Below are 56,905 nucleotides of genomic sequence, written 5' to 3' on the forward strand. Positions count from 1 at the left end.
GTCGTCACCGAGGAAGGCATCGCGTATCTGCACGCAGCCGAAGGTTTCGACGAACGCCGCGCGGCGCTTGCCGCGGTTGCGGGCGTGACGCCCATCGGCATGCGCGCCGATCCCGCGAAGACCGCCGAGCTGAGACGGCGCGGCATCGTCGCGTATCCGGAGGATCTCGGCGTGCGGCGCGGCGAAGCGAAACGCTCGCTGCTGGCGGCGCGCAGCATCGACGATCTCGTCGCGTGGTCGGGCGGTCTCTATGCGCCGCCCGCGCGCTTTCGCAGCTGGTGAGCGCGATGAACGCCCTGCCCCTGCTGCATGAAGAAGCCTGCGAGCTTGCACTCGAACCGGCGGTCATCGCTGCTCATGCGCGCGCTGCGCTGATCGCCGAAGCGCGGCTGACGCCGAAGCCCGCGCTCGTCGATCAACGCGGCAGCGGCGCGCATCGCGATCTCGATCTGGACACGATGCTGCGTTCCGCCGATGCACTGCACCCGACCTTTCTCGCGATCGCGCGCGCGGCATCGCGGGCGCAGCCGTCGCAGGCGCTGCGCGAGCAACTGGCGCGCATCGGCCGCGAAGGTGAAATCGCGATGATGAACGCCACCGGCGGCAGCAACGCGCATCGTGGCGCGATCTGGATCGTCGGCTTGCTGTGCGCGGGCGCGGCCTTGCATGCGCCCCACGACAGCGCGGCCATCTGCGCAGCCGCGGCAGCCATCGCGTGTCACGAGGATCGCTATGCGCCGCCGTCGGCGTCGGCGAGTCACGGCGCGCGCGCGAGTTCGCGATATCAGGTGGCCGGCGCGCGCGGCGAAGCCCGCGACGGCTTTCCGCATGCACGGCTGATCGGCCTGCCGGCGCTCGATGCCGCGCGCGCACGCGGTGTCTGCGAAAACGACGCGCAACTCGATGCGCTGATCGCGATCATCGCGTCGCTCGACGACACCTGCCTGCTGCATCGCGGCGGCCGGCGCGCGCTCACGGCGGCGCAGGACGGCGCGCGCATCGTGATGGCGCGCGGCGGCGCCGGCACCGATGCAGGCCGCGCCGCGCTCGCGCAACTCGACGACGCGCTGCTCGCGCTGAACGCATCGCCCGGCGGCGCCGCCGACCTGCTCGCGGCGACACTCTTTCTCGACAGTCTCAGGCGTCTCGATTGACGCGCATCGAAGCGTAAAGAGGAACGAACGATGGAAAACATGCGATACGAATATCCCGCCACACGGCCCGTCGCGCGTCGCGCGCATGTGGGCGTGGTCGGCTCGGGCGATCTCGAAGTGCTGTTGTCGCCTTCAGACTCGATGCAGGCGGAAGTGGTGATCCGCACGAGCGTCGATGGCTACGGACACGTGTGGAAAAGTGTGCTCGACCGCTTCTTCCAGCGTTACGACGGCGCGGCGAAGATCGAACTGAACGACTTCGGCGCGACGCCCGGCGTCGTCATGCTGCGCCTCAACGAAGCGGTGGAAGCGAGCGAAGGAGACGCGCCATGAATGCCCACGGCACCTTTCTCGCGCGTCACAGCTTCATCGAAATGGGCGCGCGCGACCGCGCCCGCGCGCTGCTCGACCCGGGCAGCTTCCGAGAACTGCTCGGTCCGTTCGACCGGCTCGAATCACCGTGGCTCGCGATGCAGGACATCGTCTGTCAGGCCGACGACGGTGTGGTGATCGCCCGCGGCCTCCTCGGCGGCGAACCGGCCGTGATCGCCGCGATCGAGCCCGCGTTCCAGGGCGGCAGCATCGGCGAAGTGTCGGGCGCGAAGATCGCGGCGGCACTCGAAATGGCGGCGAGCGAATTCGAAGCGGGACGGCCGGTGCGCCCGGTCGTGCTGTTCGAGACCGGCGGCGTGCGCTTGCAGGAAGCGAACCTCGGACTCGCGGTCATCGCCGAGATTCACGCGGCGATCGTCGCGCTCAGGCGCCATGTGCCGGTGGTCGGCGTGATCGGCGGCATGGTGGGCTGCTTCGGCGGCATGTCGCTCGCGGCCGCGCTCTGTACCGAACTCGTGATGACGCGGCAGGCGCGGCTCGGCATGAACGGGCCGGAAGTCATCGAGCAGGAAGCGGGCATCGAGGAACTCGATTCGAGCGACCGCCGCCTCATCTGGTCGATGATCGGCGGCGAGCAACGCGTGGCGGCGGGACTCGCGGATACGCTGGTCGAGGACGACGCCGGCGAAGTGCGCGCGGCCGTGCTCGCGGCGTTCGAACGCGGCGTGCCGCAACGGCATCGCAGCGAGGACGTGGACGGCTATCTCGCGCGGCTGGCCGAAGTAAATCCGGACGCCATCGATCCCGAAACCTTGCGTCAACTGTGGGGCACATCATGACCGACACTCGCTCACGCGGCGCGCGCTGGCTCGACGCGCTCGCCGAATCCGCAGCGCCTGACGAAAGCGGCCCGGTGCGCGTCCGCGAAGGCCGGCTCGACGATGCGCGCGCCACCTTCATCGCGGTCGTGCCCGATCCGCAGAACCGCTTCCCGCGCGCGACCGACAACGTCGTCGGCCTCGAACAGGGCTGGCTGCTCGCGCGTGCGGTGCGCGCGCTCATCGACGCCGATCGCGACGCGCCCGTCAAGCGCCCGATCGTCGCCGTGGTCGATGTCAAGAGCCAGGCCTATGGACGCCGCGAGGAACTGCTGGGCATCCATCTCGCCTGCGCGGCCGCCGCCGATGCCTACGCGAGCGCGCGGCTCGCGGGACATCCGGTGATTGCGTTGATCGTCGGTCCGGCGATGTCGGGTGCGTATCTCGCGCACGGCTATCAGGCCAACCGCATCGTCGCGCTCGACGCGCCCGGCACCGCCGTGCATGCGATGGGCAAGGAAGCGGCGGCGCGCGTCACGCGGCGCAGCGTCGAGAGCCTCGACGCGCTCGGCGACACCGTACTGCCGATGTCCTACAAGATGAGCGCCTACGCGAGGCTCGGCTTGCTGCATGAATTGCTCGAAGGCATCGATGCCGATGCGCCCTCTTCCGCCGATATCGCGCGTGTGCAGGCGTCGCTCGCGGCGGCGGTGCGGGATGCGCGGGATGGACCACGCGACCTGTCGAACCGGCTCGCCTCCGCCGATGCGCAGCGCACGCGCGCGGCGTCCATCGAGGTGCGTCGCCGCATGCGCGAGCAGTGGCACGCGTAATGGAGCACGCGCCGCGTCCGCACGACTTGCTGCGGCTCACGCCGGACGCGCCGCCGTTCGAAGGCGCGCCCGGCTGGGTCGCGGCGGCGCTTGCCCGCGCGCCGTTCGTCGTGGTGCGGCGCGCGCCGCCGCTCGGGGGAAAGCTGGCGGTGGGCGTGCGCGGCAGCGTGCGCGGCGAGCGCTTTGGCACTTGGATAGAGGTTGGCTGGATCAAGGCGAAGTTCACGCCTGAAGATCTGCGGACGTGCGAGCCCGAACCCGCGCGGCGCGAGCTTCCTGCGTTCGCGCTGATGGGCGGCATCGCCGGCATGCTCGATGATCGCGCGCTGCGCTGGGGACCGGCCGGCAGCGCGGGCTTCGAACTCGCGAGCGGCGTGCCGACCGTCACGCCGGCGAGCGATCTCGATCTCGTCGTGCGCGCCGATACGCCGCTGCCGCGCGACGACGCGTCCGCGCTTTTCGATGCGCTTTCGCATGCCGCGCAGCAGAGCGGCACGCGCATCGACGTGCAGATCGAAACGCCTGAAGCCGCGTTCTCGCTCGCCGAATACGCGCGCCCGCAGCTGCGTGTGATGCTGCGTCACGCGGCAGGCCCACGTCTCGTCGATGATCCCTGGGCCGCGTCATGATCGCGTATCTGTTTCCCGGACAAGGCGCACAGACGCCGGACTTCCTGCACTGGCTCGGCGGCGCGGATCCGCATCCGGCCATTCGCAAGACGCTCGACGAAGCGTCCGAAGCACTCGGCATCGATGTGCTCACGCTCGACACGGCAACCGCGCTCGCCTCCACGGTCGCGGTGCAGGTGACGCTCGTGGTCGCGGGCGTGGCGGCGGCACGCGCGCTCGCCGACGAAGGCATCACGCCGCACGCGGTGGCGGGTCTTTCGGTCGGCGCATACGGCGCAGCGGTCGTGGCGGGCGCAATCGAGTTCGCCGCCGCGCTCAGGCTCGTGCAACTGCGCGCGCAACTGATGGAAAACGCCTGTCCGCACGGTTACGGCATGCTCGCGGTGCTCGGCCTGAACGAGCGCGAGATGACGCGCGCGATCGACGAGAGCGGCGCGGCGGTGTGGATCGGCAATCTGAACGCGCCACGCCAGATCGTGCTGTCGGGCAGCGACGACGCGCTCGCGACGATCCGCGATCTCGTGCTGTCGCGCGGCGTGCGCAAGGCGGAGCGGCTCGCGGTCAGCGTGCCGTCGCACTGCGTGCTGATGGAGGACGCATCCATCCGCCTCATCGAAGCGGCGCGCACGGTGCGCTTCGACGCGCCGCGCATTCCCTATGTCGGCAATCGCGGCGCGCGTGTGCTGCGCAGCGCCGATGCGATCCGTGATGACCTCGCCACCAATCTGCGTTATCCGGTGCGCTGGCACGACTCGACCGTCGCGTTGTCCGAGCTCGGCATGAGCGTGTTCGTCGAAATGCCGCCGGGCCGCACGCTCACGTCGCTCGCGGCCGACGCACTGCCCGATGTGGCACCGATCGCGCTGGAGGCCGGATCGGTCTCCAGCGCCGCCGCGCGGGTCCGCGCCGCGTGCCGTCAGCGGCAGGACTGACACGCCTCCTGTCTTCAAATCGTCAGGTTTTGTAAAAGTTTTGGAATTTTCGACGGATCGACGAGTCGATCTCCCTCGAGCTTTCCATCTCGTCCGCCAGCTTTCCGCGACAGGACGAACCGCAATCTGCAATCCGAAACCTGAGAGAAGACCACGATGACGTTCTTTCGCCTGGGCGCTGCGGCGTCCGCCGCGTCCGCTACCGTTCTGCTCGCTTCGTGCAGCGGAATGAGCAGTTTCGATCCCAACTCCCTTGCCCAGTCGGGGCAACTCGCATCACAAGCGCTGATGCTGAACGATAGCGACGTGCGCACGCTGTCGGACAAGTCCTGCGCGCAGATGGACAAAGAGAACCAGATCGCGTCGGCGGACAGTCCGTACACGCAGCGCCTCAACAAGATCGCCGCGCAGCTTGGCAACAACATCAACGGCGTGCCGGTGAACTACAAGGTCTACATGACGAAGGACGTCAATGCCTGGGCCATGGCGAACGGCTGCGTGCGCGTCTACAGCGGCCTCATGGACCTGATGAACGACGACGAAGTACGCGGCGTGGTCGGCCACGAGATGGGACACGTCGCACTGGGCCACACGAAGCGCGCGATGCAGGTGGCGTTCGCGACGTCGGCGGCGCGCTCGGTGGCGTCGTCGGGGTCGGGGATGATCGCCAGTATTTCAGGGTCGCAACTCGGCGATCTGACCGAGAAGTTCGTCAACGCGCAGTTCTCGCAGTCGCAGGAAAGCGCCGCCGACGATTACTCGTTCGATACGCAGAAGAAGAAGGGTTACAGCCCGGCCGGACTCGTGACGGCGTTTCAGAAGCTGGCGTCGATCGACGGCGGCAAGTCGAGCCTGCTTGCTTCGCATCCATCTTCGCCGGCGCGGGCAAAGCATATTCAGGAGCGGCTGGCGTCGGGGAAGTGATTGCCATCGGCGATCGTTTCGGAATCTTGATCAACACCCGGTCTTGCCCGAAGACCCAAACAAAAAGCCCCGCAAGTTTTTAACCTTGCGGGGCTTTTTTCCGCCATCACTGGCGGAGACGGAGGGATTCGAACCCTCGATCCAGGTTTTGGCCCAGATGCTCCCTTAGCAGGGGAGTGCCTTCGACCTCTCGGCCACGTCTCCCAAACTTTCCGTTACGCCGGGAGTGCAGCGCAACGAGATCGAGATAATAGCGTGTCTGCTCACGCCGGTCAAATTCGCATGATGATTTTTTTAAATCGCCATGCATGACCCGGTGCCGCACCAGAAAGGCCCGCGAGCCTTCACACGCCTGTCATCCTCGCGCTTACGCCCGATCCAGCTCGAACGCCTTGTGCAGCGCGCGCACGGCGAGTTCGGTGTATTTCTCGTCGATCAGCACCGAGATCTTGATTTCCGACGTCGAGATCATCTGGATGTTGATGCCCTCTTCCGACAGCGTGCGGAACATCGTGCTCGCGATGCCCACATGCGAACGCATGCCGACGCCGACCACCGACACCTTCGACACCTTCGGATCGCCCAGCACGGTTTCCGCCTGCACGTGACCCTTGACCTGGCCGTTCAGGATCTCGAGCGCGCGCGCATAGTCGCCGCGGCCGACCGTGAACGTGAAGTCGGTCTTGCCGTTCACGCTCTGGTTCTGGATGATCATGTCGATGTCGATGTTCGCATCGGCGACCGGTCCCAGGATCTGATACGCGACGCCCGGCTTGTCGGGCACGCCCATGACCGCGATGCGCGCTTCGTCGCGCTGGAACGCGATGCCGGAGATGACTGCTTTTTCCATGTTCTCGTCTTCTTCAAAAGTGATCAGGGTGCCGGAGTGCATCTCGGTGTCGAGCGGCATCAGCGGATCGGTCAGGCTGGAGAGCACGCGCGTCTTCACCTGATACTTGCCGGCGAACTCCACCGAGCGGATCTGCAGCACCTTCGAGCCTAGGCTCGCCATTTCCAGCATTTCCTCGAAGGTCACGCGGTCGAGCCGGCGCGCCTCTTCGACCACGCGCGGGTCGGTCGTATATACGCCGTCGACGTCGGTATAGATCAGGCACTCGTCGGCTTTCATGGCCGCCGCGATCGCCACCGCCGACGTATCCGAACCGCCGCGGCCCAGCGTCGCGATATGGCCTTCGGGATCCACGCCCTGAAAGCCCGTGATCACGACGACCTTGCCGGCATCGAGATCCTTGAGCACGCGCTCACCGTCGATTTCGCTGATGCGCGCTTTCGTGAACGCGCTGTCGGTCCTGATCGGCACTTGCCAGCCGGCATAACTCACGGCTTCGAGGCCTTCGGCATGCAGCGCGATGGCGAGCAGCCCGACGCTCACCTGTTCGCCGGTGGAGGCAATCATGTCGAGTTCGCGCGGGTCCGGGTCCGCCTTGATGTCTCGCGCGAGACCGAGCAGGCGATTGGTTTCGCCGGACATCGCCGAAGGCACGACGACCATCTTGTGGCCGGCCCGATGCCATTTGGCGACGCGCTTGGCGACGTTCTTGATGCGCTCGACCGAGCCCATCGAAGTGCCGCCGTATTTGTGTACGATGAGTGCCATTGTCGTTCTTGAACTGAAGGGAAAACCGCGCTTCACGCGCCAACGCGAGAGCGCTCGATACGCGCGCCACGGTGCTTCGCGGGACTTCGGAGGGTGGTGAAGCCGGCTCGATGCGGGGGGCGCTGCCGCCTGCCCGCCGACTCGTCTGGATCAGGTTGCGATCAGGATGCGGCGCGCACGGGTGCGTGGTTGCGGACGAATTCGGGTCTTTTGAACGGCGTTGCCGCGCAAAAACACGCTGGGCGAAAACAAGTTACCGTACCCGATCGAGGCTGAAATTACAAGACGAAGCGGCGGCGCGGACGCTTTTACCGGTTCCGGCGCAGCTGCCCGCGGCTGCCCGCGGCTGCCTCAAGCCAGCAGCAGATCCGGCCGCCAGGAGATGCGCCGCAACGGCCCGTGCGCCGCGGAAGGCGCCGCCTCGCGATTCACGCCGAGGTGCGGCACATACAGCAGCGCCTCGCCGATGAACAGCAGCGGCACATCGCGCTTCCAGGCCGGCACGCCGCGCTCCTGAAACAGGTTCTTGAGCGTGCGGCTCGGCGCTTCGGCCGCCACGCGCACGCGCTCGCCGCCTGCCCGCGAGCGCGCGACGAGCGGCGCGGTGCGCAGCACGCCCTCGCTCACCGTGTCGCCATCGGAAGTAGCCGCCGGCTCGAACACGAACGAACCGCGCCATTGCGGCAGGCGCCAGACTTCCTCGCCCTGCCATTGCCGTTCCACAGCGCTTCTCGGTGCGCCGGCGCCGGCGTCGAGATCGGGGGCATCGGCGCTGTCGCCCGCTTCCCAGAACAGCGCGTTCCGATACGCCCGCAGGCAGTGACCCGCGTGATCGATCCGCAGCGCATGGCCGTCGCGCGCGGCGGCGGTATCGCGCAGCTGGCGCAGCATGTCGGCGAGGCGCGCCGTCGATGCCGCCTGCAACCCGCACGCGCGGATCCAGTGCCGCATCAGGTTGATCGCGCGCTCGGGTTCGAGCGCGAGCAAGGCGTCGAGCCTGAGCGCATCCGGCTCGCCGTCATGCCCGGCCTGCGCGAGATCGATGCGCGCCAGTTGATCCAGCAGGCGCTGCGCGGACGCCGCATGCGACGCCGTGCGCGCGAGCGCATCGCGAAAGCCCGGAAAATGCACCGCGAGCACCGGCAGCACGTCGTGTCGCAGCGCGTTGCGGGCGTAGCGCGTGTCGGCATTGGATTCGTCGTCGATCCAGCTCAGGTCGCGCTCGTGCGCGTACTGTTCGAGCTGCGCGCGCAACAGCCGCAACAGCGGCCGCAGACGCGCGACGGCGCCGTCCGCATGCTGCGGCGCCATCGCCGCGAGACCCGCGACGCCCGCACCGCGCAACAGTTGCAGCAGCACCGTTTCGGCCTGATCGTCGGCGTGATGGGCGATCAGCAGCGCAGCCGCGCCGTGTTCGTCGCACAGGGCGTCGAGTGCGCGATAACGGGCATCGCGCGCCGCCGCCTCCAGGCTTTCGCCGCCTGCACGCGCGACCTCGACCCGGCGCGCCTCATAGGTCACGCCGAGCGACGCCGCGTAGCGCTCGCAATGCGTGTCCCATGCGTCGGCATTCAGGCTCAGCCCGTGATGCACATGGAATGCGACCATCCGCGCCGCGCCGAAACAGCGCACGGCGGCATCGAGAAGCACGGTGGAATCGAGCCCGCCGCTGAGTGCGACGGCCAGGAGGGAATGCTCGGGAAGCGCCGCGTCCACGACCGCCGCGCGCACCGCTTCGATGACGAGGCGGCCGGCGGGTGTGTCACGGTCGGAGGTCACGATGGCTTCGTGAGTGAGAGATGAACAGCGCGGTGGAAGGATGCCTCGGGCCGCTTACGCGCCCGGGATCGATTCCTTGAACTTGCCGTAGGCCATCAGCTTGTCGAAGCGGCGTTCGCGCAGTTCGCTCGCGCTCATGCCCTGGAACTGGCGCAGCGAGTCGGCGAGTCCGCGGCGCAGCAGCGCGGCCATGCCCTTCGGATCGCGATGCGCGCCGCCGAGCGGTTCGTTGATGATCTTGTCGATCAGACCGAGCGCCTTCAGGCGATGCGCGGTGAGACCGAGCGCCTCGGCCGCTTCCGGCGCCTTGGCCGCGCTCTTCCAGAGAATCGACGCGCAGCCTTCCGGCGAGATCACCGAATAGGTGGAGAACTGCAGCATCATGACGACGTCCGCGACCGCCACAGCCAGCGCGCCGCCCGAACCGCCTTCGCCAATGATCGTCGTGATGATCGGCGTCTTGAGTTCGGCCATCACATACAGATTGCGGCCGATGGCTTCCGACTGCCCGCGCTCTTCCGCGCCGATGCCCGGATACGCGCCCGGCGTATCGACGAAGGTGAAGATGGGCAGATTGAACTTCTCGGCCGTGCGCATCAGACGCTCGGCCTTGCGATAGCCTTCCGGACGCGGCATGCCGAAGTTGCGCAGCGCGCGTTCCTTCGTGTCGCGGCCCTTCTGATGACCGATCACCATGCACGGCTGGCCATTGAAACGCGCAAAGCCGCCGACGATCGCGAGGTCGTCCGCGAAGGCGCGGTCGCCATGCAGTTCGTGGAAGTCGGTGAACAGCTCGCTGACATAGTCCAGCGTGTACGGACGCTGCGGATGACGCGCGATTTGCGACACCTGCCAGGGCGACAGGTTCTGGTAGAGATCCTTCGTGAGCTGCTGGCTCTTCTTCGACAGCCGCTCGATTTCTTCCGAAATATCGACAGCGGAATCGTCCTGAACGAAGCGGAGTTCTTCGATCTTCGCTTCGAGTTCAGCGATCGGCTGCTCGAAATCCAGAAACGTGGTCTTCATGTGTTCGAGTCCTGGGAAACATCGGGCAGCGCGTATTCTAACCGCGTCCGTCCCTCTAAAATTCGCGCGCGAACTATCGATTATAAAGCAACGATAGCCCGCCCAAGCGCGCCTGCCACGCACGCCCCTGCGCGCGTCCTTGAGTCGTAGCTTGCGTCGGGTCTAGTGATCGGCCGGAATCGGATTGAGGCTGCGCCACATGTACCAGGTCGCGACCGTGCGCCACGGCTCCCAGTTGGCCGCCACTTCGCGCGCCTCGCTGCGCGTGACCGGTTCGCCGCTGAAATAGTTGACGCTGATCGCCTGGATCAGGCCGAGGTCGTCGAGCGGCAGCACGTCCGGGCGCGACAGGTTGAAGATCAGGAACATCTCCGCCGTCCAGCGGCCGATGCCGCGAATCTGCGTGAGCTCGGCGATCACCGCTTCGTCGTCCATCGAGGTCCACGCGTCGACGTGCAGCGCGCCGTTCTCGAAATGCTGCGCGAGATCGAGAATGTATTCGGCCTTGCGGCGCGACAGGCCGCATGCCTGCAACTTGTCGTGGCCGAGCCGGATGAAGCGCGCGGGATGAATCTCCGGACACGCGGTCTTCACGCGTTCCCAGATGGCCTGCGCGGCTTTCGTCGAGATCTGCTGGCCCGCCACGGAACGTGCGAGCGTCGAGAACGGATCGCCCAGATTCACGAGATGAATCTCGCCGAACTTCGGGATCAGTTTCTTGAGAATGCGGTCGCGCTTCATCAGGTCCGCACACGCGCGATCCCAGTAGTCGGGACGCACGGCTTCGCGCGTGAGACCGCCGATCTGCACCGGCTTCACCGCGTCGGCGGTGACGGCGTGCGACTTGCGGACGATCTCGCCCTCGCGCGCATCCGGCACGAGCGCCTGCGCGTGCGCGTCGTCCGCGGCGCGGCCGTTGGCCTTCGCAGCGCGCGCGTTACCCGCGGCGCCATTCGGGCGTGCGGCCTTCGCGGCGCGTGTCACGTCGCGAGTCACGTCGCGTGTCACGTCGATAGCTGGCTTGCCGCCGTCCGCGTGCTTGAGCGCGCTCTTGCGGCCGTTCACCGCGCCCGCGCCGTCAATCTTTCGCGTGTCCGCTGCAGCCTGACCTTCCACGTGTGTTTCCGTTCGCGCGACGCGCGTGCGCTTCATTGCGCGCGGCGTGTCGCTAACAGACGCGGGTCGCTTGACCGGCGTCTTCCTGGCCGTTGCCATCGTGCCTCCTGCCTGGTGAGTCGATCAGAGGGTTCGAAGGTCCGCGTTCAGACGCGGCGCCATTCGGTCGACCCACCCGGTTTGTCTTCAAGGGCAATACCGGCTTCGAGCAATTCAGCGCGAATCCGGTCTGCTTCGGCATAGTTCTTCGCCTGCTTGGCGGCGACGCGCCCGGCGATCTTCGCTTCGATCTCCTGCGGCGTCAGTCCCGGCGCCTCGCCCGTGCCCGCGGCCTGCTGCAGGAACACGCGCGGTTCGCGCACGAGCAGGCCGAGCACGCCGGCGAGACCCTTCAGCTGGCGCGCGGACGCCGCGTCGCGCGAGCGGTTCACCTGGCTCGCGAGATCGAACAGCACGGATACCGCCAGCGGCGTGTTGAAGTCATCGTTCATTGCTGACTGGAAACGCTGCGCGTTCGGCTCGTTCCAGTCAAGTGGCTGATCGTCCGGCTCGACATCCTTCAACGCCGTATACAGCCTCGTGAGTCCGTTGCGGGCGTCGTCGATGTGCACGTCGCTGTAGTTCAGCGGCGAACGATAGTGTGCCCGTGCAATAAAGAAGCGGACCACTTCGGCGTCGAATTTCTTCAGCACTTCGCGGATCGTGAAGAAGTTGCCGAGCGACTTCGACATCTTCTCGTTATCGATCTGCACGTAGCCGTTGTGCATCCAGTAGTTCACGAAGGTCTGGCCCGTCGCGCCTTCGCTCTGCGCAATCTCGTTCTCGTGATGCGGGAACTGCAGGTCCTGACCGCCGCCGTGGATGTCGAACTGGTCGCCGAGCAGCGTGCAGCCCATCGCCGAACATTCGATGTGCCAGCCCGGACGGCCGCGGCCCCAGCGCGAGTCCCAGCCGGAATCGGCAGGCTCGTCCGCCTTCGCCTGCTTCCACAGCACGAAGTCGAGCGGGTCTTCCTTCGCATCGTTCGCGGCGACGCGCTCGCCGGCGCGCAGGTCTTCGATCGACTTGCCGGACAGCTTGCCGTAGTCGGCGAACTTGCGCACCGCGAAGTTCACGTCGCCGTCCTTCGCCTGGTAGGCATAGCCGTTCGACTGCAATGCATCGATCATGCCGAGCATCTGCGGGATGTAGTCGGTCGCGCGCGGTTCGAGGTCCGGACGCGCGACGCCGAGCGCCGCCGCGTCTTCATGCATGGCCTCGATGAAGCGATGCGTGAGCGCCTTGATGGGCTCGTTGTTCTCCACGGCGCGACGAATGATCTTGTCGTCGATGTCCGTGATGTTCTGCACGTATGTGACCTTGTAGCCGAGCGCGCGCAGCCAGCGCTGCACGATGTCGAACACCACCATCACGCGCGCGTGACCGATGTGACAGTAGTCATACACCGTCATTCCGCAGACATACATGCGCACCTCGCCGGCGCGAAGCGGCGTGAAGGTTTGCTTGTCACGGGCGAGCGTGTTGTAGATGCGCAGCGAGTTCATAGATGGCAAAACGTAGAACGGAAACCACCGTGTGCCGGGTAAAAGCGGCGTGCACGGGAGCGGCGTGTTCGGGGAGCGACGAGACCCACACGCGAGCGCGAACACGACGGTCATGCGACCTGGACGGACACGGCCACGAGTGGCAAAGGAAAGTCTGGACTCGGCGCCGCATGCACTGCTCGCGGGAACGAACCCGGAGACAAGAGGCAAGACGCGTGCGCGGGACGTGCAGACCTTTTGTTAGAATGGGTCGGAGTATAACACCGGGACTTGAGCCTATGAAAACCCCAGGCGGCCGGACAGCGGGCCTTGCAAGGCGCGTTCCGGGCCGGGCGCAAAGCCCGTTCGAAGCACCCGCCGAAGGGATTGTTTCAGGCTCCGTCACGGTTCGTGCGCCGAAGCTGCCGCCGGTTTTTTCGTTGCACGCTTTGGCCGCTTTCCGGCATCCTTCGCAGCATCAATCATTGAATCGATCCCAAGTGACTCATCGCTCAGCGCGCATGTCTTCGCCACTTTCCCGCCGGCTCGTGCCCGGGACCCTCAGTGCATTCGCGGCGCGCTCGCTCGCCGTGCTCGCGCTCTGCCTCGGCGGCTCGGGCGCCGCGTTCGCGCAGACCTCGCCCGCCACGCGCGACGATACGCCGCAAATCGACTCGGCCATTGCGAACAAGGACTGGAGCGCCGCGCTCACGCAACTCGATGCGCGCATCGCGAGCCATCCGCGCGACGTCCAGGCGAAGTTCAAGCGCGCCACCGTGCTCGCCCGCCTGAACCGCGACGACGACGCCATCGCCGCATTCACCGAGCTCACGCAGGCTTATCCCGAATTGCCGGAGCCGTACAACAACCTGGCCGCGCTCTATGCGAAGAAAGGCCGCTATGACGACGCGCGCGTGGCGCTCGAAACGGCGGTGAAGGCCAACCCCGGCTATGCGCTCGCCTACGACAATCTCGGCGACCTGTACCTGCGGCTCGCGAGCGAATCGTACAAGCGCGCGCAGACGCTCGGCTCGAAGAGCCCGCTCACGGCCCGGCGCATCACGGCCATCCAGAACATCTATACGCCGCCGGCGCGCAAGCGCGGGGCGGAGGCCGCGGCGGCATCGGGCGCTTCGGGCGCGGCAGCGGCGCGCGGCGCGGACGAATGGGCGCCGGCTTCAGGGTCAACCTCGGGAAGCAGCGCGACGTCGACGGTGCCCTCGCCCGACGATTACTCGCCCTTCGGCGGCCCGAGCAGCCCGCTGCCGAGCACGCCGTACATCGCGCCGAGCACGCGGCCTTGAGCGCACGGCACTGAGCACGCGCCGGTTCGGCATCCGGCGCGGCGCGCGGTAAGCTGTCGCCTCGCGGCACGGTTCCAACGCACTTCCGGCACCCTTCCGCCACGCCTGCTTCGCAAACCGGCTTTCGCGGCTGACGCATAGCAATCACCACACGAGGATCGATCCTTCATGAAATTCCTGATGCTGGCGCTTTCGAGCGCTGCCCTGATCGCGAGCGCGCCGTCGTTCGCCCAGCCCAACGCACAGGCAGCGCACCCCACCGTGCTCCTCAAGACCACGCAAGGCGACATCAAGGTCGAGCTGTATCCGGAAAAGGCGCCGAAGACGGTTGCGAACTTTCTGAGCTACGTGAAGTCCGGTCAATACAGCGGCACGATCTTTCATCGCGTGATTCCGGGCTTCATGATCCAGGGCGGCGGCTTCAGCACGAGTTTTGCTGAGAAGCCGACGCGCGCGCCGATCCCGCTCGAAAGCAAGAACGGCCTGAAGAACCTGACGGGCACCATCGCGATGGCGCGCACCAGCGACCCGAATTCGGCCACGGCCCAGTTCTTCATCAATACGGTCGATAATGCGGGTCTCGACTATCCGAGCCCGGACGGCAGCGGCTATGCCGTGTTCGGCAAGGTCGTGGCCGGGATGGATGTCGTGAAGAAGATCGAAGGAAGCCCGACCACCACGCGCGGCCCGATGCAGGACGTGCCGCAGAAGCCGACCGTCATCGAATCGGCAAGCGTGGTCTCGCAGTAATCCGCAACGCCCTTCGCGCCCGTGGCGCCGTCGTCATCAGGCCGCGCCACGGCCCCAATCAACATACTGGAACACTGGAGAACACAATCATGGTCGAACTGCATACGAACCACGGCGTCATCAAGATCGAACTGGATGCCGAGAAGGCGCCGAAGTCGGTGGAAAACTTCCTCAACTACGTGAAGAAGGGACACTACGACAACACCGTGTTCCACCGCGTGATCGACGGCTTCATGATTCAGGGCGGCGGCTTCGAGCCGGGCATGAAGCAGAAGCCGACCGACGCGCCGATCACCAACGAAGCCAACAACGGCCTGTCGAACAACAACTACACCGTCGCGATGGCCCGCACGAACGACCCGCATTCGGCCACCGCGCAGTTCTTCATCAACGTGAAGGACAACGACTTCCTGAACCACTCGTCGCCGACGCCGCAGGGCTGGGGCTACACCGTGTTCGGCCGCGTGGTCGAGGGCATGGACGTGGTCGACAAGATCAAGAAGGTGAAGACCGGCTCGAAGGGTTTCCATCAGGACGTGCCGGCGGACGACGTGGTGATCGAGAAGGCCGTGGTGGTCTGATCGCGGTCACTGCATGATCGCTACGAACGCGTCATTCGATCGCGGCGCAGCGGGAGCGGCGAAACAGCCGCGCCCGCTGTTTTTCATTTCCGACCTGCACTTGAGCGAGGCGCTGCCGAACACGGTCACGGCGTTCGAGCATTTCGTCGAGGTCACCGCGAACGAGGCGGATTCCGTCTTCATTCTCGGCGACCTGTTCGAATTCTGGATCGGCGACGACATCCTCGATGCGCCCTCGTCCCACCCGCGCGCGGCCTTCGCGCGCCGCATGACGCGGCTGATGCATACGCTGTCGGAACGCGGCATCGGGCTGTATGTGATGCACGGCAACCGCGACTTCCTGCTCGGTCCGCGCTTCATGAAGGACGCCGGCGCCATGCTGCTGCCCGAGCCGTTCGTCATTACGGGCTTCGGCAAGCGCATCGTGCTCGCGCACGGCGACGGACTCTGCACCGCCGATCGCGGCTACCAGGCCTTCCGCGCGCTCGCGCGCAACCGCATTGCGCAGCGCCTGTTTCTCGCGTTGCCGCTCGAGACGCGCATGGGCATCGGCCAGCGCATGCGCACGAAGAGCACGCAGCGCGAAGGCGGCCGCATGGCGGGCGCCGCGCCCAAATACGACGTCACGAAGAAGGCCGTCTCCGAGCTGTTCATCGGGAGCCACACGCATACGCTGATTCACGGGCACACGCACCGCCCGGCGATGCATCGCGAGGTCGAAGGCGTGCGCTGGGTGCTGCCCGACTGGGAACTCGATGTCGCGGCGCCGCGCGGCGGCTATCTGCGTCTGGACGAACAGGGCCTGCGCGCGCTGCCGCTGTGACGGGTCAGCGGGCAGTGTCCGCCGTTGTTTGCACGGCGGCGGCGCTGGTCTTGCCGTCCATCGACGTGCACAGGCGCTTGAGGTCGATGAGCGCCGCGCCGTCCGCCGGATTCAGCGCTTCCATGCGCGCGCCGAGCCGCTCCAGCGCCGCGACCATCTCGTCGATGCGCTGTGTCTGCGTCGAGGCGTGATCGATCAGGCCGTGGATGGCGAGGGACATGGGATCGTCGGCGTTCGGCGTGATGCCGTAGGCGCAGAAGCCGTCGCGCGCCGGCGCTTCGGCCGGCTTCCTGCCGACCGCCGGCATCACGATGCGCGCCGGATTGCCGACCGCCGTGCCGCCTGCCGGCACCGGCTTCACCACCACGGCATTCGAGCCGATCTTCGCCTCCGCACCCACCGTAAAGCCGCCGAGCACCTTCGCCCCGGCCCCGACGATCACGCCGCGCTCAAGCGTCGGATGACGCTTCGCGCCGCGCGTGAGCGAAGTGCCGCCGAGCGTCACGCCCTGATAGATGGTGCAGTCGTCGCCGATTTCCGCGGTTTCGCCGATCACGACGCCCATGCCGTGATCGATGAACACGCGCCGGCCGAGCGTCGCACCCGGATGGATCTCGATGCCGGTGAGAAAGCGCGCGACCTGCGACACGAAACGCGCGAGCCAGCGCCATTGGCCGCGCCAGCACGCGTGCGCGAACCGATGCAGCACGATGGCGTGCAGCCCCGGATAACAGGTCACGACTTCCCATGCGCTGCGGGCGGCGGGATCGCGCTCGCGGATGGCGGCGATGTCTTCGCGAAGTCGGTCGAACATGGCGAGGTCTCGATTGAGGGACAGGGACAGGGACAAAGGCAAGGACGGAGCCCGCGCCGTTCCGTGCGGCGGCTGCCTGCATAGCACGGAACGCGCAAAGCTTATATCGGCTCGGGCCGTTTTCCGGCGATTGTAGGACGAGCGCGCGGAGTCTGCCGCGATGCCCACGATGCGAATGCGGTCGGCCGGTCCTTCCTCGGGTCTGGCAACTACGCCTTGCGATCCTTCCCCGCCTGCAGCAGCACGTGCTTGGCGATGCCGCGCAGGATGTTGACTTCCTCGTGCTCCAGCCCGGAGCGCGCGAACATCCGCCGCACGCGCGACATCAGCTTCTTCGGGTTGGCCGGATCGAGAAATGCCAGCGCGACCAGCGCTTCTTCAAGATGCGCATACATGCCCTCGATTTCTTCGCTGGACGCGCCCTGCCCCGCCGTTTCGACGAGCGCGAGCGGGCTGGCAGGCGCCTGGAACGCGAGACGCAGTTCGTACGCCAGCACCTGCACGGCCTGCGCGAGGTTGAGCGAGCTGTAGGCCGGATTGGCCGGGATATGGGCGAGCGCGCTGCAGCGTTCGACATCGGCATTCGAGAGCCCGGTGCGCTCGTTGCCGAACACGAGTGCGATGTCGCCGTGCCGCACGAATTCGTGGACACGCTCGGCCAGCGCGCGGGGCGGCATCTGCGGCGGACCGTATTCGCGGGTGCGCGCCGTCAGCGCGACCGACCAGCGGACGCCGGTGAGCGCATCGGCGAGTGTGTCGACGACGTGCGCGGAGGCGAGCACGTCATCGGCGCCGGAAGCCATTGCGATGGCTTCCGGCGTGTTCTTCACGTCCGCGACGCGCGGCGCGACGAGCACGAGGCGCGCGAAACCCATGGTCTTGAGCGCGCGCGCGGCCGCGCCGACATTGCCCGGATGACTCGGTTCGACGAGGACGAAGCGGGTGGAGGTAAAACCGTCGGCGGGCGGGAGGTGATCGTTGGTGTCCAAGGCGCGGTTCGTGCTGAGTAAGCTAAACAAGCTGAGTAAAAGGCCGGAAATGGAGCATTCGAGCCCGTCATGTTAACGCGCTTTTGTCGGCCGGCCGACGCGCGGGCTGCATGACGCATGCCGAGGCGCGGCCCGAGGCCTAGTTTCGGGTAAAATGGCGCCCTCGCGCGTCGTGAATGGCGGCCGGATTCACTCCGACTGTCTTGCGGCCGCCTCGCTCTTATTCAATTCGTCTTTCGTCGACAGTCGTTGTCGCCAACTTTTTCGCCTGCGCGTGGGTTCGAACGCGCCGGCGGCCAGAGGATTTCGCTCATGCATCCGATGCTCAATATCGCTGTCAAGGCCGCGCGCCGCGCCGGACAGATCATCAACCGCGCGTCGCTGGACCTGGACCGCATCCAGATCAGCAAGAAACAGCACAACGACTTCGTGACGGAAGTCGACAAGGCGTCCGAAGCCGCGATCATCGAGACGCTGACCACCGCCTATCCCGACCACTCCATCCTCGCCGAAGAATCCGGCGAAACCGAGCGCGAGTCCGAGTTCCAGTGGATCATCGACCCGCTCGACGGCACCACCAACTTCATTCACGGCTTCCAGTATTACTGCGTATCGATTGCGCTCGCGCACAAGGGCGTGGTGCAGCAGGCCGTCGTCTATGATCCGACCCGCAACGACCTGTTCACCGCCTCGCGCGGCCGCGGCGCGTATCTGAACGAGCGCCGGATTCGCGTCGGCAAGCTGGACCGGCTGTCGGACGCGCTGGTCGGCACGGGCTTCCCGTTCCGCGACGGCCAGGGCCTCAACGCCTACATGCGCATGTTCAGCGAGATGACGCTGTCGTGCGCGGGCCTGCGCCGTCCGGGCGCGGCGGCGCTGGACCTCGCGAACGTCGCGGCGGGCCGGCTCGACGGTTTCTTCGAGCAGGGCATCCATCCGTGGGACGTCGCGGCGGGCAGCCTGATCGTCACCGAAGCGGGCGGTCTGGTCGGCAACTACACGGGCGAATCGGACTTCCTGTTCAAGAACGAGATCGTCGCAGCGAACCCGAAGGTGTACGCGCAGATGATCAAGATCCTCGACATGTACTCGCGCACGCGCCTGACCGGCGAATAAGCCGTACCCAGGCCGCGCCGCGCTTTTTCCGCAGGTTTCCGCACGCGCGCCGGGTCTGCATCGATCGCGGGGCTCCGTTACGATGCACTCTTTTGCCCCGGCCGCATCGGGCGATGCGCGTCCCGTCTGCGCTGTGCTTCGGGACCGCGCGCCGAGCCTGCCATCGAGCCCGTCATGAAAAAAGGCTTTTACACGATCATCGCCGCGCAGTTCGTCTCGTCGCTCGCCGACAATGCGCTCCTGATCGCCGCCATCGCCATGCTCGCCGTCGTGCAGTCGGCGCCCTGGGTCACGCCGCTGCTGCAGATCTTTTTCACCGTTTCCTACGTGGTGCTCGCGCCCTTCGTCGGCGCGTTTGCGGACGCCATCCAGAAGCGCCACGTCATGTTCATCTCGAACGCGCTGAAGGCGGCCGGCTGCGCGCTGATGATCGCAGGCGTGCATCCGATGATCGCGTACGGCGTCGTGGGTCTCGGCGCGGCGGCCTATTCGCCCGCGAAATACGGCATCCTCACCGAACTCCTGCCGCCGCAGAAACTGATCGCGGCCAATGCGTGGCTCGAATCCGCGACGGTCGGCTCGACGATCCTCGGCACCGTGATCGGCGGCGCGCTCGTGAGCCAGGTGGTCACGCACTGGGTCGCGCAGGCGCACGTGCCCTTCGTGCACACCGCCGCGCACGCCGCGCTGTTCACCGTGATGCTGATCTATGCGTCGGCGGCGGCGATCAACGCGTTCATTCCCGATACCGGCGCGCGCTATCCGAACCTGCTGAACCAGCCGACCCGTCTCGTGCATGACTTCTCGCACTGCTTCAAGGTGCTGTGGAAAGACCGGCTCGCACAGATCGCGCTGTGGGTCACGACGCTGCTGTGGGGCGCCGCCGTCACGCTGCAACTGCTGGTGCTCAAGTGGGCCGACGCGAACCTCGGGCTGTCGCTGTCGAAGGCGGCCGTGCTGCAGGGCATCACGGGCGTGGGCATCGCGCTCGGAGCGGCGGCGGCATCCGCGTGGATCGTGCTGCGCCAGTCGCTGAAGGTGCTGCCGGTGGGCGTGCTGATCGGCGCGGTATCGGTGGCGATGGCCTTCTACAACAAGGATCTGTTTCCGGCCGGCGCGGGCGTGCATATCGGGCCGTGGTTCGCGCCCGCCTACATCCTGATGGCCTATCCGCTGATGATCGCGCTGGGCGGCCTGTCGGGCTTCTTCATCGTGCCGATGAACGCGATCCTGCAGCATCGCGGCGCCACCCTGCTGTCGGCGGGACATTCCATCGCGGTGCAGAACTTCAACCAGAACCTCGCCGTCCTGGCGATGCTCGGCGCCTACGCAGTGCTGCTGACCATCCAGGTGCCGGTGCAGTGGATCATCGTCGTCTTCGGCCTGTTCGTCTGCCTGATGATGGCGCTCGCGATGCGCCGCCACGCCCGCAACGATCGCGAAGTGGACTTGGGCGCGATGGTCGAGGAATGATCCTTGCTGATTCGATGAATCTGGATTCGCCGGCCCCGCGCGCAACCGGTCGACAAGCCTGCGCGGGGCGACAAACGAACGGTCGTCAGGCGGTTGAGATAAATCGTGGCAGGCGGCGAATCCGGCGCTAATCTTATTCGGCAACGTCAATAAAGGAGCAAGGAAATGGGATTGTTCACACGTTCGACGCTCGACAGCAAAATCAATGGCGCAGCCAACGTCGGCGAGCGCGCAGTGCGCGGTGCGAGCGACGCGGTCGATACGGCCAGCAGCCAGTTGCGCAGCCTGCTCGATGATCTGGAAAGCTCGATTCACGGCGCGAAGGACATCGACGCCGACAAGCTGCGGCGCGACCTGCAAGCGAAGCTGAAGTCGGCGCGTTCGCAGATGAATGGCGCGAGCAGCGTGTTCTCGGGCAAGCTCGGCGACGCAGCCGGCTACGCCGATGAATTCGTGCATGACAAGCCCTGGCACACGCTGGGGGCAGTGGCGGGACTCGCGCTGCTGGTGGGATTCCTGGCCGCGCGTGCATAGTGCAGTCCGTGCAGTCCGCACCTCGTTGATGACCGCAGGGACGATGCGCTTCGTCCCTGCCTCTCCTTGCTTGCTGAGACCTGCTCGCGTTCTATCCGCGTTCCATCCAGGCATGCCTTCGCCTTCCGGCTGCAAACATCCCTAGGCCATCCGGCCGACTCCGCCCGTCCTTCCCAACAGGTTAAACTCATGCCCTGTCGGTGGTAACCGTTCATCACGGGTCGCCATCGCCGTTATCCGCCGTCCGCGGCGGGCGCACGTTGCGTCCGGCCGTCGGCACGTTCCGGCTTTCACAGCACGCATGATGGGCAATCACACGGCAACTTCCGACTCCTCCAGCGAAACCGCCACGCCTGCGGACCTGTCGCAACACACGCCGATGATGCAGCAGTATCTGCGCATCAAGGCGGAGCATCCCGGCACGCTGGTGTTCTACCGCATGGGCGACTTCTACGAGCTGTTCTTCGAGGACGCCGAGAAGGCCGCGCGCCTGCTCGATCTCACGCTCACCCAGCGCGGCGCGTCCGGCGGCAATCCCATTCGCATGGCGGGCGTGCCGCATCACGCGTGCGAGCAGTATCTCGCCAAGCTCGTGAAGCTCGGCGAGTCGGTGGCGATCTGCGAGCAGATCGGCGATCCGGCCACCTCGAAAGGGCCCGTCGAACGCAAGGTCATGCGCGTGGTCACGCCGGGCACGCTGACCGACGCCGCCCTGCTCTCCGACAAAAGCGACGTCTATCTGCTTGCGCTCTGCCCCATCCATAACCGGCGCGGCGTGGTCACGAGCGTCGGGCTCGCGTGGCTCAATCTGGCGAGCGGCGCGCTGCGTCTCGCGGAAGTCGCGAGCGCTCAAGTGGGCGCGGCGCTGGAACGCATCCGCCCCGCTGAGACGCTGGTCGCGGATTCGATCACGGACCTGCAAAGCTCGCTCGGCGTGACGAATCTCGGCGCGAATCACGTCGCCATCACCCGGGTGCCGGCCTGGCATTTCGATGTCGGCTCGGGCACGCAACGCCTGCGCGACCAACTGGATGTCGCGAGCCTCGACGGCTTCGGCGCACAGACCCTCACCTGCGCGTGCGGGGCAGCCGGCGCGTTGCTGCTCTATGCGGCGGCGACCCAGGGCCAGCAGTTGCGCCACGTGCGCAGCCTGAAGGTGGAATACGAGTCGGAATACATCGGGCTGGATCCGGCCACGCGGCGCAATCTCGAACTGACCGAGACGCTGCGCGGCACCGAATCGCCTACCTTGTTCTCCCTGCTCGACACCTGCTGCACGACCATGGGCAGCCGTCTGCTGCGCCACTGGCTGCATCATCCGCCGCGCGATGCCGCCATCGCGCAGGCACGTCAACAGGCCATCGGCGCGCTCCTCGAAGCGCCCGCCGCCAGCAGCCTGGACACGTTGCGCACGGCGCTGCGCCGGGTGTCGGACATCGAACGCATCACCGGGCGCCTCGCGCTGCTTTCGGCACGTCCGCGCGACCTGTCGAGCCTGCGCGACACCTTCGCCGCGCTGCCGGAACTGCGTGCGCAGGTCGCGGGCGTATCGGCGCATGCGAGCGCGCTGGAACGCGTCACCGCCGCGCTCGAACCGCCGCACGAATGTCTCGACCTGCTGACCAGCGCCATCGCGCCCGAACCGGCCGCGCTGATCCGCGACGGCGGCGTCATCGCGCGCGGCTACGATCCCGATCTCGACGAACTGCGCGACATCTCGGAGAACTGCGACCAGTTCCTGATCGATCTCGAAGCACGCGAGCGCGAGCGCACCGGCATTGCCAATCTGCGCGTCGAATACAACAAGGTGCATGGCTTCTATATCGAAGTGACGCGCGGCCAGACGGACAAGGTGCCCGACGACTATCGCCGCCGCCAGACGCTGAAGAACGCCGAGCGCTATATCACGCCCGAGCTGAAGACCTTCGAGGACAAGGCGCTGTCCGCGCAGGAACGCGCCCTCGCCCGCGAACGCGCGCTGTACGAGGCGTTGCTGCAGAACCTGCTGCCCTTCATCGCGGACTGCCAGCGCGTGGCCGGCGCGCTCGCCGAGCTGGACCTGCTGTGTGCGTTCGCCGAACGCGCCCGTGCGCTCGACTGGGTTGCGCCGCAGTTTTCGGCCGAAGCGGGCATCGATATCGAACAGGGACGGCATCCGGTGGTCGAGGCGCAGGTCGAGCAGTTCATCGCCAACGACTGTTGCCTGAGCCAGGATCGCAAGCTCCTGCTGATCACCGGGCCGAACATGGGCGGCAAGTCCACGTTCATGCGCCAGACCGCGCTGATCGCGCTGATGGCCTATGTGGGCAGCTACGTGCCCGCGAAGCGCGCGCGCTTCGGCGCGCTGGACCGCATCTTCACGCGCATCGGCGCCGCCGACGACCTCGCCGGCGGCCGCTCCACCTTCATGGTCGAGATGACCGAAGCCGCCGCGATCCTCAACGATGCCAGCGCGTCGAGCCTCGTGCTGATGGACGAGATCGGCCGCGGCACCTCGACCTTCGACGGTCTCGCGCTCGCGTGGGCCATCGCGCGGCATCTGCTCACGCACAACGCCTGCTACACGCTGTTCGCCACGCACTACTTCGAACTCACGCAACTGCCGAGCGAGTTCGCGCAGGCAGCGAACGTGCATCTCTCGGCGGTCGAGCACGACCACGGCATCGTGTTCCTGCATGCCGTCAGCGAAGGACCGGCCAACCAGAGCTACGGCCTGCAAGTCGCGCAACTCGCGGGCGTGCCGTCGGCGGTGATCCGCGCGGCGCGCAAGCATCTGGTGCTGCTGGAGCAGCAGTCCATCAACCAGCCCACCCCACAGTTCGATCTCTTCGCGAGCCAGCCCTATGCGCCGTATGAAGACGAAGCGGAAGCGTCGCCGGAACCCGTCGAAGCGCCCGAGCATCCGGTGATCGCGAAGCTGCGCGGATTCGATCCGAACGACCTGCGTCCCCGCGACGCGCTCGATCTGCTCTACGAACTGCACGAGCTGGCGAATGCGCCGCCGGATGACGCGCGTTGAGCGTGCCGGATTCTCGCGCCTCTCTCATGCGCCTCGTCTGACCGGCGCGGCCGTGCTGCTGGCCGCGCTCATGTGGAGCGTCGGCGGGCATGCGCAGGCCAGCGGGCCGCTCGGTTTCGCGGTGCTCGCCGACGCCCTCTCGCGCCCCGCCGACGAAGCCCCGGTGCGCCGCATGCTCGATGTCATCGGGCGCGACAGCAACGTCGCGTTCATCGTCTACGACGGCAACTTCAAGGGCAGCGCCGAAGCGTGTCGCGACAGCATCTATCAGTCGCGGCATGACTTGCTGGATGCGTCGCGCACGCCGGTGATCGTCCTGCTGGGCCAGCACGACTGGGCCGATTGCGGCCAGGCTCACGCAGGCGGCTATGATCCCGTCGAACGGCTGGACTTCGTGCGCCAGCTGTTCTTCGCCGATGCCAACGCGCTCGGCCAGACACCGCTCACGCTGTCGCGCCAAAGCGATGTCGCGCGCTTTCGCACCTTCCGCGAAATCGTGCGCTGGCAGTCGCAGGGCGTTGCGTTCATCGGCCTGAATGTGCCGAGTCCGAACAATCACTATCTGACCGCGGGCGGACGCAACGGCGAGTTCGAAGACCGCGCCGTCGCCACCAGTTTCTGGCTCGAACACGCGGCGGAGACCGCGCGGCGCACGGAGATGCGTGCGCTCGTCATCCTGCTGCAGGGCGATCCGGATTTCTCGCGCTATGAACGGCGTGAACGTTTTGCATGGCTGCGCTTTTCGCGTTCGAACCAGCCGCGCGATGGCTTCCTCGAACTCAAGCGCAGTCTCGTCAAAGCTGCCGAAACGTTTCGCGGGCCGGTCATCGTGATCCACACTACGGATGCGTCCGAGCCCACCGGCTTCCACATCGACCAGCCGTTGCGCAACGACAAAGGACTGATCGTCACGAACCTGACGCGTGTGGCCATCGCGTTCAGCAAGCCGCAATCGCAATGGCTCGACGTACAGACCGATGCGCAATGGCATCCGCCGTTCCGTCTGCGCATGCGTACCGTGAACGGAGCGGCCAGCGCGGACACCAGTGCGCCGTCGGGCGCGTCGGACCTGGCGTATCCGGCGCCGCAATCGCAATCGACGCTGCCCGCGCTGCCGCGCGACGACTTGCCCGAAGCGTTGCCCGCGCCGTCGACCATGCCCTTGCCCGCGTCCGATCTGCCGCCCATCCTGACGCCGCCGCAGTCCATGCCGCCCATCTATCCGATGCCGGCCTCGAACGTGCAGAACGGCACGGCGCCGAACTCGCTGAACAAATAAAAAAAGCGCAGCCGAAGCTGCGCTTTCTTCATCGATGAGTGGTCTTGCGCCGCGCGCTCAATGCAGCGTCGGGCCCGCGTCCTTGCGCGGTTCGTTATCGTCTTCTTCGTCGTCTTCATCGACGACTTGCAGTCCATCCGCGCCATGCGCGTGCTGATGTTCGATCTCGTCATCCGTGGCGTCGCGCACTTCCTGCACCGACAGCGCGAAACGCAAGGCCATGCCCGCGAGCGGATGATTGCCGTCCAGCACGACCTTGTCTTCGGCGACGTCGGTGACGGTGTAGATCAGCGAGTCGAGTTCGTCGTCCGCATCCTCCGGCGTGCCTTCGAACTGCATGCCCACTTCCAGCGGCTCGGGAAAGCGGCTGCGCTCTTCGATCTTCACGAGCTCGGGATCGTACTCGCCGAATGCGTCCTGCGGCTCGAGCTGGATGAGCGTTTCGAAGCCGGCTTCATGGCCGGCCAGCGCTTCCTCGATCTTGGGGAACGTGCCATCATAGCCGCCGTGCAGATAGACCATCGGCTCGTCGCTTTCCTCGATCAGATTGCCTTGCGCATCCGATAGCTTGTACGCGACCGAAACGACTTTGTCTTTCGCAATTTTCATTGGATCCTCCAAGATACAAGACTCGATTATACGATGCCCAAGCGGCCACACCACGCCAGTCCATCCCCCCGTTCCACCCCGCCCGGGCACACCCGTGCGCCCTTGCCGGACGAGCTCACACCCCTGTTGGGCAACCGCACGCCGCGGCAGTTCATGCGGCGCTACTGGCAGAAAAAGCCGCTGCTGATCCGTCAGGCGTTCCCCGGTCTTGCCGCTCCGCTGCCGCGCGACGAACTGTTCGCCCTCGCCGATCTCGACGACGTCGAGTCGCGTCTCATCACCCATTTTCGCGACAAATGGGACATGGAGCACGGGCCGTTCGCGCCTGACGAACTGCCATCGGTAAAAAAGCGTGAATGGACGCTGCTCGTGCAAGGCGCGAACCTGCACGACGACCGCGCCCATGCGCTGATGAACCAGTTCCGTTTTATTCCGGATGCGCGTCTCGATGATCTGATGATCTCCTACGCCACCGATGGCGGCGGTGTCGGTCCTCACTTCGACTCCTACGATGTGTTCCTGTTGCAGGTGCATGGCAAGCGCCGCTGGCGCATTGGCAAACAGCGCGATCTTTCGCTAAAACCCGGACTTCCGTTGAAAGTTTTACAGCACTTCGAGCCTGAAGAGGAATGGCTGCTGGAGCCCGGCGACATGCTCTATCTGCCGCCGCACGTCGCGCACGACGGCATTGCGGAAGGCGAATGCATGACGGCGTCCATCGGCTTTCGCGCGCCTTCGGAGCATGAACTCACGGCGCAGTTCCTCTATCACCTGGCTGAACGTGCCGGCGAAACAGCCGATAGCGCCCGCGCGGGCGCACGTTATCGCGACCCTGCTCAAGAGCCCGTGGCGAACCCGGGCGCGCTGCCTGGACTGTTGAAGGAGCGTGTAGGCGCGATCCTTGCGAACATCGACTGGAATGAAAAGGACATCGCTGCGTTTCTGGGCACTTATTTGAGCGAGCCGAAGGCGAATGTCGTGTTCGATTCGCCGGAACGCGCGTTGAATGAAGAGCGCTTCGTTGAACGCGCAAAAAAGACGGGCGTAAAGCTGGATAGAAAGGCCATTTTGCTCTATGACCAGAAGTCATATTTCGTAAATGGCGAGGCAGCATCGTTATCGCCGAAGCTGAAAAAGTGGCTCCCTGAATTGGCCGATTCAAGGCATCTGGAGGCGAAACGCTTTGTAACACTTACAGACGATTCGACAATGACAGCGTTGCTGCACGAATGGTATCGTGCGGGCTGGATTCAACTAGGCGCTTGGGCTTGACAGGCTTGGCTCGACGAGGCTTCCAAACACGCTGTGAAACATGCTGCGAATGCTAGAATACGGCGTTCCGCAATATGAAAGTTTGTATGAGAAAGACAACGTATCGGCCCCCGATTTATCGACGGTCGTTGCGAAAGTGCCTATAATTTCCGGCCAAGCCGTAGGAAGTCTCACACCAAAAAAGAATTGTGAGTCTCCACAGCGGCCCAGGTCGGTGTTGGAGCACACATTACCGGTACTTTGCGCTGTTGCTTACCTTTAACCATAAAAGGACGTGATCATGAAGAAATCCCTCCTCGTAGCATCCCTGTTGGCTGCTGTTGCTCTTGCTGCATGCAACAAGTCTAGCGATTCGGCTGCTCCGAGCGCTGCAAGCGATACGTCGGCTGCTTCGGCACCGGCTGCTGCCGCTTCGGACGCAAACGCTGCAGCATCGAGCGCTTCGGCCGCTGCAAGCGACGCAGCTTCGGCTGCTGGCGCTGCTTCGGACGCTGCGGCTTCGTCGGCTGCTCCGGCATCGGGCGCAAGCCAGTAAGGCTTCAGGCGCTATGCCCCCGCAGGTCGCTCGACGCGGCCTGCAAACGAAAAAACCGGCTCTCGAGCCGGTTTTTTTATGCTTGCTTCATGTCGCGCGTGGCACGCTATAACGCCAGCCAGTCGAAGCCTTCCGTCTGCGTGGCCACGACCACCTCGAGCGCCGACGCCCCCAGCACCGCCGCGAGCGCCGCCTGCGCCAGATGCGGCTGATTGTTCTGCTGACTCAAATGAGCGGCCACGAGATGACGCAGCTTCGATCGATCCAGCGAAGCGAGAATGGCCGCGGCCGCGTCGTTATTCAGGTGTCCGTGCGTTCCGCCGATACGCGCCTTCAGCGAAGGCGGATAACGGCTCGCCGCGAGCATCGCGAGATCGTGATTGGATTCGAGCACGAGTGCGTCGCACCCGCTCAGCATGTTCGTGATATGCGGCGTTGAAACGCCCACGTCGGTGAGCACGCCCAGGCGGCTGGCGCCATCGGAGAAGACGTATTGCAGCGGCTCGCGGGCATCGTGCGGCACGGTGTACGGCAACACGCTCAGATCGCCGATGGCCACCCGCTCGTCGCCCCACAGCACGTTCAGCTCGACCTTGCCTCCATCGGCGCCGATCGCGCGCGCCGTGCCCCAGCTCATGTGCAACGGAATGGAGAACTTGCGCGCCAGCGTCATCGCGCTGCCGATGTGATCCGTATGCTCGTGCGTGATGACGATGGCATCGAGATCTTCGGCGCGGCAATCGAGCCGCGCGAGACGCCGCTCGATCTCCTTCGCGGAGAAGCCGCAGTCGAGCAGCACGCGCGTCGTGGTGGTGCCGCACGACGCCTCGACGAGCAATGCATTGCCTTCGCTGCCGCTGCCCAGACTGGCGAATCTCACGATGCAACCTTGATCAACTGAAGTCCTGCACGTATGGCTAGTTCAACTGTGCGTGAAGCAGCGAGACGATGCGCTGTGCATCGGACGATGTGTCCGGCTGCCCGTTCGCATCGACGACGCCGATCTGCGTGACCGCGTCCGCCTTCGGCTTCACGTTGACGAGGAACTGGCGCGTCGGCTTCGGCGTGTTGCTCGAAAAGAACTTGCCGAACAGGCCGTCTTTCTTGAGCTCGGCCATCGAGTCCGAGTAATGCACGTAGTAGATGCCCTTTTCGCGATCGCGATTGTCGACCGTGAAGTTCGTGCGATCGAGTGCCAGGCCCACGCGCAGCCACGCGCGATCGAAGGGCTCGGCGAGATCGAGCGACGTGCCGCCCGCGCCCGGATCCACCGCCACCTTCGCACCGGCCGGCCGTGCATCGGCGATCAGCTGCTTCGACTGATCTTCGGTGAGCCCGAACTTCTGCATCAGCTTCGTGAGGACCGCCGCTTCGAGCGCCGGATTGCGCGGACGCGTTTCCCAGCGCGAGCCGGTCTTGTCCTGACCGGTCAGCACTTCTTCCATCGCGCTGTGCGTGATGGAGATGTCCGTGGAGCCGTCCTGCGCGCGGTCCACCTGGGTGCGGAACATGTCGCGCGTGCCCGACGAATACGCAAAATCGATCAGCTTGCCCACGCTGTTCCTGAACCAGTCGTTCGGAATGTTGGCGCGATTCTCGGCCCAGTCGGTCGCCATGATGCCGGTGGCGGGCGCGTCGGTCTTGAGCGTGAAGCCGTTCTCCTGCCAGAACTCCTTGAGCGGGTCCCAGATCTGGTCGGGCGAACGGCCGTCGACGACAAGCCAGCGGCGATCGCCGTCCTTCTCGACATGCATGCCGTACGGATCCTGCGTGTTCGGCACGCCGAGCGTCGCGTTGCCGGCCGGCGTGACCGAACGCTCGGCGGCGCCGCCCAGCGCGTTGATCTTCGGCGGCGCGGCGTAGCGCTGGCTGATGTTGGCCGTGGTCAGGTCCGAGGGCACGTTGAGCGACGGCGCGGTTTCAGCAGCCTTGTAGTTGACGCGGTCCGGCGCGAGCCAGTCGTTGAGCGTATCGCAACCGGCGAGGGCAAACACGGCGCTGGCGCCAAGCGACAGCACGCTCAGGCGTTTGGCATGAACAAGAAGAGCGGAACGTTTCATGAGGTCCTTCGTTGCTGCTGATGACGCTTGGGTCCTGGCGCCGATCCCGCTCGGGCCGAGCGGTTCATCGGGACCGGCCGATGAGGCCAAGGAGCGTGGGTTGATGACGGAGGCAGTGTTTCATGTCGATCGACTGCGGCGGCGTGGCGATCACGTGACGGTGACCCTGGCGCGCCGCCGCATGCGATCAGCCGAGCAGCCCGGAGTCGCGCAGCGCGTCGCGCACGACGTCGTGGAAGCGCGCATCGAGCGGCGTGAGCGGCAGACGGATGCCGTGCTGCATGTGGCCCAGTTCGGCGAGCGCCCACTTGGCCGGAATCGGATTCGATTCGCAGAAGAGCTGTTTGTGCAGCGACAGCAACTGCATGTGGATGCGGCGCGCGGTGACCGCGTCGCCTTCGAGCGCCGCGCGGCACAGCTGGCTCATGGCCTTCGGCGCGACGTTGGCCGTCACCGAGATGTTGCCGTGGCCGCCCAGCAGCATCAGCGCGATGGCCGTGGGGTCGTCGCCGCTATAGATGCCGAAGTGCGCCGGCGCGTGCTTGATCAGGTGCGCGGCGCGGTCGATGTTGCCCGTCGCTTCCTTCACGCCGATGATGCCCGGCACTTGCGCCGCGCGCAGGATGGTTTCGTTGCTCATGTCCGCGACCGTGCGGCCGGGGACGTTGTAGAGGATCACGGGCAGGTCGACGGCTTCGGCGATCGCCTTGAAATGGCGATAGATGCCTTCCTGCGTCGGCTTGTTGTAATACGGGACGACTTGCAGCGTGGCGTCGGCGCCGACCTTCTTCGCGTGCTTCGAGAGTTCGATGGCTTCGGCGGTGGAGTTGCCGCCCGCGCCCGCGATGATCGGAAAGCGCTTGGCCGCGTGCTCGACGGCCGTCTGGATCATCAGGATGTGTTCCTCGACCGACAGCGTGGCGGATTCGCCGCTCGTGCCCACCACGACGAGACCGTTCGAACCTTGTTCGACATGCCAGTCCACCAGTTTTCGGAACGCCGGCAGGTCGAGACTACCGTCCTCGTGCATCGGGGTAACGATGGCAGGAATGCTGCCGCGGATCTGAAGGCCGCCCTGGTTGGTGCCGCTTGTGCCGCTTGTGCCGTTTGTCATGAAACTCTATGAATTTAATCGTGAATTTAGCCGCGAAACGCGATCTCTCGCGATTGTAGCGGATTAGCCGTGCAACGCGTAACGCGGCGGACCCGGGGGTGTGTTACCAATCGTGAGCCGATCTGCCTCGCGTACCGCGCAAATGCGCTGCACATACGCGGGCCGCGGTTGGTCGAGAAAGCCGTCTTCGTAACCGATCACGCGCAACGGTCCGCGTACGGCCTCGAGCAGTTCGCCGGGCGCGAGCAGGAATGCCGGATTCGACGGCTTGCCTACACTCGCATTGCCCGTCGCGAAAGTTTCGTAAAGCAGTACGCCGCCCGGCGCAAGCGACGCGACCAGCGCGCCGAACAACGGCCGGTGCAGATAGTTCGTGACGACGACTGCATCGAACGTTCGGCCGGAAAGCGGCCACGGCGAGCCGTCCTCGAGATCGGCGTTCAACGTCTCGATGCCGCGCTCCGACGCCATCGACCCGAGCGCCTGCGCATCGCGATCGACCGCCAGCACGCGATGTCCGCGCGCCGCCAGCCAGCGCGCATGGCGCCCGCTGCCCGAGGCGACATCGAGCACCGTGCCGCCGGCCGCGATCAGATGCGCCCAGCGCGTCACCCAGGCGCTCGCCACGCTCTCCATCAGTTGTAGGACAGGCCCATGGCCTCGCGTACGTCGCGCATCGTCTCGGTGGCGAACTTGCGGGCCTTGTCGCAGCCGTCCGCGACGATCGCGCGCAGCAGCGACGGATCGTCCATGTATTTCTGCGCGCGTTCGAGCATCGGCTGCTGTTCGCGCAGGATGCCTTCGATCACCGGCTGCTTGCACTCCAGGCAACCGATGCCCGCGCTGCGGCAGCCCTTCTGCACCCACGCGTGGACCGTCTCGTCGGTGTAGACCTCGTGCAGCTTCCAGACCGGGCACTTGTCCGGATCGCCCGGATCGGTGCGGCGCACGCGCGCCGGGTCGGTCGGCATGCGGCGCACCTTCTGTTCGATGGTCGCCGCGTCCTCGCGCAAGCCGATGGTATTGCCATACGACTTCGACATCTTCTGCCCGTCGAGGCCCGGCATGCGCGACGCTTCCGTCAGCAGCACCTGCGGCTCGACCAGGATGATCTTGCGCGAGCCTTCGAGATAGCCGAACAGGCGCTCGCGGTCGCTCATCGAGAGGCTCTGCGATTCCTGCAGCATCGCGCGCGCTTGTTCGAGCGCTTCGTCGTCGCCTTCCTGCTGATACGCGACGCGCAGCTCGTGATACAGCTTCGAACGCTTGCCGCCGAGCTTCTTCGCGGCTTCCAGCGCCTTCTCTTCGAAGCCCGGTTCGCGGCCGTAGAGATAGTTGAAGCGGCGCGCGATTTCACGCGTCATCTCGACGTGCGGCACCTGGTCCTCGCCCACCGGCACGAGCGACGCGCGGTACAGCAGGATGTCCGCCGCCATCAGCACCGGATAGCCGAGGAAGCCGTAGGTGTCGAGATCCTTTTCCTTCAGCTTCTCGATCTGCTCCTTGTAGGTCGGCACGCGTTCGAGCCAGCCGAGCGGCGTGCCCATGCCGAGCAGCAGCGACAGTTCGGCGTGCTCGGGCACGCGGCTCTGGATGAACAGCGTGGCCTGCGCCGGATCGATGCCCGACGCCAGCCAGTCGATCAGCACCTCCCAGACGTTTTTCTCGATGACCTCGGGCGTCTCGTAGTGCGTGGTGAGCGCATGCCAGTCCACCACCGCGAAGAAGCACGGGTATTCGGACTGCAACCGCACCCAGTTTTTCAGCACGCCGTGATAGTGGCCGAGATGCAGCGACCCGGTGGGCCGCATGCCGGAGAAAATACGGTCAGGGAACATGATGTTATGGAAAGAGTGAAGCGAGGGGATTCAGGATGGCCGATACCGCTGCGTAGCCGACGCTCACGAGCGGCCCGAGCCAGAAGCGCGTCAGCACGCCGGTGACGACGAGCGCCATCACGATGAAGAAACCGTAAGGTTCGAGCTTCGAGAACGCGATGGACGCGCGCACCGGCAGAAGCGCCATCAGCACGCGTCCGCCGTCGAGCGGCGGGAGCGGAAAGAGATTGAGCACGCCGAGCACGAGATTCACGCCGACGCCGGCGGCCGCCATGCGCGTGAAGAACGGTTCGTCGACGTGAAAGACCATGAGCAGCACCGCGATCACGCCCCACACGAGGGCCTGCACGAAGTTGCTGCCGGGACCGGCGGCGGCCACCCAGAGGCTGCCCCAGCGCGGATTGCGCAGATTGCCGAACGCGACTGGCACCGGTTTGGCATAGCCGAACATGAACGCGCCGCTCGTCACGAAATACAGCACGATGGGGATCACGATCGTGCCGATGGGATCGATATGGCGCATCGGATTCATGGAAACGCGGCCGAGCACGTAGGCCGTGTTGTCGCCGAGCAGGCGCGCGGCGTAACCGTGCGCGGCCTCGTGCAGCGTGATCGCGAAGATCACCGGGAGCGCGTAGACCGCGATGGTCTGTATCAGGGAAGAATCCATAGGGCGGTATTGTATCAAGCAGGCAGGCAGGTTCCGGCGCGCGCTGTGTGGCCGCGCGCGCACGCTCTTGGCCATATGGTGAAGCATGAGACTTAATCGGGACTTATAGGGAACCTGTGCGGGACTTGTGCTCGTGTGCGTCACTGCGCGGCGCTAGGCCGTGAGCCCGAACGGTTCGAGGGCGCCTCTCCCCGCGCGCACGAGCACCGGCTCCCCCCCGGACAGGTCGATCACCGTGGAAGGCTCCGCCGGACACGCGCCCGCGTCGATCACCAGTTCGATCTGCTTTTCCAGGCGCTCGCGGATCTCCTCGGGGTCGTTGAGCGGTTCGGTGTCGGGCGGCAGGATCAGCGTGGAGGCGAGCAGCGGTTCGCCGAGCGCTTCGAGCAGATCGAGCGTGATCGTGTGATCCGGCACCCGCAGGCCGATGGTCTTGCGCGACGGATGCGACAGCCGGCGCGGCACTTCCTTGGTGGCCTGCAGCACGAACACATAGGGCCCCGGCGTCACCGACTTGATGAGACGGTATTGCCGGTTGTCGACCTGGGCGAAATTGGACAGCTCGGACAGGTCGCGCACGAGCAGCGACAGCAGTTGCTTGTCGTCGATGCCGCGAATCCGTCGCAGGCGCTCGACAGCGTCCTTGTCGTCGAGATGGCAGGCGAGCGCGTAGCTCGAATCCGTCGGCAAGGCGACGAGCCCGCCGTCCTTGATGATCTGCACGGCCTGGTTGATGAGCCGCGGCTGCGGATTGTCCGGATGAATGCGAAAGAACTGGGACATGACGACGCCTTTTTGTTCCGATCGTTAGCGTTGCGTTTGCGTGTGCTTTTGCGTTGGCGCGTGGCCCGGGCGCGCGCGGCGGCGGCGCATGTGCAGCTCACGCCTGGGCGCACCGGTACGCGGACTGCGTGCGGAGACAAGTCAATCCATGCAAGGACCATGCGCACGGAACAGGCGCAGCGCGCGAAGGAGCGTTACAGCCAGCGCTCCCAGACAGGCGTGAGGTCGTCGGGCAGCGGCGGCAGCCGGCCGAGATCGACACGGCCTTCGCCCGCGCCGTGAAAGTCGGACCCGCGCGATGCCTCGAAGCCATAACGCCGCGCGACGTCAGCGTACTCGCGATATTGATCCGGCGTGTGACTGCCCGTCACGACCTCGATGGCGCGCCCGCCCAGCTGGATGAACTCGTCGAACAGCGCGGCGAACTCCACCGGCGTGAAATCGTAGCGGCCGGGATGCGCGATGACCGGCTCGCCGCCCGCTTCCCGGATCCACTTCACGGCGTCGGCCAGCTTCGCCCAGCGATGCTCGACGAAGCCCGGCTTGCCGTCGCCGAGATAGCGCGAGAACACTTCGGAAGTGGATTGTGCGTAGCCCGCATCGACCAGATAGCGCGCGAAGTGCGTGCGCGAGATCATGTCCGGGTCGTCGGTATAGCGCAGCGCGCCTTTCAGGCAGTCCGGAATGCCGATGGCCGCCAGCGCCTCGCCGATCGCCTCGCCGCGCGCCGCCCGGCCGTTGCGAGTGCATTCGAGGCCGCGTTGCAGCGCCTCGTTTTCGGCATCGACGTTCATGCCGACGATATGCACCGTCCGCGCCGCCCACGTCACCGAGATCTCGACGCCCGCCAGATAGCCCATGCCGAGCGCCTCGGCCGCCGCGCGCGCTTCCCGCTGCCCGCCCAGCTGATCGTGATCCGTCAGCGACCACAAGGTCACGCCGTTCGCATGCGCCCGCGCCGCGACCTCGGCGGGCGCGAACTGGCCGTCGGACACGGTGGAGTGGCAATGCAGATCGGCGTTCATTATCGGTTCTCGCGGTTCACTGACATTCTAGTTTAATGGCATGACAGTCCGGACATGCTGTCCCTTCGTCACGCGCGGGCGGCCTCACGCACAGAACGCCGCGATCAGCGCCGCGACCCGCTCCGGCTGGTCGTGATGGACCATGTGGCCGGCGTTGTCGATGACCTCCTCGCGCCAGTCGGCAAACGCCTCGAAGCGCTGCTTGAACTCGGCGACGGGCGTCTGCCCGGCGAAGCCCGAGAGAGTCTGCGAATCCTTCGCCTCGACGTGCAGCACCGGCGCCGTCACGCGCGCCCATGTCGCGCTGACTTCGTCCAGACGGTATAGCGTCGGTCCGCGCATCTTGTGTGCCGGATCGGCGAGCAGATGAAACCGTCCGTCCGCTTCCTCGCGCGACCAGTACTGCGCCAGATGGCGCGCACGAGCCGGCGCGAGGCGCGGATTGGTGCGGATCAGACGCTCGGCCACTTCGTCGAGGCTCGCGTAGCTGCGCAGCGTGGGCGGCGCGCGCTGGTCGTCGAGCCATTGCGCCAGACGGCCGGGCGCCTGCGACGCGCGCGCCCCCGGCAAACCGAAGCCTTCCAGATCGACGACGCGCCGCACGCGCTCCGGCCGCACGCCCGCGTACAGCAGCGCGAGATTCGCGCCCATGCTGTGACCGACGAGATTCGCCGGCACGTCGGGCGTGTAGCGGTCGAGCAGCCGTTCGAGATCGGCGAGATAGTCCGGAAAGTAGTAATGGCCGCCGCCGCTGCGGGCCACCGGCCAGTCCGACAGCCCGAATCCGCGCGCATCCGGCGCGAGCACCTGCCAGTCGTCGGGAAGCGCATCGACGACGAACTGGAACGATGCGCCGATATCCATCCAGCCGTGCAGCATGAAGAGCATCGGTGCGTCGGGCGGACCCCAGCGGCGCACATGCAGACGCACGCCGCACGCATCGACGAATTCGGAGCGCGATTCCTTCATGTTCCCGCCTTCTCAAGATAAAAAAGGATGATCGTTCGATTGTACCGGCGGCGGGCCATCGTCGAGACCTGAGAGCGCACGCAGTTCGGCTTCGTCGAAACCCGCTTCGCGGCGCGCCTCGAAGTTGAACGGTCCGCGCAGCCGCGGCGCGTGATAGCGGGCGGCGAGGCTTTCGTAGGTCGCGTGGGGATCGAGTTGCCGGGCGTCGCAGAGAAAGCGGAACCAGCGGTTGCCGATCAGCACATGGCCGATTTCATCGCGCAGGATGATGTCGAGAATCGCTGCCGACGCGTGATCGCCCGCCTGCGCGAGCCGCTTGCGGATGGGCGGCGATGCGTCCAGCCCGCGTGCCTCCAGCGTGCGCGGCACCAGCGCCATGCGGCCGAGCACATCGCCACGGGTGCGCTGCGCCATGTCCCACAGGCCGTCGTGCGCCGGAAAATCGCCGTAGGCATGACCGAATTCAGCCAGCCGCGCGCTCAGCAGCGAGAAATGATGGGCTTCCTCGGCGGCCACTTTCAGCCAGTCGAGATAGAAATCTTCGGGCATGGCCGGGAAACGCCAGACGGCATCGAGGGCCAGGTTGATCGCGTTGAATTCGATATGCGCCAGCGCGTGCAGCAACACGGCGCGCCCCGCCTCCGACTGCATGCCGCGCCGCTTCAGCGCCGACGGCTCGACCAGCGCGGGCCGCGCCGGACGGCCGGGAAGATCGCCGGGATCGGTCAAGGCGCTTGCCGGATCGATCCGTGCCGCATGCGCACGCACCGCATCCCACAACGCGCGCGTGCGCGACGCCTTCACGGCGGGATCGCACTCGCGCAGGATCTCGAGCGCGAGCAGGCGGACATCGGTGTCGGAGGGCGTGGCGGTCTCGTGCATGGTGGCGGTCTGGAGAGAGGATGCCGGAAAATTCCCGATCGGCGGGCATCCAGTGCAAACGGCTAAAATGGACATCCCGGCGCACGCCCGCGCATCGCGCAACGACGTCGGCCGCCGTGCCGGCAGGCGCGCATTGTAGCGCCGCCGCCGGACCCGCCCGGCCACGCCCCGTTCGCACCCATTCATACGAATCCACGCCTCAGGAGACAATGTGGCCATCTACAAACTCGGCGACGACGCCCCCACCATCCACGAAAGCGTGTTTCTCGCGGACACCGCGACCATCATCGGTCGCGTGACGCTCGCGGAAAACGCCAGCGTGTGGCCCGGCGCCGCCCTGCGCGGCGATAACGAGCCGATCGTCGTCGGGCGCGGCAGCAACGTGCAGGAAGGCGCGGTGCTGCACGCGGACCCGGGTTTTCCGCTGACGATTGAAAACGACGTCACCGTCGGCCATCAGGCCATGCTGCATGGTTGCACGGTCAAGGAAGGCTCGCTGATCGGGATTCAGGCGGTGGTCTTGAATGGTGCGGTGATCGGCCGCAACTGTCTGGTTGGCGCGGGCGCCGTGGTCACCGAAGGCAAGGTCTTTCCGGACAACATGCTGATTCTCGGCGCGCCGGCAAAGGCCATCCGGGAGATCGGCGAAGCGGACATCGCCCGCATGCGCGGGGCCACGGCAAGCTATGCCGACCGGCGCGAATATTACAAGGCGCAGCTCGTGCGCATCGGCTGAGATCCGGACATCCGGGCCAGTCTCAACACCCAAGGAAGAGTTGTGAACGACCAGTTGCAGAAATTCATGTTCAACGCGGCGCCCGTGCGCGGCGAGATCGTCTCGCTGCGCCATACGTGGCAGGAAGTGCTCGCGCGCCGCCAGTATCCGGTTGCCGTGCGCAACGTGCTCGGCGAGATGATGGCGGCGTGCGCGCTGCTGTCGGCCAATCTCAAGTTCGACGGCACGCTCGTCATGCAGATCTACGGCGACGGCCCCGTGAAGATGCTGGTCGTGCAGTGCCATTCGAACCTGTCGCTGCGCGCCACGGCCAAGCTGGCCGACGGCGCCGAAAGCGAGCTGAAGGACGAGATGTCGCTCAGCGAGTTGCTGAACCAGCATGGCCGCGGCCGCTGCGTGATCACGCTCGATCCGTCCGACAAGAAGCCGGGCCAGCAGCCGTACCAGGGCATCGTGCCGCTGTCGGGCGAGCATGGCCCGCTGGCGTCGATGGCCGAGGTGCTCGAGCACTACATGCACCACTCCGAGCAGCTCGACACGCGCCTGTGGCTCGCCGCGGATACCGATCGCGCGGTCGGCATGCTGCTGCAGAAGCTGCCTGGCGACGGCGGCATCGTCCCGCATCCGGGCGAGCACGACGCCGACACGTGGCAGCGCGTGTGCCATCTGGGCAGCACGCTGTCCAACGAAGAACTGCTGAAGGAAGAGCCGGACACGGTATTCAAGCGGCTCTTCTGGCAAGAGAACGTCCAGCATTTCGATCCCGCGCCGGCGCGCTTCCAGTGCAGCTGCTCGCGCGAGAAAGTGGGCGGCATGCTGAAGATGCTGGGCCGCGAGGAAGTGGACAGCGTCATTGAGGAGCGCGGCGGCGTCGAGGTGCACTGCGAGTTCTGCAACCAGCGCTATGACTTCGACCCGGTGGACGTCGCGCAACTTTTCGTCGCGAAAGAGCTCTCACAAGGCGTGAGCCCGGCGTCGGACCGGCGGCATTGAGCGTCGGCGCAACACGGCTTGCAAGCGTCGCCTGCGGTGCGGTTCACGAAAGCCCGCTGCAGCTTCAGTCTGATTTTCCGTTCAGATGTCCGGCCCGCTGGAGGTCGCAAGATGAAAACCGCACTGCCCGACTGGAAACGGCCGACGGGATTGTTCGCACTCGCCGCGGGGTTCGCGCTCGTCGCGGGCTGCGCGATGGAACCGCCCGGCCCGTCACCCATCTATAGCCGTCTGCCCGATACCGCGCCTGCGCCGCAACAGGCGCTGACGCCGCAGCAGCAGATGGCGCGCTACAACGCCATCGACAAACAGGCGCTCGACGAATCGCAGCAGGCCGCCACGGCCAGCGAAGCCGCGCGGACGATGTCGCAGTTCTACGCGCCGGCGCCCGCGCCGGTTTCGGTGTACGGCGGCTATTCAAGCGGTGGCTGGGGCGGACCGTACTGGGGTTCGGGCGTGGGTATCGGCACCTGGTGGTGAGCGCGGCAACCCACGGCTCCTGAAAACAAAAATGGCGCGATCACTTGGAGTGACCGCGCCATTTTTTTCGTCTGTCCGAACCGCGCCGCGTACTAACGCGTACTACTGCGCACTGCCCTTCTTCTTCGCTTCAGCCGCCTTGTCCTTTTGCGCCTTGCGGTCGAGATCGCGCAGCTCCTGCTTCGAGCGCGACACCGGATTCGGCACCACACGCAACGGCGCCGACGACACCTGACCGCGCGTCGACCCGCTCATGCCCGGCACGTTGGCCGAGTTGACGGGCGCGGTGGAATTCGGCGAGACGAACTGCACGAACACCTCGCTGTCCTTCACCATGCCCATCTCGTAGCGCGCCCGTTCCTCGACCGCCGACGTGCCGTTCTGCAGATCCTGAACCTCGCCCTGCACCCGCTCGTTACGCAGGCGCAGATTGGTGTTCTTGTCCGTCTGCTGCGCAAGCTGCTGCTGCAGTTCATGCACGCGCAGCCAGCCGCCGTGGCCCCACCAGAGCGGGTACTGGATCAGCGCCAGCAACAGAATCAGAACGACAGTGACAAGCCGCATTCAAGTAGCCGAAAGAAGCGTCGCCCGGCGGCAAAAGACGAATGGCCGAGGGCGACGGGCTGGATATAAGACTGACGAACCCTTATCGACTAAAGCGGCGAAAGCTTTAGCGCAGGTTGTAGAACGCCGACTTGCCCGGATAGCTCGCGATATCGCCGAGATCTTCCTCGATGCGCAGCAGCTGGTTGTACTTCGAAATGCGGTCGCTGCGCGACAGCGAGCCGGTCTTGATCTGGCCGGCGTTCAGGCCCACGGCGATGTCCGCGATGGTCGAATCTTCCGTCTCGCCCGAACGATGCGAGATGACAGCCGTGTAGCCCGCGCGCTTGGCCATTTCGATGGCCGCGAAGGTTTCCGTCAGCGTGCCGATCTGGTTGATCTTGATGAGGATCGAGTTGGCGATGCCCTTCTCGATGCCTTCCTTCAGGATGCGCGTGTTGGTCACGAAGAGATCGTCGCCGACCAGCTGGATCTTCTTGCCGAGCTTTTCCGTCAGGATCCGCCAGCCTTCCCAGTCGCCTTCGTGCATGCCGTCCTCGATCGAGACGATCGGGAACTTGTCGGCCAGCGTGGCGAGGTAGTCGGCGAACTCGCTCGACGACAGTTGCAGGCCTTCGCCCGCGAGCTGGTACTTGCCGTCGTGATAGAACTCGCTCGCCGCGCAGTCGAGCGCGAGCAGCACGTCTTCACCGGCGCGATAACCCGCCTTTTCGATGGCTTGCAGAATCGTGGACAGGCACTCGTCGTTGCTGCCGAAGTTCGGCGCGAAGCCGCCTTCGTCGCCCACGGCGGTGCTCATGCCGCGATCGGCCAGGATCTTCTTCAGCGCGTGGAACACTTCGGCGCCGCAGCGCAGCGCTTCGCGGAAGGTCGGCTGGCTCACCGGCACGATCATGAATTCCTGGATGTCCAGGCTGTTGTTCGCGTGCGCGCCGCCGTTGACGATGTTCATCATCGGCACCGGCAGCTGCATGGCGCCCGAGCCGCCGAAATAGCGGTACAGTGGCAGGCCGGCTTCTTCAGCGGCGGCCTTCGCGACGGCCATGGACACGGCCAGCATCGCGTTCGCGCCGAGACGCGACTTGTTGTCCGTGCCGTCGAGTTCGAGCAGGGTCTTGTCGAGGAAGGCTTGTTCCGAGGCATCGAGGCCCATGATGGCTTCGGAAATCTCGGTGTTGATGTGTTCGACGGCTTTCAGCACGCCCTTGCCGTTGTAGCGGCCGGCTTCGTCGTCGCGCAGTTCGATGGCTTCGCGCGAACCGGTGGACGCACCCGACGGCACCGCGGCGCGGCCCATCGTGCCCGATTCGAGCAACACGTCGCATTCGACGGTCGGATTGCCTCGCGAATCGAGAATCTCGCGGCCGATGATATCTACGATAGCACTCATGGTTTCCTCAAGAAATGACGATGAATTCTGTCAGGCGTTACGACGCGGCGCGGCCGGACTGGCCGTGGCGCTCGCGCCTGCTGCGCTTCGCCCGGACCCTTTGCTCGACCCCTGATTCAGTGGCGCGGCAGCGTTGCGCGACTCGCAAAAAGCTCGGCCGACGCTGCGGTGAACTGAATCCGTCAGGCTGATGCGGGACCGGCACATGCGGTCACGATACTGCGTGCGTGACCGCTGAATGCTGCAAGTTCGGCTTCAAATTCGGCTTCAGGTTCGTCATGACGGCCATGCCTTCGAACACATCAGGCACGGCCCGCTCCTCCTGCACGGCCACGTCACGTGACCGTTGTTCTGCATGCGGGCGCCGACATGGGCGCCCGCTATCGTACTTCTTCACCGCGAAACTGCAATGGCGGTTGCCGCTCAGTTTCAGTTGAAATCACTTTCGAGGAACGGGCCGCTCTTGACGGCGCGATCGATCGTGATGAGCGTTTCCAGCAGCGCTTCCATGCGATGCAGCGGCACCGCGTTCGGACCGTCCGACTTCGCGCAGGCCGGGTCCGGATGCGTCTCCATGAACACGCCCGCGACACCCGTGGCGATGGCCGCGCGCGCCAGCACCGGCACGAACTCGCGCTGGCCGCCGGAACTGGTGCCCTGCCCGCCCGGCAACTGGACCGAGTGGGTGGCGTCGAACACGACCGGTGCATTCGTCTCGCGCATGATCGCGAGCGAGCGCATGTCGGAGACGAGGTTGTTATAGCCGAACGACACGCCGCGCTCGCACGCCATGAAGCGGTCTTCCGACAGGCCCGCTTCGCGCGCGGCGTCACGTGCCTTGTCGATCACGTTCTTCATGTCGTGCGGTGCGAGAAACTGGCCTTTCTTGATGTTGACCGGCTTGCCCGAACGCGCGCACGCGTGGATGAAGTCCGTCTGGCGGCACAGGAACGCGGGCGTCTGCAGCACGTCCACGACCGATGCGACCGCTTCGATTTCCTCTTCGGCATGCACGTCGGTGAGGACGGGCACGCCCAGTTGCTTCTTCACTTCGCCCAGAATGCGCAGGCCTTCGTCCATGCCCGGGCCGCGATACGACTTGCCCGAGCTGCGGTTCGCCTTGTCGAACGACGACTTGTAGATGAACGGAATGCCCAGCTTCGTGGTGATTTCCTTCAACCGTCCGGCGACGTCGATGGTCATCTGCTCCGACTCGACCACGCAGGTTCCCGCGATCAGGAAGAACGGCTGGTCCAGACCGGCTTCGAAGTGACACAGCTTCATGCTTGCGCTCCAGCGGTGGCCTTGGCCTGCGACGTCGCGCCCGCGCCTTGCGCATGTGCGCGCGCGGCTTCGACGAACGCCTTGAAGAGCGGATGCCCGTCGCGCGGCGTCGAGGTGAACTCGGGGTGGAACTGCACGCCGACGAACCACGGATGCAGCGCTTGCGGCAGCTCCATCATTTCGGGCAGATCCTCGCTCGGGGTACGGGCGCTGATGATAAGCCCGCCTGCTTCGAGCTGGGGCACGAAACGGTTATTGACTTCATAACGGTGACGATGACGCTCGTTCACATCCGTGCCGTAGATGCGCTCGGCCATGGTGCCGGTCTTGATCGGGCACTTCTGCGAACCGAGGCGCATGGTGCCGCCCAGATCCGATTCCTCGCTGCGCTTTTCGACGCGGCCCGCGCGGTCGTACCACTCGGTGATGAGCGCGACGACCGGGTTCTTCGTGTCCTGATCGAACTCGGTGGAGTTCGCGTCCGCGAGACCGGCCACGTCGCGCGCGAACTCGATGACCGCGAGCTGCATGCCGAGGCAGATGCCGAGATACGGCGTCTTCGATTCGCGTGCGTAGCGGATGGCCTTGATCTTGCCTTCCGTACCGCGCCGGCCGAAGCCGCCCGGCACCAGCACGGCGTCGAGATGCTTGAGGGCGTCGGTGCCTTCGGCGTCGATCTGCTCGGAATCGATGTACTCGATGTTGACCTTGGTCGAGGTATGGATGGCCGCGTGGCGCAGCGCCTCGATCAGCGACTTGTACGACTCCGTGAGCTCGACATACTTGCCGACCATGCCGATGGTCACTTCGCTCTTCGGATGCTCGAGCTTCTGCACGAGGTCCGCCCACATCGCGAGATCCGCCGGCGGCGGTGCGAGCTTGAGCTCCTCGCAGATGATGTCGTCGAGATGCTGGTCGTTCAGCATCTGCGGAATCTTGTAGATGCTGTCCGCGTCCCACACGGAGATCACGGCGTCTTCCGGCACGTTCGAGAACATCGAGATCTTCGAGCGCTCGTCGTCGGGAATCGGGCGGTCGGCGCGGCACAGCAGCACGTTCGGATAGATACCGATTTCGCGCAGCTTCTGCACGCTGTGCTGCGTGGGCTTGGTCTTCAGTTCGCCCGCGGTGGCGATGAACGGCACGAGCGTCAGGTGCACGAAGCACGCGCTGTTGCGGCCCATGCGCAGGCTCATCTGGCGCGCGGCTTCGAGGAACGGCAGCGATTCGATGTCGCCCACCGTGCCGCCGATCTCGACGATCGCGACATCCGGCTGGCCGCAGGTGGCCGCCGCCGCGCCGCGCTCGACGAACGCCTGGATTTCGTTGGTGATGTGCGGAATGACCTGCACCGTCTTGCCGAGGTACTCGCCGCGGCGTTCCTTGCGGATCACCGATTCGTAGATCTGGCCGGTGGTGAAATTGTTGGCCTTGCGCATCTTCGTGCTGATGAAGCGCTCGTAATGGCCGAGGTCGAGATCGGTTTCCGCGCCGTCTTCCGTCACGAACACTTCGCCGTGCTGAAACGGGGACATCGTGCCGGGGTCGACGTTGATGTAGGGATCGAGCTTGAGGAGGGTGACTTTCAGACCGCGCGATTCGAGGATCGCGGCGAGGGAGGCGGCGGCAATACCCTTGCCGAGGGAAGACACTACGCCGCCGGTGACGAATACATATTTGGTCATCGCTAGATGCTCGCGGGAAAAACGGATTATACCGTAAAGGCCGCGCCCCACGAAGCGTGCCTGGACGCCAGATGGGCTGCGAATGCGCGCGTTTTCACCGGCCTGACCCGGGATCATTTCGCCGCGCAGCAGGCGGGCGTCGTGCCCTTTTTCATGCTCCGTCAGACGCCGGCGCGCAGCGCCGTGATCATGCGCTGCACGGCGCGCGCGGTGTCGATCGGGCGTTCCATCGGAAACAGATGGCTGCCGTCCAGCCATTCGAGCCGCTCGCCGACGATCCGCCGCGTCATGCCGAGCCCCACGTGGCGCACCTCGCGCGAACGCGTCCCCGCGATGAAGCCCACCGGCACCGGCGCGCCGTGCGCGAGCCGCGCGCCGAGCGTGTGCGGCAAGGTGCGATAGATCAGATATTCGACCTGCCGGTCGAACGCCAGCGTGCGTCCGCCTTCAGGGCGCCCTTCAGGGTGCGCTTCACGCATGCCGCGGTCGATGTAGTCGGCCAGCATGCGCTCGTCCCAGCGCGCGAAGGCGGGCTTGGCGTGGAAATGCCGCCATGCCTCGTCGCGGCTCGCCCAGTGCGTGCGCCGCTTGCGCGTCGCGGCGGCGGGCGACAGCCGCTCGTCCAGCCCGGTCCACTGCGTCATGCGCAACAAACCGCTTTTCCAGCCCGCGATCACCGGCGAATCGAGCATCACGACGCCCTTGACCCAGTTCGGCCGCTTCAGCGCCGCCAGCAGCGAGAGATAGCCGCCCAGCGAATGCCCGACGAGCCAGACCTTCGCGGGTTCGCCGTCGGTGCTGCCGCGCTGGCGGTTCATGTCGTCGATGAGCTGCTCCACCAGATGCGGCCAGTCCTGCGTGACCGGAAAGCGCGGATCGTGTCCGATGCATTCGATGCCGCGAATCTCGAATTCGTCGGCCAGTTCGGCGAACATCGTGCGATAGGTCGATGCGGGAAAGCCGTTCGCATGCGAAAACTGGATGATGTCTTTCACGCGTGCACGCCTCCGTTGCCGTTGCTCTTGTTCTGTTCAGCGCCCCATCCAGTAGCGGGCGTGCGTCTGTCTGAAGCGTTCGAGCACGAGATCCGCACCGATCTCGAAGCGCGCCGCGCCGTCTTCGTCGCTGCGTGACAGCGGCATGGCGCGCAGGCCGTAGCGCGCGAACACGCTGGCATTCGGGTGATGAAAACGGTTGCGATAGCCTACCTGAAATAGCGCGGTGCGCGGCTCGACGGCATCGAGGAAAGGCTCGGTCGACGACGTGCGGCTGCCATGATGCGGCGCGATCAGCAGGTCGGCGCGCAGGACGTCGCGGTCGCGCGAGAGCAGCTCGCGTTCGACGTCGGCCTCGATGTCCGCCGTGAAGAGCGCCGCCCGTCCCGCCGCGCTCGTTACCTTGAGCACGCACGACTGCCGGTTCGGCTTGCCCGTGAGCGGCGCGGGCTCCGGCCACAGCACGCGGAATTCGACGCCGTCCCACTGCCAGCGCTGGCCCGCCGCGCAGCGCAGCGTCTCGACGCCGCGCGCGCCGGCGGATGCCCAGAGCGCGTCCTGCGCGGGCAGCGAGGCGAGCAGTTGCCGCACGGCGACCGTCCGCAGCACGGCGGGCGCGCCGCCCGCGTGGTCCGAATCGGAATGACTGATGACGAGCGCATCGAGCGTACTTACGCCGGTGGCCGGCAGATAGGGCGCGACGATGCGTTCGCCCGCATGGGTCGATTCCGGGCCGGGGCCGGCATCGAACAGCAGCGCATGATGTGCGGTTTCAATGACGAGCGCCGAGCCTTGACCGATGTCCAGCGCGGTCACGCGGAACGCGCCCGGCGACGCGGGATGCGGCGCGGGCGCGAGCAGCGGCAGCCAGGTCAGCGGCGCGGCCCAGCGCAGCGGCCAGCCCTGCGGCGCCAATGCCCATGCAACGCCGATGCACGCCGCCGCCAGCGCGAACGGCTCCGGCCGGGGCAACTGCCAGAGCGACGCGGGCACCGCCGCGGCGAGGCGCGCGAGCAGGTCGCACAGCACGGCGAGCGCGGCGTGCGCCGCATGGAGCAAGGGCGCGTCGAGCGGCGCGGGCAGCAGCAGCCCGGCGAGCGTCGCGGGCGTGACGAGCACGCTGATCCACGGAATGGCGAAGATGTTCGCGAGCGGTCCGAGCAAGGGGATCTGCGAGAACCACCAGACGGTGAGCGGCGCGAGCGCGAGCGTCACCGCGTACTGAACGCGCACGCCGGCCGCCATCCGATCTTGCACGCGACGCGCGCAGCGGCGCATGAAGCGGAGCACGTGTGCGACGGTGCGCCGCGCGCCGGGAGACGGCGCGGGCCGCTGCCCCACTTCGCTCGGATCGACGCGATCCCATTGGTCGATGTCATCGTCATCGGGCGTCATCGGCCGGGATGCGGCGCGGCCTGCCGAAGCGAGCGCGAAGAGAATCGCGCCCACGGCCCCGAACGACAGCCAGAACCCCGGCGACGTCACCGCCCACGGATCGGCGCTCAGCACGCATGCGAGCGCCCACAGCAGCACCAGCGACGACGCCGGCCGCCGCCCGCTGAACAGCGCGCAGGCGGCGATCAGCAGCATCCACAGCGTGCGTTGCGCGGGCACGTTGAAGCCGGCCAGCGCGGCGTAGAACGCGGCGCACGCGGCCGCGCCGAGCATCGCCGCCTTCGGCGCGGCCGCGTGCAGCGGCGCGGGGACGCCGCGCAATCTCAAGCGCTTCCAGACGAAGCCGCACAGCAGACCCGCCAGTCCCGCGACGAAGCCGATATGCAAGCCGGAGATCGCGACGAGATGGCTCGTGCCGGTGGCGCGCATCACGCGCCAATCCTCCTCGCTGACGGCGTTCTGTGCGCCGACCGCCAGCGCGACGACGATGCCGCGATGCGGCGCATCGTCAAGCACGGTGTCGATGCGCTCACGCAACCGAGTACGCAAGCGGTCGAGCGCGAGCAGCGGCCCGCCGGCGTCCGGCTTCAAACGCTGCGGCGCGGGCGTGGCGGAGATGACGCCCGTCGCGCGGATATTGCGTTCCAGCAAGCTCGCTTCGCCATCCCGAAGCGCGAAGTTCGCCTCAGTGTGCGGACGCTTCAGCCGCACGGTCAGGCGCCAGCGCTCACCGGCGTATAAGGTTGGCTGCAGCGCGCCCTCCTTCGGCAGCCACAGCAAGCGCACGACGCGCGGAAAGTCCTCGAGCCGCGCGCCATTCGATTCGACTTCGAAGAGCAAGCGCATGCCATCGGCGCGCGCGTCGGGCATGCCGCGCACGAAACCGCTCAGTTCGATATCCCGCTGCTCGTAAGCCACCGGCAACTGCCGCTGCAAGCGCACTTCAGCCCGCCATGCCGCATAGGCGAAGCCCGCGACGCAAGCGGCAATCGTGAAGCTCGCCACGCGCAGCCGCGGCTTCGCGATGCCCAGCCCGATTGCCACCAAGAAGCCGGCACAGCAAACGAGCCACCCGAAGCCGCCCGGCAAGCGCGCCTGCTGCTGAAGCCATCCGACGCCCAACGCATATCCCAGCAGAATCGCCCGCACCGCTTCCTCGTCCTCATTGCCGTCGCGAACGCAAACCACCTTGCATCCGACGAAACGATTATGAGGAAGCGAGCGTGAGCCGTGGCAGCGCCGCGTGTGCGCTGGCCGTTGTGCCTAGGGAAAGCGTGGTTTCGTCGATGCCGCGCAGCTGCGCCAGCACCTGCGCGATGCGCGCGACCTGATCCGGCGTGTTGCGCTGCTTGTAGCGCCATGCCGGCGCGATGTCGGGCGCGTCGGTTTCGAGCACGATCGCGTCGAGCGGCAGATCGGTGGCGAGCCGCCGGATCTGCAGCGCGCGCTCGAAGGTCAGGTTGCCGCCGAAACCGAGCCGCATGCCCTGCGCGATGAACGCCTCCGCCTGCTGGAAACTGCCGTTGAACGCATGCGCGATGCCCTGATGAATGTCGTGCACGCGCAGGCCTTTCAGCACCTTGTCCTGCGACTTGCGCACGTGGCAGATCACCGGCAGGCCGAACTCGTGCGCCAGCTTCAGTTGGGCGTTGAAGAAGAACTGCTGGCGGGCATCGTCGAGCGTCGGCACGAAGTAGTCGAGCCCGATCTCGCCGATCCCCACGAAGCGCGGATCGTCCATGCTCGCCGCGATTTGCTCGCGCAGCACGCGCAGGTCGTCGTCGGTGGCGCCGGGCGTGTACAGCGGATGAATGCCGAGTGCATACGCCCCGCCCGCGATCCGATGCGCCAGCTCGCGCACCGCGTCGAAGTTGAAGCGCCCCACGCCCGGAATAACGATGCGCGCGACCTTCGCCGCGTGCGCGGCCCCGGCGACGGCATCACGATCGGCGTCGAATTCGCCGGCATCGAGATGACAGTGCGTATCGATCCACATGACGCCCTCCGCGCAGACCCAGGATCAGACCGGGACCACCGGCTCTTCGTGCAGCACGCCGTCGCGCAGACGCATGATGCGGTCGCAGCGCGCGGCCAGATCCGTGTCGTGCGTGACGATCACGAAGCTCGTCTCCAGCGTCTGCGACAACTCCAGCATCAGGTTGAACACCGTGTCCGCGGTGCCGCTGTCGAGATTGCCGGTGGGTTCGTCGGCGAGCACACAGGCGGGCCGCGTGACGAGCGCGCGGGCAATCGCCACGCGCTGCCGCTCGCCGCCCGACAGCTCGCCCGGCCGATGCTTCGCCCGATGCCCCACGCCCACCCGTTCGAGCATCTCCTGCGCCTGCTTGCGCGACGCTTCCTCGGTCATGCGGCGGATGCGCAGCGGCATCGCGACGTTGTCGAGCGCGGTGAATTCCGGCAGCAGATGATGGAACTGATAGACGAAGCCGAGCGCGCGATTGCGCAGCTCGTTGCGCTCCTTCTCCTTCAGCTCGGTGAACGGCTTGCCGAGCAGCGACACCTTGCCGGCGCTGGGTTCGTCGAGGCCGCCGAGCACGTGCAGCAGCGTGCTCTTGCCCGAACCCGACGCGCCGACGATCGCCAGCTTCTCGCCCTTCATCACCTGCAACTGGGCGTTGTTGAGCACGGGCACGTTGAAGCCGCCCTGCACGAAGGCCTTCGAAATGGCCGAGGCATTCAGCACCACATTGTCGGCGGGAATCAGATCACTCATAGCGCAGCGCCTCCGCCGGACGAATCTTCGCGCCGCGCCAGCTCGGATAGAGCGTCGCGAGCGACGACAACAGGAACGCGATGACGCCGATCTTCGCGACATCGCCAGGCACGAGCTCGGACGGCAGCTCGCTGATGAAATACACCGAGGACGGCAGGAACTGCACGTTGAACAGATGCTCGATCATCGGCACCAGCCACGGAATGCTCCACGCGATCAGGCAGCCGAAAGTCACGCCGAGCGCCGTGCCGATGAAGCCGATCGTCACGCCCTGCACGACGAAGATCTTCATGATCGAGCCCGGCTGCGCGCCGAGCGTGCGCAGGATGGCGATGTCGGCCTGCTTGTCGGTGACGGTCATCACCAGCGACGACACCAGGTTGAACGCCGCCACCGCGATGATCAGCGTGAGGATGATGAACATCATGCGCTTCTCGATCTGCACCGCCGAGAACCAGGTCTTGTTCTGCTGCGTCCAGTCGCGGATATAGAGATCGCCCGACAGCGTCTTCGCCAGCTCGCGCGCCACCTGCGGCGCGCGCTGCATGTCCTTCAGGCGCAGCCGCACGCCGGTGGGCGCGGGCAGGCGGAACAGCGCTTCCGCGTCCTTGATTTCGATCAGCGCCAGCGTGGAGTCGTACTCGTAGTGGCCGGACTCGAAGATGCCCACCACCGTGAACTGCTTGAGGCGCGGCATCATCCCGGCGGGCGTGATGGTGCCTTCGGGCGCGACCAGCGTGATCTTGTCGCCGGTCATCACGCCCAGGTTCATCGCGAGATCCTTGCCCAGCACGATGCCGAAGCCGCCCGGCACGAGATCCGTGAGCTTGCCGGCGCGCATCTCCTTGCCGATGTCCGAGACTTCCGGCTCCAGTGAAGGCTCCACGCCGCGCAGCGCGACGCCGCTAACCGCGCCCTGGCGCGTGAGCAGCGCCTGCGCTTCGACGTAAGGCGCCGCGCCGATCACTTCCGGATTGCGGCGCGCTTCCTGCGCGGTGAGTTGCCAGTTGGGCATGGAACCGGACGGCGAGAAGATCTCGACGTGCGCGAGCACGGACAGCATGCGGTCGCGCACTTCCTTCTGGAAGCCGTTCATCACGGAGAGCACGACGATCAGCGCGGCGACGCCGAGCGCGATGCCCGCCATCGAAACGAGCGCGATGAACGAGATGAAGCCGTTGCCTGTGGTGCGTTTGCTGGCGCGCGTGTAGCGCCAGCCGATCTGCCATTCGTACGGAAGTTTCAAGCGAGTCCTTTTTTGCTGCTGGTCAAGCGTTGCGGCGCCCCGGAGCGGTGCCCCGATCACACCGTGTGAATACGCCCGGGCGGCCGTGGTGGATGCATGACGATCGACGCCCATCCGCCCCGCAAGACGCCGATGTCACCGCCCCGCGCGTGAAATTTGCGAAAGTTTGCCATATATGAAGAAAGCCACGCACGAACCTGCATAGCGGGCGAGTCGAAATCACGCCGCGCGCGGCATCGGCAAAAGCGCTTTGCCCTACAATGCCGGGCATCATGCCCGCTCACGCACTCCCCGCACTTCACCTCCTGCTGCCCTTCGCGCTGCCCTCGGCCGCCGATGCCGCCACCGCCCTGCATGGCCTGGAGGGCGCGGCGCTCGACAAACTGCTTGCCCGCGCCACGCTCGAAGAACGCGTGATCGGCGAAGACTTTCAGCGCACGCTGCCGCACGAACGCTGGATTGCGCGACGTTTCGGCGCGGTCACGCCCGCCGACCAGCGCTATGCCGACGATGCCCCGCTCGCCCCCTTCATGCTGCTCGCCGACGGCGGCACGCCCGGCGATGCCTCGTGGGCCTGCATCGAACCGGTGCACGTGCGGATCGCCCACGATCATCTGGTGCTGATCGATCCGGATACGCTCGGCGTGCATACCGAGGAAGCTCGCGTGCTGCTCGAACTCGCGCGTCCGGTGATCGAGGATCAGGGCCTGATGCTGCAGGCGCCGACGCCCTTGCGCTGGTACGTGTCGGGCGCGGCGCTGGGCACGCTCGCCGGCGCGGCGCCGCTGCGCGCGACGGGCCGCAACATCGAAATCTGGCTGCCGCACGAAGCCCGCACCGGCGAGCGTTCGCGCGCCTGGATGAAGCTGCAGAACGAAGTCCAGATGGCATGGTTCGAACAGCCGCTGAATCTCGAACGCGAGTCGCGCGGCCTGCCCGCCATCAACTCGATCTGGCTGCACGCGCAAGGCGCGCTGCGTCCGGTGACGAGCCCGTTCGCGCGCGTGCTGTCGGAGGCCGCGGCTACGCGCGGACTGGCGCTGGCGGCGGACCTCGAGCCGGCACGGCCGCCGGAGTCGTTCGCGGCGCTGCCTGCGGATACGTCCGGCAAGTCCGGCACGACGCTCGTCGAACTCGATCCGTTCTCGGCGCCCTTCATCGAACAGGACTGGGCGCGCTGGAATGCCGCACTCAGGACGCTCGAAGAAACGTGGTTCGCGCCGGCGCTGCAGGCGCTCACCGACGGCTCGCTCGGCCGCCTCGAACTGACGCTGTGCGGCGACACCGGTTCGGTCACGCTCGGCGTCACGCGCGGCGACCTGCGCAAATTCTGGCGCCGCCGGCCGGTCGCGGCGCTGCTCATCGAATAAGGCTTTTCCGAATGACGCGAATCGTTACCCGTGCCGCCTCCCCCGCCGATGCCGAAGCGCTCGCGCGCCACGGGCTGCATCCCGTCATCGCCCGGCTGTACGCGGCGCGCGGCGTGCGCACGCCCGACGAAGTGGAAACCGAGTTCAAGCGCCTGCATCCGCCCGCCGGCCTCAAGGGTTGCGACGACGCGGCCGTCGTGCTCGCCGACGCGCTTGAAGCGGGCAAACGCATGCTGGTCGTCGCCGACTACGACTGCGACGGCGCCACTGCCTGCGCCGTCGCCGTGCGCGGCCTGCGCATGTTCGGCGCGAACATCGACTATCTGGTGCCGAACCGCTTCGAGTACGGCTACGGGCTGACGCCGGAAATCGTCGACCTGGCGGCGCGCTCGGCGTCGAGCCTGCCCGAACTGCTGATCACGGTCGACAACGGCATCGCCAGCGTGGACGGCGTCGCGGCAGCGAACGCGCTCGGCATCGACGTGCTCGTGACCGACCATCACCTGCCCGGCGACGAACTCCCCGCCGCGCGCGCGATCGTCAATCCGAACCAGCCGGGCTGCGTGTTTCCGAGCAAATGCCTGGCGGGCGTCGGCGTGATGTTCTACGTGCTGCTCGCGTTGCGCGCCGAATTGCGCCGCCGCGGTACGTATCAGAATCAGGATGTGCCCGAACCGCGCCTCGACGGCCTGCTCGATCTGGTCGCGCTCGGCACCGTCGCCGATGTCGTGAAGCTCGACTGCAACAATCGCATCCTGGTCGCGCAAGGCCTCAAGCGGATCCGCTCGGGACGCATGCAGCCGGGCATCGCGGCGCTGTTCCGCGCCGCCGCCCGCGATGCGCGCACCGCCTCGGGCTTCGATCTCGGCTTCGCGCTCGGGCCGCGCCTGAACGCGGCGGGCCGGCTGTCGGACATGTCGCTCGGCATCGAATGCCTGACCACCGACGACATCGGCCGCGCCTGGGAACTCGCGCAGCAACTCGACGGCATGAACCGCGAACGCCGGGAAATCGAAGCCGGCATGCAGCAGCAGGCGCTGGCCGAACTGCAGACGCTCGATTGCGGCGAGCGCGCGACGCTCACGCTCTACGACGCGAGCTGGCATCAGGGCGTGATCGGGATCGTCGCGGGGCGCCTGAAGGAGCGCTTTCACCGGCCGTCTTTCACGTTCGCCCACGCCGACGACAGCGGCGTGCTCTGCAAGGGCTCCGGCCGCTCGATTCCCGGTTTTCATCTGCGCGATGCCGTCGATCTCATCAGCAAGCGCGAGCCGGGACTTATCCACAAGTTCGGCGGCCACGCGATGGCCGCGGGCCTCACGCTCGCCACCGCCGACATCCCCCGCTTCACCGCCGCGTTCGAAGCGGTCGGCCGTGAATGGCTGACCGCGGACGCGCTTTCGCGCACCGTCGAAACCGACGGCGAACTGGAGGACGCGTACTTCACGCCGCAGTTCGTCGAAATGCTCGACGCCGCCGTCTGGGGCCAGGGCTTTCCGGCGCCCACTTTCTCCGGCGAATTCGAGGTCGCCTCGCAGGCGCTCGTGAAGGACAAGCACCTGAAGCTCTCGCTGCTGCGCGGCCGCCAGCGTTTCAACGCGATCTGGTTCAACCACGTCGATCCGCTGCCGCCGCGTGCGACCGTCGCGTACCGGCTCGTCAGCGATTCGTGGAACGGCGTCGCGCGGGTGCAATTGATTGTCGAGCACGCGGGCTGAAAACGGCTTCCACGGCCAGCCCGGCACGGGAAAACGCGGTCGATCGGCTATAATTTGCTCTTTTTACGAAGCCGAAGATCGACAATGGAAGCGGAACGTCTCAACGCGATCGAAAGCCTTCTGGCCGACCTGCGCCGTCGCGCGGGCGAGCTACGGGGGTATCTTTGACTACGACGCCAAGTCCGCGCGTCTAGCCGAAGTCAACAAGGAACTCGAAGATCCGAACGTCTGGAACGACTCGAAGAACGCCCAGGCGCTCGGTCGTGAAAAGAAGCTGCTCGACGGCGTCGTCTCGACGCTCACCGCGCTCGACAGCGACCTGAGCGACGCCAACGAACTCTTCGACATGGCGCGCGAGGAAGAGGACGAGGACACGCTAGTCGCGTCCGAAACCGATGCCGACGCCCTGCGGGTGCGCGTCGAGGACATGGAATTCCGCCGGATGTTCTCCAACCCGGCCGACCCGAACAACTGCTTCATCGACATCCAGGCCGGCGCCGGCGGCACCGAGGCCTGCGACTGGGCGTCCATGCTGCTGCGCCAGTACCTGCGCTACTGCGAGCGCAAGGGCTTCAAGACCGAAGTGCTGGAAGAATCCGAAGGCGACGTCGCCGGCATCAAGAGCGCGACCATCAAGGTCGAGGGCGAATATGCCTACGGCTATCTGCGCACGGAAACCGGCATTCACCGGCTGGTGCGCAAGTCGCCGTTCGATTCGTCGGGCGGACGGCATACGTCGTTCTCGTCGGTGTTCGTGTATCCGGAAATCGACGATTCCATCGAGATCGAGATCAATCCCGCCGACATCCGCACGGACACGTATCGCGCATCGGGCGCGGGCGGCCAGCACATCAACAAGACCGACTCCGCCGTGCGTCTCACGCATGCGCCGACCGGCATCGTCGTGCAGTGCCAGAACGACCGCTCGCAGCACCGCAACCGCGCGGAAGCCATGCAGATGCTGAAGGCGCGTCTCTATGAATTCGAGATGCGCAAGCGCCAGGCCGAACAGGACAAGCTCGAATCGAGCAAGACCGACGTGGGCTGGGGCCATCAGATCCGCTCCTACGTGCTCGACCAGAGCCGCGTGAAGGACCTGCGCACGAGCGTCGAAATGAGCAACACGCGCGCCGTGCTCGACGGCGACCTCGACGACTTCATCAGCGCGAGCCTGAAACAGGGCGTCTGACCTGCCCAGGCGGCGCGGCTTTGCGGCCGCGCCGCGTTCGTTTCGCCGCGCCTTTGCCTCGCCTTTGCCTCATATTCAAGCCACACCATCATGACCGAACCGACTCAACCGGGCGCCGCTCCCGAACTGGAAGAAAACCAGATCATGGCCGAGCGGCGCGAGAAACTGCGCGCGCTACGCGAGCAGGGCGTCGCCTATCCGAACGACTTCCGTCCGACGCACCAGGCCGCCGCGCTGCAAACCGGCTATGCCGACACTGACAAGGACGCGCTCGAGGCGAATCCCCTGCCCGTCGCGCTGGCCGGACGGATGATGCTCAAGCGTGTGATGGGCAAGGCGAGCTTCGCCACGGTTCAGGACGGCAGCGGCCAGATCCAGTTCTTCGTGACGCCGGCCGACGTCGGCGCCGAAACCTACGACGCCTTCAAGAAGTGGGACCTGGGCGACATCATCGCCGCCAAGGGCGTGCTGTTCCGCACCAACAAGGGCGAACTATCGGTGCGCTGCACGGAACTGCGTTTGCTCTCGAAGGCGCTGCGTCCGCTGCCCGACAAGTTCCATGGTCTCGCGGACCAGGAAACGCGCTATCGCCAGCGCTATGTCGATCTGATCGTCACGCCGGAATCGCGCCAGACCTTCATGGCGCGCACCAAGGCCGTCACGTCGATCCGCAACTTCATGGCGCAGGCCAACTTCATGGAAGTCGAAACGCCGATGCTGCACCCGATTCCGGGCGGCGCGGCGGCCAAGCCTTTCGTCACGCATCACAACGCGCTCGACATGCAGATGTTCCTGCGCATCGCGCCGGAGCTGTATCTGAAGCGGCTGATCGTCGGCGGCTTTGAGCGCGTGTTCGAGATCAACCGTAACTTCCGGAACGAAGGCGTGTCGCCGCGTCACAACCCGGAATTCACGATGATGGAGTTCTACGCGGCCTTCACGGATTACCGCTGGCTGATGGACTTCACCGAACAGCTGATCCGCCAGGCGGCCATCGATTCCCTCGGCACCGCGACCATCACGTATCAAGGTCGCGAACTGGATCTGGCGAAGCCGTTCCATCGGCTGACCATCAATCAGGCCATCCAGAAGTACGCTCCGCAGTACACCGACGCGCAGCTCACGGACGGCGCGTTCCTGCGCACGGAACTGAAGAAGTTCGGCGTCGATACGAATCAGCCGGCCTTCCTGAATGCCGGAGTCGGTTCGCTGCAACTCGCGCTGTTCGAAGAGACGGCGGAATCGCAGTTGTGGGAACCGACCTATATCGTCGATTACCCGATCGAAGTGTCGCCGCTCGCGCGCGCGTCGGATTCGGTTGCGGGCATCACCGAGCGTTTCGAGCTGTTCATCACGGGCCGTGAAATCGCCAATGGCTTCTCGGAGCTGAACGATCCGGAAGACCAGGCCGCGCGCTTCCAGAAGCAGGTCGACCAGAAGGACGCCGGCGACGAGGAAGCCATGTATTTCGACGCCGACTACATCCGCGCGCTCGAATACGGCATGCCGCCGACAGGCGGCTGCGGCATCGGCATCGACCGTCTGGTCATGCTGCTCACCGACAGCCCCAGCATCCGCGACGTGATCCTGTTCCCGCATCTGCGTCGCGAAGACTGATTCTTCTTGTTTTTCGCAGTCTCGAAGCGCGCCCTTTCGGGCGCGCTTTTTTTCGTCTGAACGCTTTTTCTGTTACTGCGGGTAAAAGTTTCAAGTCATCCTCCGCAGCCGTCCCTTTGCTGAAGGCCTTTCAGGCTGGCATCCGTTGTGCTTTTCATCTTGCCGTGCGATTCCGGGAAATTGTTACAACCCGAAAAAGCGAAGAATCCGGGTTTGCCCGACAATGGACCGTGACAGTCGGCCCTGCCGCAACACTTCGCCTCGAAAGGAGGTTCAGAAAATGGATAACGGGACCAATAAACTCAGTACCTCGCCCGCCTCGGGCAGCGCGCAGCCGCAGCAGCGGCGTCTGCATCCGCTCGTCGCAACCGCGGCGGGCGCGGTG

54 protein-coding genes and 1 tRNA gene (2 of these 55 running past the window's edge) are annotated in these 56,905 nt (G+C 66.0%); 27 read left to right on the forward strand and 28 right to left on the reverse strand.

The genetic code is table 11. The annotated features are described in order from the left end of the window. The 8 genes from mdcA to QCE83_RS08735 form a co-directional block, all read left to right on the forward strand. Window positions 1–282: the end of a malonate decarboxylase subunit alpha gene (gene mdcA / locus QCE83_RS08700; RefSeq protein WP_309808762.1), read on the forward strand. The gene continues 1,395 nt to the left of window position 1, outside the view; only the last 282 of its 1,677 coding nucleotides appear in the window; the start codon falls outside the window, past its left edge; its stop codon occupies window positions 280–282. A 5-nt stretch (window positions 283–287) separates the two neighbouring features. Then, a complete protein-coding gene (locus QCE83_RS08705; RefSeq protein WP_309808764.1) occupies window positions 288–1,154 on the forward strand; it encodes a triphosphoribosyl-dephospho-CoA synthase in 867 nt (288 codons plus the stop codon). Between the two features lie 30 nt (window positions 1,155–1,184). After that, entirely contained in the window at window positions 1,185–1,487 is a 303-nt protein-coding gene (locus QCE83_RS08710) for a malonate decarboxylase subunit delta (RefSeq protein WP_309808767.1), read from the forward strand. Further along, window positions 1,484–2,326 carry a biotin-independent malonate decarboxylase subunit beta gene (locus tag QCE83_RS08715; protein WP_309808769.1) on the forward strand — a complete coding sequence of 281 codons (843 nt, stop codon included), beginning with the start codon at window positions 1,484–1,486 and terminating at the stop codon, window positions 2,324–2,326. Before QCE83_RS08710 ends, QCE83_RS08715 begins: the two co-directional genes overlap by 4 nt. Next, on the forward strand, window positions 2,323–3,138 hold the full coding sequence (gene mdcE / locus QCE83_RS08720) for a biotin-independent malonate decarboxylase subunit gamma (protein WP_309808770.1): 816 nt from the start codon (window positions 2,323–2,325) through the stop codon (window positions 3,136–3,138). Before QCE83_RS08715 ends, mdcE begins: the two co-directional genes overlap by 4 nt. After that, window positions 3,126–3,767 carry a malonate decarboxylase holo-ACP synthase gene (locus QCE83_RS08725; protein WP_309808772.1) on the forward strand — a complete coding sequence of 214 codons (642 nt, stop codon included), beginning with the start codon at window positions 3,126–3,128 and terminating at the stop codon, window positions 3,765–3,767. Before mdcE ends, QCE83_RS08725 begins: the two co-directional genes overlap by 13 nt. Beyond that, on the forward strand, window positions 3,764–4,699 hold the full coding sequence (gene mdcH, locus QCE83_RS08730; RefSeq protein WP_309808774.1) for a malonate decarboxylase subunit epsilon: 936 nt from the start codon (window positions 3,764–3,766) through the stop codon (window positions 4,697–4,699). Before QCE83_RS08725 ends, mdcH begins: the two co-directional genes overlap by 4 nt. A 156-nt stretch (window positions 4,700–4,855) precedes the next feature. Next, window positions 4,856–5,623 carry a M48 family metallopeptidase gene (locus QCE83_RS08735; protein WP_309808776.1) on the forward strand — a complete coding sequence of 256 codons (768 nt, stop codon included), beginning with the start codon at window positions 4,856–4,858 and terminating at the stop codon, window positions 5,621–5,623. A 110-nt stretch (window positions 5,624–5,733) separates the two neighbouring features. On the opposite strand, the gene QCE83_RS08740 is transcribed toward QCE83_RS08735, so the two are convergent. The 6 genes from QCE83_RS08740 to cysS form a co-directional block, all read right to left on the reverse strand. Then, a tRNA-Ser gene (locus QCE83_RS08740) sits at window positions 5,734–5,827 on the reverse strand. Window positions 5,828–5,990: 163 nt separating this feature from the next. After that, on the reverse strand, window positions 5,991–7,241 hold the full coding sequence (locus QCE83_RS08745) for an aspartate kinase (RefSeq protein WP_309808778.1): 1,251 nt from the start codon (window positions 7,239–7,241) through the stop codon (window positions 5,991–5,993). Window positions 7,242–7,592: 351 nt separating this feature from the next. Continuing rightward, the gene (gene tilS / locus QCE83_RS08750; RefSeq protein ID WP_309808780.1) at window positions 7,593–9,020 is read right to left on the reverse strand and encodes a tRNA lysidine(34) synthetase TilS; all 1,428 of its coding nucleotides are present in this window, start codon (window positions 9,018–9,020) and stop codon (window positions 7,593–7,595) included. Window positions 9,021–9,074: 54 nt separating this feature from the next. Next, window positions 9,075–10,046 (reverse strand): acetyl-CoA carboxylase carboxyltransferase subunit alpha, encoded by a 972-nt coding sequence (locus QCE83_RS08755; RefSeq protein ID WP_309808783.1) that lies wholly within the window; start codon window positions 10,044–10,046, stop codon window positions 9,075–9,077. Window positions 10,047–10,208: 162 nt separating this feature from the next. Next, complete coding sequence (locus tag QCE83_RS08760; protein ID WP_309808786.1) at window positions 10,209–11,261, reverse strand: DNA-3-methyladenine glycosylase; 1,053 nt, start codon at window positions 11,259–11,261, stop codon at window positions 10,209–10,211. Window positions 11,262–11,308: 47 nt separating this feature from the next. Beyond that, entirely contained in the window at window positions 11,309–12,706 is a 1,398-nt protein-coding gene (gene cysS / locus QCE83_RS08765) for a cysteine--tRNA ligase (protein WP_309808789.1), read from the reverse strand. Between the two features lie 500 nt (window positions 12,707–13,206). Here cysS and QCE83_RS08770 point away from each other — a divergent pair, with 500 nt between their 5' ends. From QCE83_RS08770 to QCE83_RS08785, 4 genes are all read left to right on the forward strand, one after another. Then, window positions 13,207–13,989, forward strand: coding sequence for a tetratricopeptide repeat protein (locus tag QCE83_RS08770; protein ID WP_309808791.1), 783 nt, complete (start codon window positions 13,207–13,209; stop codon window positions 13,987–13,989). A 168-nt stretch (window positions 13,990–14,157) separates the two neighbouring features. Then, the gene (locus QCE83_RS08775; protein WP_309808793.1) at window positions 14,158–14,739 is read left to right on the forward strand and encodes a peptidylprolyl isomerase; all 582 of its coding nucleotides are present in this window, start codon (window positions 14,158–14,160) and stop codon (window positions 14,737–14,739) included. Window positions 14,740–14,828: 89 nt separating this feature from the next. Further along, entirely contained in the window at window positions 14,829–15,320 is a 492-nt protein-coding gene (locus QCE83_RS08780; protein ID WP_309808795.1) for a peptidylprolyl isomerase, read from the forward strand. Between the two features lie 13 nt (window positions 15,321–15,333). Next, on the forward strand, window positions 15,334–16,143 hold the full coding sequence (locus QCE83_RS08785; protein ID WP_309808797.1) for a UDP-2,3-diacylglucosamine diphosphatase: 810 nt from the start codon (window positions 15,334–15,336) through the stop codon (window positions 16,141–16,143). 4 nt (window positions 16,144–16,147) lie between these two features. On the opposite strand, the gene cysE is transcribed toward QCE83_RS08785, so the two are convergent. Together cysE and QCE83_RS08795 are read right to left on the reverse strand one after the other, a co-directional pair. After that, window positions 16,148–16,981 carry a serine O-acetyltransferase gene (cysE, locus tag QCE83_RS08790; protein WP_309811571.1) on the reverse strand — a complete coding sequence of 278 codons (834 nt, stop codon included), beginning with the start codon at window positions 16,979–16,981 and terminating at the stop codon, window positions 16,148–16,150. Window positions 16,982–17,166: 185 nt separating this feature from the next. Further along, entirely contained in the window at window positions 17,167–17,946 is a 780-nt protein-coding gene (locus QCE83_RS08795; RefSeq protein WP_309808800.1) for an RNA methyltransferase, read from the reverse strand. Between the two features lie 312 nt (window positions 17,947–18,258). Between QCE83_RS08795 and QCE83_RS08800 the strand changes: the two genes are divergently transcribed. The 5 genes from QCE83_RS08800 to QCE83_RS08820 all read left to right on the forward strand — a co-directional run bounded on the left by QCE83_RS08800 (window position 18,259) and on the right by QCE83_RS08820 (window position 25,367). Further along, window positions 18,259–19,062 carry an inositol monophosphatase family protein gene (locus QCE83_RS08800; RefSeq protein ID WP_309808802.1) on the forward strand — a complete coding sequence of 268 codons (804 nt, stop codon included), beginning with the start codon at window positions 18,259–18,261 and terminating at the stop codon, window positions 19,060–19,062. 174 nt (window positions 19,063–19,236) lie between these two features. Continuing rightward, window positions 19,237–20,535: a lysophospholipid transporter LplT gene (gene lplT / locus QCE83_RS08805; protein WP_309808803.1), complete on the forward strand. Its 1,299-nt coding sequence runs from the start codon at window positions 19,237–19,239 to the stop codon at window positions 20,533–20,535. Between the two features lie 165 nt (window positions 20,536–20,700). Next, window positions 20,701–21,069, forward strand: coding sequence for a glycine zipper domain-containing protein (locus tag QCE83_RS08810; RefSeq protein ID WP_309808806.1), 369 nt, complete (start codon window positions 20,701–20,703; stop codon window positions 21,067–21,069). Window positions 21,070–21,373: 304 nt separating this feature from the next. After that, window positions 21,374–24,088 (forward strand): DNA mismatch repair protein MutS, encoded by a 2,715-nt coding sequence (gene mutS / locus QCE83_RS08815; RefSeq protein ID WP_309811575.1) that lies wholly within the window; start codon window positions 21,374–21,376, stop codon window positions 24,086–24,088. After that, a complete protein-coding gene (locus QCE83_RS08820) occupies window positions 24,075–25,367 on the forward strand; it encodes a hypothetical protein (RefSeq protein ID WP_309808808.1) in 1,293 nt (430 codons plus the stop codon). The genes mutS and QCE83_RS08820 overlap by 14 nt, the downstream gene beginning before the upstream one ends. A gap of 57 nt (window positions 25,368–25,424) precedes the next feature. On the opposite strand, the gene QCE83_RS08825 is transcribed toward QCE83_RS08820, so the two are convergent. Then, on the reverse strand, window positions 25,425–25,976 hold the full coding sequence (locus QCE83_RS08825; protein WP_309808810.1) for a peptidylprolyl isomerase: 552 nt from the start codon (window positions 25,974–25,976) through the stop codon (window positions 25,425–25,427). A 33-nt stretch (window positions 25,977–26,009) separates the two neighbouring features. Between QCE83_RS08825 and QCE83_RS08830 the strand changes: the two genes are divergently transcribed. Together QCE83_RS08830 and QCE83_RS08835 are read left to right on the forward strand one after the other, a co-directional pair. Continuing rightward, a complete protein-coding gene (locus tag QCE83_RS08830; protein ID WP_309808812.1) occupies window positions 26,010–27,248 on the forward strand; it encodes a JmjC domain-containing protein in 1,239 nt (412 codons plus the stop codon). A 280-nt stretch (window positions 27,249–27,528) separates the two neighbouring features. Next, window positions 27,529–27,783, forward strand: coding sequence for a hypothetical protein (locus tag QCE83_RS08835; RefSeq protein ID WP_244825575.1), 255 nt, complete (start codon window positions 27,529–27,531; stop codon window positions 27,781–27,783). Between the two features lie 106 nt (window positions 27,784–27,889). Here the strand turns inward: QCE83_RS08835 and QCE83_RS08840 are convergent, their stop codons facing one another. From QCE83_RS08840 to QCE83_RS08885, 10 genes are all read right to left on the reverse strand, one after another. Then, the gene (locus QCE83_RS08840) at window positions 27,890–28,663 is read right to left on the reverse strand and encodes an MBL fold metallo-hydrolase (RefSeq protein WP_309808815.1); all 774 of its coding nucleotides are present in this window, start codon (window positions 28,661–28,663) and stop codon (window positions 27,890–27,892) included. Window positions 28,664–28,700: 37 nt separating this feature from the next. Beyond that, window positions 28,701–29,843 carry an outer membrane protein assembly factor BamC gene (gene bamC, locus QCE83_RS08845; protein WP_309808819.1) on the reverse strand — a complete coding sequence of 381 codons (1,143 nt, stop codon included), beginning with the start codon at window positions 29,841–29,843 and terminating at the stop codon, window positions 28,701–28,703. A 187-nt stretch (window positions 29,844–30,030) separates the two neighbouring features. Continuing rightward, window positions 30,031–30,957 carry a 4-hydroxy-tetrahydrodipicolinate synthase gene (gene dapA / locus QCE83_RS08850; RefSeq protein ID WP_309808822.1) on the reverse strand — a complete coding sequence of 309 codons (927 nt, stop codon included), beginning with the start codon at window positions 30,955–30,957 and terminating at the stop codon, window positions 30,031–30,033. Between the two features lie 63 nt (window positions 30,958–31,020). Next, window positions 31,021–31,593, reverse strand: a complete 573-nt coding sequence (locus QCE83_RS08855) for a class I SAM-dependent methyltransferase (protein ID WP_309808824.1) — start codon at window positions 31,591–31,593, stop codon at window positions 31,021–31,023. Beyond that, entirely contained in the window at window positions 31,593–32,795 is a 1,203-nt protein-coding gene (locus QCE83_RS08860) for a tryptophan--tRNA ligase (RefSeq protein WP_309808826.1), read from the reverse strand. Before QCE83_RS08860 ends, QCE83_RS08855 begins: the two co-directional genes overlap by 1 nt. A gap of 4 nt (window positions 32,796–32,799) precedes the next feature. Further along, window positions 32,800–33,465 (reverse strand): site-2 protease family protein, encoded by a 666-nt coding sequence (locus QCE83_RS08865; protein ID WP_309808827.1) that lies wholly within the window; start codon window positions 33,463–33,465, stop codon window positions 32,800–32,802. 153 nt (window positions 33,466–33,618) lie between these two features. After that, entirely contained in the window at window positions 33,619–34,248 is a 630-nt protein-coding gene (locus QCE83_RS08870) for an L-threonylcarbamoyladenylate synthase (RefSeq protein ID WP_309808829.1), read from the reverse strand. A 194-nt stretch (window positions 34,249–34,442) separates the two neighbouring features. Next, window positions 34,443–35,273, reverse strand: coding sequence for a 3',5'-nucleoside bisphosphate phosphatase (locus tag QCE83_RS08875; protein WP_309808832.1), 831 nt, complete (start codon window positions 35,271–35,273; stop codon window positions 34,443–34,445). 84 nt (window positions 35,274–35,357) lie between these two features. Then, window positions 35,358–36,242 (reverse strand): alpha/beta hydrolase, encoded by an 885-nt coding sequence (locus QCE83_RS08880; protein WP_309808834.1) that lies wholly within the window; start codon window positions 36,240–36,242, stop codon window positions 35,358–35,360. Between the two features lie 12 nt (window positions 36,243–36,254). Next, window positions 36,255–37,124, reverse strand: a complete 870-nt coding sequence (locus QCE83_RS08885; RefSeq protein WP_309808836.1) for a ferritin-like domain-containing protein — start codon at window positions 37,122–37,124, stop codon at window positions 36,255–36,257. 211 nt (window positions 37,125–37,335) lie between these two features. Here QCE83_RS08885 and QCE83_RS08890 point away from each other — a divergent pair, with 211 nt between their 5' ends. The 3 genes from QCE83_RS08890 to QCE83_RS08900 all read left to right on the forward strand — a co-directional run bounded on the left by QCE83_RS08890 (window position 37,336) and on the right by QCE83_RS08900 (window position 39,333). Next, window positions 37,336–37,860: a gamma carbonic anhydrase family protein gene (locus QCE83_RS08890; protein WP_309808838.1), complete on the forward strand. Its 525-nt coding sequence runs from the start codon at window positions 37,336–37,338 to the stop codon at window positions 37,858–37,860. A gap of 42 nt (window positions 37,861–37,902) precedes the next feature. Beyond that, complete coding sequence (gene hslO, locus QCE83_RS08895) at window positions 37,903–38,853, forward strand: Hsp33 family molecular chaperone HslO (RefSeq protein ID WP_309808840.1); 951 nt, start codon at window positions 37,903–37,905, stop codon at window positions 38,851–38,853. A 111-nt stretch (window positions 38,854–38,964) separates the two neighbouring features. Beyond that, complete coding sequence (locus tag QCE83_RS08900) at window positions 38,965–39,333, forward strand: hypothetical protein (protein WP_309808843.1); 369 nt, start codon at window positions 38,965–38,967, stop codon at window positions 39,331–39,333. Window positions 39,334–39,435: 102 nt separating this feature from the next. On the opposite strand, the gene ftsB is transcribed toward QCE83_RS08900, so the two are convergent. The 9 genes from ftsB to QCE83_RS08945 all read right to left on the reverse strand — a co-directional run bounded on the left by ftsB (window position 39,436) and on the right by QCE83_RS08945 (window position 50,626). Next, window positions 39,436–39,897: a cell division protein FtsB gene (gene ftsB / locus QCE83_RS08905; RefSeq protein WP_309808844.1), complete on the reverse strand. Its 462-nt coding sequence runs from the start codon at window positions 39,895–39,897 to the stop codon at window positions 39,436–39,438. A gap of 106 nt (window positions 39,898–40,003) precedes the next feature. Beyond that, window positions 40,004–41,287 (reverse strand): phosphopyruvate hydratase, encoded by a 1,284-nt coding sequence (gene eno, locus QCE83_RS08910; protein ID WP_309808846.1) that lies wholly within the window; start codon window positions 41,285–41,287, stop codon window positions 40,004–40,006. Window positions 41,288–41,716: 429 nt separating this feature from the next. Continuing rightward, on the reverse strand, window positions 41,717–42,571 hold the full coding sequence (gene kdsA / locus QCE83_RS08915; RefSeq protein WP_309808848.1) for a 3-deoxy-8-phosphooctulonate synthase: 855 nt from the start codon (window positions 42,569–42,571) through the stop codon (window positions 41,717–41,719). Next, on the reverse strand, window positions 42,568–44,256 hold the full coding sequence (locus QCE83_RS08920) for a CTP synthase (RefSeq protein ID WP_309808850.1): 1,689 nt from the start codon (window positions 44,254–44,256) through the stop codon (window positions 42,568–42,570). Before QCE83_RS08920 ends, kdsA begins: the two co-directional genes overlap by 4 nt. Window positions 44,257–44,417: 161 nt before the next feature. After that, complete coding sequence (locus tag QCE83_RS08925) at window positions 44,418–45,251, reverse strand: alpha/beta hydrolase (protein WP_309808852.1); 834 nt, start codon at window positions 45,249–45,251, stop codon at window positions 44,418–44,420. Between the two features lie 36 nt (window positions 45,252–45,287). Next, complete coding sequence (locus QCE83_RS08930) at window positions 45,288–47,795, reverse strand: DNA internalization-related competence protein ComEC/Rec2 (RefSeq protein WP_404984754.1); 2,508 nt, start codon at window positions 47,793–47,795, stop codon at window positions 45,288–45,290. Between the two features lie 58 nt (window positions 47,796–47,853). Next, on the reverse strand, window positions 47,854–48,642 hold the full coding sequence (locus QCE83_RS08935) for a TatD family hydrolase (protein ID WP_309808857.1): 789 nt from the start codon (window positions 48,640–48,642) through the stop codon (window positions 47,854–47,856). Between the two features lie 24 nt (window positions 48,643–48,666). Beyond that, entirely contained in the window at window positions 48,667–49,380 is a 714-nt protein-coding gene (lolD, locus tag QCE83_RS08940; protein WP_309808859.1) for a lipoprotein-releasing ABC transporter ATP-binding protein LolD, read from the reverse strand. Next, window positions 49,373–50,626 (reverse strand): lipoprotein-releasing ABC transporter permease subunit, encoded by a 1,254-nt coding sequence (locus QCE83_RS08945; RefSeq protein WP_309808861.1) that lies wholly within the window; start codon window positions 50,624–50,626, stop codon window positions 49,373–49,375. Before QCE83_RS08945 ends, lolD begins: the two co-directional genes overlap by 8 nt. Before the next feature lie 260 nt (window positions 50,627–50,886). On the opposite strand from QCE83_RS08945, the gene QCE83_RS08950 reads away from it, so the two are divergent. From QCE83_RS08950 to QCE83_RS08970, 5 genes are all read left to right on the forward strand, one after another. Continuing rightward, window positions 50,887–51,996: a regulator gene (locus tag QCE83_RS08950; protein WP_309808864.1), complete on the forward strand. Its 1,110-nt coding sequence runs from the start codon at window positions 50,887–50,889 to the stop codon at window positions 51,994–51,996. Between the two features lie 11 nt (window positions 51,997–52,007). Continuing rightward, window positions 52,008–53,714 (forward strand): single-stranded-DNA-specific exonuclease RecJ, encoded by a 1,707-nt coding sequence (gene recJ / locus QCE83_RS08955; RefSeq protein WP_309808866.1) that lies wholly within the window; start codon window positions 52,008–52,010, stop codon window positions 53,712–53,714. Between the two features lie 84 nt (window positions 53,715–53,798). Continuing rightward, window positions 53,799–54,903, forward strand: a protein-coding gene (prfB, locus tag QCE83_RS08960; RefSeq protein WP_309808868.1) for a peptide chain release factor 2 whose coding sequence is annotated in 2 segments (ribosomal slippage) — window positions 53,799–53,870 and window positions 53,872–54,903 — 1,104 coding nt in all. Because the reading frame shifts where the segments join, the coding sequence is not laid out codon by codon here. Window positions 54,904–54,993: 90 nt separating this feature from the next. Continuing rightward, window positions 54,994–56,520, forward strand: coding sequence for a lysine--tRNA ligase (lysS, locus tag QCE83_RS08965; RefSeq protein WP_309808871.1), 1,527 nt, complete (start codon window positions 54,994–54,996; stop codon window positions 56,518–56,520). A gap of 280 nt (window positions 56,521–56,800) precedes the next feature. Continuing rightward, on the forward strand, window positions 56,801–56,905 hold the start of the coding sequence (locus QCE83_RS08970; protein ID WP_309808873.1) for a glycine zipper 2TM domain-containing protein. It continues 639 nt past the right edge of the window; only the first 105 of its 744 coding nucleotides appear in the window; its start codon is at window positions 56,801–56,803; its stop codon lies off the right edge, out of view.

Source organism: Caballeronia sp. LZ034LL, from assembly GCF_031451215.1.
Lineage (GTDB): Bacteria > Pseudomonadota > Gammaproteobacteria > Burkholderiales > Burkholderiaceae > Caballeronia.

Bases quoted from the DNA above. Each gene is read 5' to 3' on its own strand.
- lplT (WP_309808803.1), top strand. From the start codon at position 19,237: ATGAAAAAAGGCTTTTACACGATCATCGCCGCGCAGTTCGTCTCGTCG.
- recJ (WP_309808866.1), top strand. From the start codon at position 52,008: ATGACGCGAATCGTTACCCGTGCCGCCTCCCCCGCCGATGCCGAAGCG.
- QCE83_RS08835 (WP_244825575.1), top strand. From the start codon at position 27,529: ATGAAGAAATCCCTCCTCGTAGCATCCCTGTTGGCTGCTGTTGCTCTT.
- QCE83_RS08830 (WP_309808812.1), top strand. From the start codon at position 26,010: ATGCCCAAGCGGCCACACCACGCCAGTCCATCCCCCCGTTCCACCCCG.
- QCE83_RS08715 (WP_309808769.1), top strand. From the start codon at position 1,484: ATGAATGCCCACGGCACCTTTCTCGCGCGTCACAGCTTCATCGAAATG.
- mdcE (WP_309808770.1), top strand. From the start codon at position 2,323: ATGACCGACACTCGCTCACGCGGCGCGCGCTGGCTCGACGCGCTCGCC.
- QCE83_RS08920 (WP_309808850.1), bottom strand. From the start codon at position 44,256: ATGACCAAATATGTATTCGTCACCGGCGGCGTAGTGTCTTCCCTCGGC.
- QCE83_RS08770 (WP_309808791.1), top strand. From the start codon at position 13,207: ATGTCTTCGCCACTTTCCCGCCGGCTCGTGCCCGGGACCCTCAGTGCA.
- QCE83_RS08860 (WP_309808826.1), bottom strand. From the start codon at position 32,795: ATGTTCCCTGACCGTATTTTCTCCGGCATGCGGCCCACCGGGTCGCTG.
- QCE83_RS08825 (WP_309808810.1), bottom strand. From the start codon at position 25,976: ATGAAAATTGCGAAAGACAAAGTCGTTTCGGTCGCGTACAAGCTATCG.
- ftsB (WP_309808844.1), bottom strand. From the start codon at position 39,897: ATGCGGCTTGTCACTGTCGTTCTGATTCTGTTGCTGGCGCTGATCCAG.
- dapA (WP_309808822.1), bottom strand. From the start codon at position 30,957: ATGACAAACGGCACAAGCGGCACAAGCGGCACCAACCAGGGCGGCCTT.
- QCE83_RS08810 (WP_309808806.1), top strand. From the start codon at position 20,701: ATGGGATTGTTCACACGTTCGACGCTCGACAGCAAAATCAATGGCGCA.
- QCE83_RS08865 (WP_309808827.1), bottom strand. From the start codon at position 33,465: ATGGATTCTTCCCTGATACAGACCATCGCGGTCTACGCGCTCCCGGTG.
- QCE83_RS08855 (WP_309808824.1), bottom strand. From the start codon at position 31,593: ATGGAGAGCGTGGCGAGCGCCTGGGTGACGCGCTGGGCGCATCTGATC.
- QCE83_RS08870 (WP_309808829.1), bottom strand. From the start codon at position 34,248: ATGTCCCAGTTCTTTCGCATTCATCCGGACAATCCGCAGCCGCGGCTC.
- QCE83_RS08755 (WP_309808783.1), bottom strand. From the start codon at position 10,046: ATGAAGACCACGTTTCTGGATTTCGAGCAGCCGATCGCTGAACTCGAA.
- eno (WP_309808846.1), bottom strand. From the start codon at position 41,287: ATGAGTGCTATCGTAGATATCATCGGCCGCGAGATTCTCGATTCGCGA.
- lysS (WP_309808871.1), top strand. From the start codon at position 54,994: ATGACCGAACCGACTCAACCGGGCGCCGCTCCCGAACTGGAAGAAAAC.
- QCE83_RS08785 (WP_309808797.1), top strand. From the start codon at position 15,334: ATGATCGCTACGAACGCGTCATTCGATCGCGGCGCAGCGGGAGCGGCG.
- lolD (WP_309808859.1), bottom strand. From the start codon at position 49,380: ATGAGTGATCTGATTCCCGCCGACAATGTGGTGCTGAATGCCTCGGCC.
- QCE83_RS08880 (WP_309808834.1), bottom strand. From the start codon at position 36,242: ATGAAGGAATCGCGCTCCGAATTCGTCGATGCGTGCGGCGTGCGTCTG.
- QCE83_RS08780 (WP_309808795.1), top strand. From the start codon at position 14,829: ATGGTCGAACTGCATACGAACCACGGCGTCATCAAGATCGAACTGGAT.
- QCE83_RS08710 (WP_309808767.1), top strand. From the start codon at position 1,185: ATGGAAAACATGCGATACGAATATCCCGCCACACGGCCCGTCGCGCGT.
- QCE83_RS08900 (WP_309808843.1), top strand. From the start codon at position 38,965: ATGAAAACCGCACTGCCCGACTGGAAACGGCCGACGGGATTGTTCGCA.
- mutS (WP_309811575.1), top strand. From the start codon at position 21,374: ATGGGCAATCACACGGCAACTTCCGACTCCTCCAGCGAAACCGCCACG.
- kdsA (WP_309808848.1), bottom strand. From the start codon at position 42,571: ATGAAGCTGTGTCACTTCGAAGCCGGTCTGGACCAGCCGTTCTTCCTG.
- QCE83_RS08935 (WP_309808857.1), bottom strand. From the start codon at position 48,642: ATGTGGATCGATACGCACTGTCATCTCGATGCCGGCGAATTCGACGCC.
- bamC (WP_309808819.1), bottom strand. From the start codon at position 29,843: ATGAAACGTTCCGCTCTTCTTGTTCATGCCAAACGCCTGAGCGTGCTG.
- mdcH (WP_309808774.1), top strand. From the start codon at position 3,764: ATGATCGCGTATCTGTTTCCCGGACAAGGCGCACAGACGCCGGACTTC.
- QCE83_RS08875 (WP_309808832.1), bottom strand. From the start codon at position 35,273: ATGAACGCCGATCTGCATTGCCACTCCACCGTGTCCGACGGCCAGTTC.
- QCE83_RS08820 (WP_309808808.1), top strand. From the start codon at position 24,075: ATGACGCGCGTTGAGCGTGCCGGATTCTCGCGCCTCTCTCATGCGCCT.
- cysS (WP_309808789.1), bottom strand. From the start codon at position 12,706: ATGAACTCGCTGCGCATCTACAACACGCTCGCCCGTGACAAGCAAACC.
- QCE83_RS08950 (WP_309808864.1), top strand. From the start codon at position 50,887: ATGCCGGGCATCATGCCCGCTCACGCACTCCCCGCACTTCACCTCCTG.
- QCE83_RS08735 (WP_309808776.1), top strand. From the start codon at position 4,856: ATGACGTTCTTTCGCCTGGGCGCTGCGGCGTCCGCCGCGTCCGCTACC.
- QCE83_RS08775 (WP_309808793.1), top strand. From the start codon at position 14,158: ATGAAATTCCTGATGCTGGCGCTTTCGAGCGCTGCCCTGATCGCGAGC.
- QCE83_RS08745 (WP_309808778.1), bottom strand. From the start codon at position 7,241: ATGGCACTCATCGTACACAAATACGGCGGCACTTCGATGGGCTCGGTC.
- QCE83_RS08885 (WP_309808836.1), bottom strand. From the start codon at position 37,124: ATGCACGAGACCGCCACGCCCTCCGACACCGATGTCCGCCTGCTCGCG.
- QCE83_RS08705 (WP_309808764.1), top strand. From the start codon at position 288: ATGAACGCCCTGCCCCTGCTGCATGAAGAAGCCTGCGAGCTTGCACTC.
- QCE83_RS08800 (WP_309808802.1), top strand. From the start codon at position 18,259: ATGCATCCGATGCTCAATATCGCTGTCAAGGCCGCGCGCCGCGCCGGA.
- QCE83_RS08760 (WP_309808786.1), bottom strand. From the start codon at position 11,261: ATGGCAACGGCCAGGAAGACGCCGGTCAAGCGACCCGCGTCTGTTAGC.